Source organism: Cupriavidus gilardii (genome assembly GCF_008801915.1).
Lineage (GTDB): Bacteria > Pseudomonadota > Gammaproteobacteria > Burkholderiales > Burkholderiaceae > Cupriavidus > Cupriavidus gilardii.
Genome location: NZ_VZOV01000002.1, coordinates 224,166 through 281,836 on the forward strand (window position 1 = coordinate 224,166; position 57,671 = coordinate 281,836).

The window sequence follows — 57,671 nt, forward strand, 5'->3', positions numbered from 1 at the left end:
CCACCGCCGGACGAAATGATCCGGAGCTGGGCGTTGTGGGTAAGGATCGTGGTAAGCCATGGCGGGGGTTCCTTTCGAGTGATTTAGCGCCAAAGGCCGCTCAGGCCCCGGCGTGGCGGGCGCATCGGGGCGAACGACCTTGGCGCGAGATATTCCGTTTGGAACGGCAGGGTCTGCGATGGCTGAGGCGCCAACACCAGCAGGCGCGCGATACGATCCGCTGTCGCCGGAGGCGTGCGCAACCAGGACGGTTCGGGATTCCCCCAGCCGGGCAACAACCAGGCGCGCCACGAGCGGCTCACCCGCTCGATCTTCGCCAGCGCCGAGGCGAGCCCGTGCGGATCTCCCGTCAGCTCTACTGCCATCCGGTCGGCATCGAACTCTCGCACACGTGACAGACCCAACTGTGCGAGCAGTGCCAGTTGCGGCGAAGCGGCCAACAACAGTAAGCCAATCCAGTTAATTTCTGCTGCACCGACCAGCAAGGCTGGCATGCTGATCAGGAGCGCGACCTGACCCAACAACGCCAGCAGGTTCGTGAGCCGGCTGATCGAATCGGCCAAGCCCATGACACGAAGATCTTCTTGAGCGATGTGCGCGACTTCATGCGCCAGCACGGCTTGCAGTTCGCGCATACTCAGGCTGCGGAGCAGGCCATCGGTGAGGGCAATGGAGGCAAGGCGCCTGGAGCCGGTGGCAAAGGCATTGACGATGTCGCTGGGCACATAGTACGGAACCGGCGTGTTCGGCAATCCTGCGCGAGCTGCGAGCGCTCGCAGCAACGACCAGATTGCGGGGGCTTCATCAGGGCGCAAGGGACGGGCGCCATACAGACGCAAGGTCATCGCGGAGGCGGCGACAGGTTCGATCAGCAGGGTCAATGCGCATGTTGCCAGTGCCAGCCAAAGGCCAATCTCGCCGAACAGCAGACTGCCAGCGGCAGCTGCGATCCCCACCAGGGTCAAAACCAGCAGCGCGGTTTGAAAGCGATTGAGCCAGCGGTGCCTCGACCTGGCATCGTGTCGGCCGACTAGACCATAGGGGGTCATGCCTCCATTACTCGCTCTTGCGGTCATCGCGTTCACGCATGAGCCAATAGGTCAGACCCAAGGCCAGTACCGTCCCCGCCAGCGCGGCCACTTTGGCAGGATCAACGTCGGGTTCTAGGATGATGAACTTGCGGGCCAGTGCCAGGATCGCGATCAGAATGACGGTCTTGACCTGGATGATGCTTTCCTTGCGCAGAGCCACTTTGACGATCGAATGCTTGAATTCCATGGCGATCAGCAGCGTCATGGTGGCACCGAACACCAGCTGGAAAACCTTATGATCCAGTGGATTCAGCGCATCCATGACGAGCAGTGTGAACACCAGCCGAATCAACTGAATCAGCGAAATCACAATCACAATCGCGATGACGCCCGAAAGCGTGATGGCAACGACCTGCTCGAAGCGCTCGTAAGCCGTCATCAACCGCCACTGGGAGCGCATCTTGTCAAGGGCCGTGTGGCCAGATTCTTTATGCATAAGCGTTGCGCTCTCTCTTTCAATGAAACGTTAATGGAACGGGGAGTCCGAGAAGACGACTCGATTGCACCTGAATCATCGGGGCAATTGCGAAGCCACCCAGCGCATAATGTCCTGCGCGCCCGTGGCGCCCGCCTGACGTGCAACCTCATGTCCCCCTCGGAACAAAATCAGGGTTGGAATGCTGCGAATACCGAACTGGGCGGCCAGGTGAGGCTCGGCCTCGGTATTTACCTTGGCCAACCTCACCTTGGGTTCAAGCAGGGAGGCTGCCTGCTCGAACTGCGGCGCCATCATCTTGCACGGTCCGCACCACGGCGCCCAAAAGTCAACCAGCAGCGGCAGGTCACTGCGCTCCAGATGACGGGCGAAGGTCGCTGTGGTCAGATCAATGGGTTCTCCGGTGAACAGCGGGTGCTGGCACCGCCCGCAATTGGGCTTCTCTGCCAACTTGTTGGCTGGCACGCGATTGATGGATTGGCAGTGTGGGCAGACGATATGAATGCTGTCACTCATGAGGTGGCTCCTTGGGACACAGAGGAAGTAATGGCTCCGGCAGTTGGGCCGCTGTGACATGGGGATTCGAGCTGTAGCCCTTGCGTCAGTTGCCGGATGCTGTATTCATCCAGCGTTTCCCGTGCGAGCAGTTCGCGCGCGCACCGCTCCAGCACTTCTCGGTTAATTTCGAGAATTCGGTATGCACGATCAAACACACCCATCACGATGTCACGGATGGCTTGGTCGATGCGTGTCTGAGTCGATTCGGCTACCCGGCAGCCACCCTGTACCAGTTCAGGCGCATCAAGAAAACGCGGCCTCTGTGCCTCAAAAGCAACGTACCCCAAGCCCTCATCCATGCCGAAGCGCGTAATCATGTCGCGGGCGATGTCGGTGGCCCGCGCGAGATCGTCTGAAGCCCCTGTGGACAGCTCGCCAAACACGAGCTTCTCAGCCGCGCGCCCTCCCAGGAGCACGGCGATCTTGTGCTCCAGGTCGGCACGTGTCATCAGAAATCGGTCTTCGGTGGGCCGCTGCAGGGTGTAGCCGAGTGCACCGATGCCACGCGGAACGATTGAAATCTTGTGTACCGGATCGGTGCCGGGCAGCGCCAGCGCCACCAGCGCATGCCCCATCTCGTGATAGGCCACGGTTTCCCGCTCCTTGGGATTGAGCACTCGGTTTTTCTTCTCCAGGCCCGCCACGATGCGCTCGATGGCGGCGGTGAAATCCTGCAACTCCACGGCGGACGCTTTGCGCCGGGTCGCGGCCAGCGCGGCCTCGTTGACCAGGTTCGCGAGGTCTGCACCCGAAAAGCCCGTGGTCAGCGCAGCCACCTGTTCGAGATCGATATCCTGAGCCAGCGTCACCTTCTTGACGTGGACTTTCAGGATGTCCAGCCGTCCCTTCTTGTCGGGCCGGTCCACCAGCACCTGACGGTCGAAGCGACCGGCGCGCAGCAGCGCCTGGTCGAGGATTTCGGGGCGGTTGGTGGCGGCGAGGATGATCAGCCCGACCGAGCTGTCGAAGCCGTCCATCTCCGTGAGCAGCTGGTTGAGGGTCTGCTCGCGCTCGTCGTGGCCGCCGATGGGGCCGCCGACACCGCGCGCGCGGCCCAGCGCATCGAGCTCGTCGATGAAGATGATGGCCGGCGCCTGCCCGCGGGCCTGCTCGAACAGGTCGCGCACGCGCGCTGCACCCACGCCGACGAACATCTCGACGAACTCCGAGCCTGAGATGGAAAAGAACGGTACCCCGGCCTCGCCCGCCACGGCCTTGGCCAGCAGGGTCTTGCCCGTGCCGGGCGGGCCAACCAGCAACACACCTTTCGGGATGCGCGCCCCGAGCCGTCCATACTCCTGCGGATTCTTGAGGAAATCGACGATCTCAACCAACTCCGCCTTGGCTTCATCGACGCCAGCGACATCGGCAAAGGTCACGCCAGTGTTCTTCTCCATGAATACCTTGGCACGGCTCTTGCCGATGCTCAGGAAGCCGCCCATGCCCTGCTTCTCGGCGAAGCGGCGGAACAGGAAGAACCAGACGCCGAAGAAGGCCACCGCCGGCAGAATCCAGGAGAGCACATCACGTAGCCAGGTGCTTTCCACCACCCGCGCATAGGGCACGTCGTACTTGGACAGCCGCTCGGCCAGGTCGGGTTCGACACGGGTGGCCACGATGGTGGTCTTGCCCCGGCTGTCCGGCGATTTCAGGCGCCCGGTGACCGTGCGGTCCGACACCAGCACTTCGGCGACGCGCCCCTCGGCCAGCGCCTTCTCGAATTCGCTGTAGGGCACGGGCTCGACGGTCTTGGCCGCCTGCCAGTAGTTCTGCAGCGTCAGCAGCAACAGGCCGGCGACGATCCAGTAGCCAATGTTCCATTGATCTTTCTTTTCCATGGGCAATGTTCCTCGCAAGTCGTGTCGCTAGAGAATGGGGGTGAACAGACGGGCCACCCCGTCGCGCAAGCGGATGGCCAGCGGGCGGGCGCGCAACGCCTTCGCCGATATCTCGCCCGACGCATCACGAGCGGCATCAAAAAGGGATTCCAGCCGCGTAGACAGCGCGGTGTCGTACACCTCCACATTGAACTCGAAGTTGAGGCGCAGGCTGCGCGCATCCCAATTGGCCGAACCCAGGCAGCACCACTGGCCGTCTATCAGCATCAGCTTGCTGTGGTCGAACGGGCCAGGCCGTTCGAAGATGCGTACACCGTGCTCCAGCACCTGCCAGTAGTGGGCGCGCGCGGCCCATTGCACCGTGAGATGGTCGCCGTTTGCGGGCGTCAGCACCTCGACGCGCACGCCGCGCAACGCGGCCGTGCTCAGCGCCGCGATCATCGGCTGATCGGGCACGAAGTAAGGTGTCCAGATGCGCACCGAATGCTTCGCCGCGCTCAAAGCGCCCATGAAGGTCCAGCGCATCCTGTCCAGGGCCTCATCGGGACCGGCCTCGATGCCGCGCGCCCAAGAGGTTCCTTGCTCATCAGCCGTTGCGGGCGGTTCGCCCCAGAAACCCTTGCTGAGCCGCTCGCCCGTGGTATCGCACCAATCATCGGTGAAGCACCGCATCAGATGCGCAACCACCGGCCCGCGCAGACGAAAGTGCAAATCGTGACAGGCCTGCTCCGGCGCATCGGGCCGCCAATACGGGCTGAAGATGTTCATGCCGCCGGTGAAACCCGTCTCGCCATCGATCACCAGCAGCTTGCGGTGATTGCGCAGATGCGCGGCATGCAGGCGCGCGGGAATCAACGTCGGGTTGAACGTCGCCGCCGGAACGCCGGCGCGTTGCAAGGCGCGGTAGGCGCTGCGGGGCCTCCAGCGGGCATAGACGTCGTCGATCAGCACCCGCACTTGCACGCCGCGCTCATGAGCCCGGCGCAGCGCATCGACGAACTGCGCCCCGATGCCTTGGCTGTCGAAGATGTACGAAGCCAGCGCGACGCTGTGCCGCGCCGACTCGATGGCAGCGAGCATGGCCGGGTAGGCCTGCTCGCCATCGACGAGCGGCTCGATGCGGTTGCCGCTGGTCAGCGACTGGCCGGTGGCACGTCCCACCAGGTGCGCCAGGCCGGCAAACGGCGCCGATACGGCCTGGGGCATCGTAGGCGCGAGGTCCTGCCGAACAGCAGGATCTGCCCCCGGAAACAGCCGCCGCGCCCGCCGCTGGTAACGGTTGATGCCGAACAGCCCATACAGCAGCGAACCGCCCAGCGGCAACAGCGCGATCAGCAGCACCCACAGCGTGGCCGATCGAGGGTCACGCTTGTAGATGACCGCGTGCCCCGCTGTGGGGATAGCGACCGCCAGCGACACGAGGGTGGCTGCCCATGTCAGCCCGTTGGGGTCGGACACGACAGCCTCCCCATGACTCAAGATTCGCCGCCCGCTGACTTCTTCTTGCGCGCAGGCTTGCTCGCGTCGCTCGGCGGCGTCTCGGCCACGTTCGCGGCATCGGGCTTCTCAGGCTCGGCCGGCTTCGCGGGTGGCTCCTGGCGCTCGAAGACCACCCGTTCGGCCTTGTCGTCCCAGCGGGCGCTGGCGTGATCGGCCTTGCCGATACCGCCACCCAGCATCTCGCGCGCCAGAGCAGTTTCCAGCTCGCTGCGGATCAGCCGCTTGAGCTCACGCGCGCCGAACTCGGGCTTGTAGCCTTCCTCCGCGAAGTGATCGATCAAGGTCTGATCGAAGGTCAGCGTCACGCCCTGGCTGGCGGCGTTGCGGGCCACACGATCGAGCTGCAGGCCGACGATATGGCGGATCTCCTCCTTGCCCAGCGCATGGAAGACGATGATCTCGTCGATGCGGTTGAGGAACTCGGGGCGGAAGTGTCCGCGCAGCACGTCCATCACCTCGGACTTGGTCTTCTCGTATTCCTCGCCGGCGGCGCCACGGGCCTTCAGCCGACGCTGGATGATGTCCGAGCCCAAGTTCGAGGTGGCGATGATGATGGTATTGGTGAAATCCACCACCCGGCCCTTGCCGTCGGTGAGCCGCCCGTCGTCGAACACCTGCAGCAGGATGTTGTAGACGTCGGGGTGAGCCTTCTCGATCTCGTCCAGCAGCAACACGCTGTAGGGTTTGCGCCGCACCTTCTCGGTGAGCTGGCCACCCTCGTCGTAGCCGACGTAACCCGGAGGCGCCCCCACCAGGCGTGCCACGGTATGGCGTTCCCCGTACTCGGACATGTCGATGCGCAGCAGCGCACCTTCATCGCCATAGATGGACTCGGCCAGCGCCTTGGCGAGCTCGGTCTTGCCCACGCCGGTCGGCCCGAGGAACAGAAAAGTCGCCACCGGCTTGCTGCCTTCGCGCAGGCCCGCGCGCGACAACCGCACGGCATCGGCCACCGCGCGCACTGCTTCGTCCTGGCCCACCAGGCGCTCGTGCAGCCGCTGCTCCAGATGCAGCAGCTTCTCGCGTTCTTCCACCGTCAGCTCGTTGACCGGAATGCCGGTCAGGCGCGAGACGATCTGCGCGACATGCTCGGCCTTGACTTCGGCGCTGCCCGAGGCGCGCTCGCGTTCCCATTCCTCGACGAGCTTCTTGAGTTCAGTCTCCTTGGCCTCGATGCGCTTGCCCAGCTCGGCGGCCTTGTCGTACTGCTTGCGCGAGGCCACATAGTCCTGCTCACGCCGCAGCTGGTGCAGTTCGGACTCCAGCTCTTGCACCGCCACCGGGCGGGCCGTGGCCGACAGCTTCACGCGTGCGGCCGCCTGGTCGAGCAGGTCGATGGCCTTGTCAGGCAAAAAGCGCGCGGTGATGTAGCGGTCCGACAACTCGGCGGCGGCGATGATCGCATCCTCGGTGATGCTGACCTTGTGGTGCGCCTCGAAGGTGTCGCGCAGGCCGCGCAGGATCATCATGGTCTGCGCTATCGTCGGCTCGGGCACCATCACCGGCTGGAAGCGACGCTCCAGCGCGGCGTCCTTCTCGATGTACTTCTGATACTCGTTGAGCGTGGTAGCGCCGATCAGGTTCAGTTCGCCGCGCGCCATCATCGGCTTGAACACGTTGGCCACGTCCAGCCCGCCTTCGCCGCCACCCTGGCCTGCACCGACGATGGTGTGCACCTCGTCGATGAAGAGAATCAGCTCGCCCTGGTGCTCGGACACTTCCTTGAGCACCTTCTGCACGCGCTCCTCGAACTCGCCGCGGTACTTGGCGCCTGCCACCATGGCGTTGATGTTGAGTTCGACCAGACGCTTGTCGCGCAGCGTCTCGGACACTTCGCCGGCGACCATGCGCTGCGCCAGCCCTTCGACGATGGCGGTCTTGCCGACGCCGGGCTCGCCGATCAGCACCGGGTTGTTCTTCTTGCGCCGGGCCAGCACTTCGATGGTCGTCTCGATCTCCTGCGCGCGGCCGATGACCGGATCGAGCTTGCCCTCGCGCGCCATCTTGGTGAGGTCGCGCGAATACTTGTCGAGCTCGGGTGTGTTGGTCGGCGTCTCGGCGCGGCCATCCTCGGCCCCTTTGCCGACCACCTTGCTTACCTGCTGGCGCAGCGCTTGCGGCGTGAGGCCGTAACGGCGCAGCAGGTTGGCCGCCAAACCTTCGCCTTCCTCGGCGAGCCCGATCAGGAAATGCTCCGGCCCGACATAAGAGTGGCCGAGTTCGTTGGAGGCCACGAAAGCACGGCTGAGCGCGTCCTTGACCCGGGGCGACACGCCGATCTCGCCCTCGAACGGCTTATCGCCGCGCTTGGCTTCGGATTCGATCTGGCGCTTAAGGTCATCGACCTTGATCTTGAACTGCCCCAGGATGGTCTTGACCACGTCGCTGTCGGATAGCGCCAGCAGCAGGTGTTCGGTATCGACTTCGGCGCGCCCGAACTCTGCAGCGTGTCGGGCGGCCTCCTGCAATAGGGCCTCGGACTGTTCGCTGATACGGCTGGCGAGCCCACTGCCGCGACGGCGCGCGGTGCCCGTACCGGCCGGGGCGGGTTCGCCGAACGAGGCATCGACGACCTCGTCGGTATCGGCCGCCATGGACGGTGCGTCGTCACCGATGCGGAAGAAGTCGCTGCCAAGGAAGTCTTCGAACAGCCCGCTGCGCGAGCCGAACAAGGCTTCCAGCGGTGAGACGGTGCGCTTTTGCTGGCGCACCAGTTGGCGATAGTGATCGTCACACAACAGCATGGTGCTGTGGCGACCATTGAGATTGGCTTCCACCCGCACCGTGGCGGGCTGGCCGCAGACTTGGCATTGTTTTCTGGCCATGCTGATGCTCCTGTAAAGATTGATCTGACGAGGCACCGCCGATCACGGTGCCTCATCTCTTTGTGGTTTTTGAGAAAAACGCGCTGCCCCGCGTCAGCCGTTGATCGGGATCGAGCGCCCCTGCTGGGGCGTACTGGCCTCGCGCTTTTCCATCGTGATCGTGAGCACGCCGTTCTTGAAAGCGGCCTTGATCGTGTCCTGGTTGGCATCGGCCGGCAGGTTCAGAGCGCGCTGAAAGCTGCCGTAGGAGCGCTCCACCCGATGGAAACCGCCGTCTTTCGTTTCCTGCTCCTGACGCTTTTCACCGCGCACCAGCAGCACGTCGTTATCGAGCGTGATCTGAATGTCCTTTTCCTCGACGCCGGGAACCTCCAAAGAAATCTTGTACTGCTTGTCGGTCTCCTGGATGTCCAGCGCCGGTTTCAGCAGGCCCGGCCACTCCGACGGCCAGCGTGGCATGGCCAGCGTCGGGAAACCGAAGCCTCGAAACGCGTCGTCGAACAGGCGATCGATCTCGCGATGCAATTGCAGGATGGGACTGACGGGCCCACCCGCCACCGGCAGGTCATTGCGCTGCACCGGCAGCGAGACAGTGCTCTGTTGTTCTTCCTGCTCCTTTTTGAACCAGTTCCAGGGAGCCAATTTCTTGAAATCAATGTCCATGTCATACCTCCAGAAATCAATTGAAGACTCACTCAATCCGTTTGCCTGCGGCTATGGATAGCGCGCCCAGGCAACACGGGATGTTTCGCTGACTTCGGCTGCTCATCTGTGCGTATCACCTCCTTCTTTCTGCCTGCTTGGATCTGATCATTGATCCATTGATCGATTTCACTTTGACGAAACCGCCACGTCCCGCCGAGCTTGAAGGCCGGAATTTCCCCGTGCGCGGCGAGCCGGTAAAGCGTCCGCTTGCCGACCTTTAAGTAGGTAGCCAACTCGTCGAGTGTGAAGATCGCCTGCTGGCGCGCTGTCATACCACCCCCACAAGTTCCGTCGTCACGCGGCCTCGCTCGAGGAAATTCTTGCAAGACTTTGCAAGATATTGCGCCTAACATGCCGAAAGTCAAGAGTCTACATCCAGCGACCTGCTGGCCGATTGATGTGACTCAAATCTTCAAGGACGGTATGCCAGGGCGGGCCGGTCCGGCGCAGGGGACGGTGGGTTGATCGGGACCTTGCGGGCGCCGCCCACGGCCGCAGATCAAACACCGATCCTCACGTTGTAACCGAGCGCCCGCAGCCCCTTGCTCGTCCGCATGTTCCTTGGTGGATACTCGTCTGGGCGCGCCCAGCCGACAATTTCCCCGAGGCTGCTCAGACCAATGTGTGGAATTGCCCAGTCGTCGCTGCGGATCGCGTTCCAGAGCCGGGCTGAAACACTTCCGTTGCCCCAGACGACGTAGTTCAACAGCTCAAGCACCGTCCGCCCTTCGCGAGATCGCTGCCGCCAGAGCCACTCGCCGAACTTTTCCACCTTGTCGTCGCCGGCCTGCGGTCGGTCGGGCAAGCCTAAGTGCTCGTTTTCCTGCTTGATGGCGTGGTCTCGGATCGCGTGCACCCGGGAAACGGCATCCACGAACTCCTGCTCGGTCAATTTGAGAATGCGATCGCGTGCCAGCAGCTCACGCAGCCGGGGCGACCACTCGTAAATGGTGCGTTCTTCAAACGAGTGGTCGAAGTCGGCGTCATGCCACCACTCCAGCGCGTCGCGCAGCGCCAGCTCAGGGTTCTTCGAGTTCCTGTCGAAGAACTCCTCGTAAGGATGACGGTTTCCATCCTTGACCTGCTTGTAGTAATAGGCGTGCAGGAACTGATCCGCTTGAACGCCGGGGGCCACCGACGCATCAATCCAGCCCGGTTTGGCGCCGGGCGCCGAAACCCTGGATGCGATCGATCGCATCACCTGCAGCGTGTCGTTCCAATCCTGCTCGAACTTCTGGAAGCGCTTCTCAGACGATCGCTTCGTGTCGACAAACACCAGACCGTGGTTCTTCGGCAGCAAGCGGTCCTTGTCGAACTGCTGCTCAAGTCCGTATTCGCGCTTCGACAACTCAGACCGCCGGTCCGCCAAGCGCAGCTGCTCCTGGTAGATCTCCTTGGTCAGAGGCCGGGCACGGTCATCCACTTCCTCAAAGAAGCGCTGCAGCTCACGCTCCATACCCGTTTCGACGAGTTCGTCGTGGGGCAGAAAGGTGCCCGCTTCGATGTTCGATATCCAGGCCCGGTCAGACAGGTTGGCAGACCCGATGTAGGCACCGGCATCCACCCACCAGATGATCTTGGCGTGCAGGATGTCGGGCACGAGCTTGCAGTCGTAGTTCGGGCTGGCCTTGTCGAGAAACCACTTCAACACGGCGGGATCGACAGCCACCGTGTGGTCGTAGCGGCCAAAGAACTCCAGGGGCTTCAGGTGCTGCGCGCAGGCCTCGAACAACTTCATGTTGTCGCGGCTGGCGTAAGCGACGGCCGCGCGAACGCGCGTGCAGGATTCAATCACCTCGCCCAGCAGGTTTTGTAGCAGTTGTTTGTTGAGCGGGCCGGCGATGAAGCGCATTGCAGCAGATCCTTTTGTTATTGCATCGTCATCGGGCATGACCGCTCGGTTTGCGGGAGAGCCGCTCAACGGATGCGCCATCTGCATCGCCTATCTGGCGTTGCTCGATCGTGCGCCAACCCGGGACATGTGCACTCATCAGCGCCTTGAACATCCTCCCGTGGTTCGCGTAACGCAGATGAAGCAGTTCATGAACGATGACGTAATCCTGGAAAGGCTCATCCTGGTCGAGCAAGTCAGTGGCCAAGGTGACGGTTCCCGCCGATGAACAGGAACCCCACTTCCTGCGCATCTCCTGCACCCGAACCACGCGGGGATTCACCTTCAACTTGACCGCCCAGGCCAGTGCGCGGCGTCGCAAGTCCTGCGCCGGGTACAGGGACGATTTCATTCGCCACCCTCCGTGAGCAGCAAACGCACAACGAGATCGACGACCCGTGCCCGCTCGTCCTGCGCCAGCGCGAGGAGGGGCTTGTAGAGCGACGCACGGAGCCGTCGCTGCTCGTCGGCGTTGACCGAGGCATTCGGGAAACGCCCGAGCAACTCTTCGGCATCCTTGGCCAGTGTCATGGGGTCGATGCCCGCTGCCTTGACGGCCGCATCCTCACGCAGTACCCAGGCGACTGCAAAGGCACGAGCAGACAGGCCGCTGTCGCGCGCCGCCTTCATGGCCGCTTCCTTCTCGGCAGCCAACGCCGCCAGTTGGTCCATCGCCGCCAGACCGGTCGTCTTGCGCTCTTCCAGATCCTTCAGGATGCGCTCGGCACGATCTTTCAGCGGTTGCAGCACCGGTGCTGCGGCAGGGTCCTCGTCAATCTCGTGCTGCAGACCGCGCACAAGGTTGAACACTTTGCCCTCATCGGTCCCATCCTCACTGCGCAATGACTTCAGGGTCGCCACATCAAAGGTCACGGTCTTGGTCAATCGTCCAAGACCATGTTGCTCGGCGCTTTCCTCGATCAGACGCCGCGTCTTGTAGGCCAGGTCAGCCACGAACCCGACTTTTTCGGCGTAAGCATTGCGCACGGCCGCATATAGCTGACTGAGCTGCTTGTAGGTCGCGATGTGGTCACGCAGCGCCGGGTCGGGCGAGAGGATCTCCCACAGCGCCTCGACCTCCTTGTAGCTCTCGAAGAAGGTCTTACGCGCCTCGGGCGTCAGGAAGCGTCCGAACACCAGGCGCTCCAGCCGCTCGTCGGGGGTGCCGCCGGCGTCTGACTCCAGGTAGTCCTTCTTGGCCTGCTCGATGCGTTGCAGGAAGTCCTGCAGCAGCACGTCGAGGTCCTCAATCACGCCGCTGACGTCGCTGGAATCGAACTGCAGCGCCTTTTTTAGCTCGCGCAGCACACCGACAAAGTCGACCACCAAGCCGACGCGCTTCTGCACACCGTTCGCGTCTACATAAGGCCGGTTCACCCGTGCAATCGACTGCAGCAGGACATGGTCGCGCATCGGCTTGTCGAGGTACAAGCAGTAAAGCGGCGGCGCGTCGTAGCCCGTGAGTAGCTTGTCAGTGACGATCAGGATCTTCGGGTTCTCGGTGGGCTTCTTGAACAGCAAGCGCACCTGCTCTTCGGCGTCGTCTGAGAGCTGCAACTCGGCCACCAGCGGCCGATCCACCACATCGGCGGAGTTCTCGGTGTAGACCGGCGCGCTCCACTCGGGTGGCAGATGCTTGTCCAGCGCCTTCTTGTACTTGGCACAGGCCTCGCGGTTCACCGCCACCACGAAGGCCTTGTAGCCCAAGGGCAGCACGTTCTCCTTGAAGTGCTCGGCGATGAAGGCCGAAACCTTCTCGATCCGGTCGTCGGCCGTGAGGAAGGTGCGCAGGCCGACCGCGCGGTCGAGCACCTTGTTCAGTTCCTCGACATCGGTCACGCCCTCGCTCTCGGCCAGCGCGAAGAACTCCTTGTCCAGCCGTTCGGCCGGCACCGTCATCTCGCTCGGCGCCATCACGTGCTTGATGGGCAGCGTGGTCTCGTCGGCGATGCTCTCGGCGATGGAGTACTTGTCCAGGTAGCCCAGCTCATCCTGCGTGCCGAAGATCTTGAAGGTGCCTTCGCCCTGCGAAGTGCGCGCGATGGGCGTACCGGTGAAACCGATGATCGTGGCCTTTGGCACGGCGGCCATCAGGTAGGTGCCGAGATCCTTGGCCACCGACCGGTGCGCCTCGTCGATGAACACGTAAACGTTGTCGCGCAGGCAGCTGTCTTTGCGGATAGCCTCGAACTTGTGGATCATCGAGATGATCAGGCCACGGAAGTCGGCATCCAGCAGGGACTGCAGTTTGGCCTTGTTGTTGGCCCTCTCGACCGCGATGTCCTGCTGCTGCATCTCGCCCAGCAGGCGCTCCACCCAGCCTTTCAACTGGCCTTCCAGTTCGGTGCGGTCCACCACCAGGATCACGGTCGCATTGGCGTAACGCGCCTTGTCCTCAAGGATCTGACGCGCCGCCGTCAGCAGCGTGAAGGTCTTGCCCGATCCCTGGGTGTGCCACACCAAGCCGCGTGTCTTGGCCGGGTCGGCGCAGCGGTCCAGGATGGCGTCGATGGCGCGCCGCTGGTGCTGGCGCAGCACAGACTTGCGTGTCTCGCCATCCTGCACGTAGAACAAGATCCAGTGCTGCAGCGTGCGCAGGAAGTCGGTCGGCTCGAAGAAGGCTTGCACCGCAAAGCGGTAGGTTTCCTCCGGCGCCTGTTTCCAGCGCGCCATGTCGCGCCGGTTGGCGTTCCAGGTCACGCCGTACCAGTAATCGAGCAGGTGCGTCACGTTGAACAGCTGGGTCGTCGCCAGCAGCTCCGGCGTTTCCAGCTCGTAGCGGCGCAATTGCTTGATCGCGCGTTCGATGGCGTCGCCGTCCTTCGGGTTCTTGTGCTCGACGATGACCACCGGCACGCCGTTGACGACGAACATCACGTCGGCCCGGTTGCCCTTGCGCGCGGGCGGCTTGATCTTCCACTCCCAGGTCACATGGAAGACGTTATCCACCACGTGCTCGAAGTCGATCACCGTCACTGGTCGATGGCGCTTCTCGGTCTCGTCGTACCACTGGCGTTCGCCGCGCAGCCAGGCCAGCAGCTCGCGGTTACCCTCGATGGTGGCCGGCAGCGCGTCCAGGGTTTCCACCACCGAGCGCACTGCGTCAGCGGACATCCAGGGGTTGAACGCGGCAAGCTTGGCTTCCAGCACGTCGCGGAAGAAGGTGCCCGCCTCGCCGCCGCGCTTAGTGCGTGCGTCCTCCGGCGTAATCGACGTCCAGCCGATCTCCACCGCGTGCTTGACCATCGGGAACTGCACTGTGCCCGCTTCGCTGATCTTGAGCGTACTCATGCCGTGGCCTCCTCGTGTTGCGTCGAGGCCGGGGACAGCGCCGACAGATCCAGATCCGATACGGCTATCTCGCCAGTCATCAGTTTGCGCAGCAGAGATTCGAAGAGTTCCTCCAAGACTTCACGCTTCGCCCGGTGCAGGTCAATCTTGCGGTCGATAGCGTCGAGGATGGTGACGATTTCGTCTTGCTCGTCCTTCGACTGTGGATACACCACAGGCAAGTCACGGACGATTTCGAGATTGAGGTTCTGCTGCTGTCCACCGTGGGCGAGAGAGCGAATGGCCTCATAGCGCCAAGTGAGGAAGTGGTACAGATAGCGCGGCAACACGGCATCGTCTTTCGGCGTGATGGCTGCGCAGGCTTGATTGCAGGTCGCCTCAATACCCAGGATCGCGACCTTACCTCGAGTGATGCCTTGTCCGTACATCGCCATCAGCAACGTGCCAGCGGGTAGCATCTTGGCGGCCGAGCTTTCAAGGCCAAGTGGTGTGATGTGTTCTTCGGTTTCGGTGATGACGCAGTAGTCCACTTCCGTGGTCTTGGCCCAGGGAATCGTGCCGCCCGACCAGAACGCAGGATTGCCACGCGACGGCGTGCCGCCGGAAACGACTGCGTGATGCGCGCCAATCGGGGCAAGCTCCCAACTCTCCGGCACCAGCCCGATCTCGGTTTCCTTCTGCGCCTCGCCGCGCAGGCCACGCGTGAACAGTTCACGCATGGCGGCACGTTTGAGTTCCTGCAGATTACCGAGCAGCGTCGTCTGCTGCTGCAGCGCCAATTCCGCCTTGTGAAGAACGCCAGCCACAGACTGCTGTTCGTTCGCGTTCACTGGATAGGACAATTCCTTTTCCTTGAGGACAGTGAAGTGCCGGTTATAGCCACGTGCGGGCAGGTCAATGGCACGGCAGGCATAGAAGAAGAACAACGGATCGATGCTCGCCTTGGGCCGCAGCAGTTGCGTGCCGTCTGCGCCACGAGCGAAGGGGCGGTCCACGAACTTAAAAGCGCGCGTGTGATCGCCAAAAACGATCAACGGGAGCGGTGAATCGATCACGGCACTTTCGTCATCCGTCCAGCCGGCAATCTGCTCCTGCCCTTGATCGATTACCGGAAAGCGACCGGCCGGCTTGTAGTCGCGCGTCTGGATCTTTGTTCTACCCGCAGTCGACACCGGAACCAGGCAATCCGCTACGGAAGCGGTATCCCACAGCTGGCTCATCACATGTTCTCCGTTTTCGCCAGCGGGCGAAGCAGTCTCAGGAGATCGGCAGTAAGGGCCGTTTCCTGCGCGTTGAGTCCTTCAAGGGCTTGAATCAGTTGCGGCACCGATCCTACTTCCGCGCCGTCGTTCTGCCCAACCCAACGGCTCGGACTCAGGTTGTAATCGGCTTCCTCTGCCTGTTGCCGTGTGATAACAGCGAGCTCGCCCTCGACCGGCTCCCCCTTGACGTAAATTGCGGCGAGTGGCCGCAGGTCTTCCTCGGGCAGGTAGTTCTTGGGCCGGCCCTTCTTGAAGCGGCGACTGGCGTTGAGCAGGACGATCTTGCCCTTGCGCGCGGCGGGCTTGCGCCTGGAGAGCACGACGATGACGCCGGCGGCGGTGGTGTTGTAGAAGAGGTTCTCCGGCAGCAGGATCACGCCGTCGATCAAATCCTGCTCGACGAACCATTTGCGGATGGTGCGTTCCTTGTCCTCGTTCTTGGAGCCGGAACCGCGCGTGACGGCACCGGTGTCCAGCACCACCGCGGCGCGCCCGTGGTCGTTCATGCAGGCCAGCGTATGCTGCAGCCAGGCCCAGTCTCCCTTGCCGCTGGTGATGCCACCCGCTGTGCGGAAGCGGTCGAACGGATCGTTGGCGAACAGGTCCGCCGCGAACGGCTGATTCCACATGGGGTTGGCCACCACGATGTCGTGCCCGCGAATCTTGCCGCTGGCCTCGCGAAACTTGGGGTTGATCATGGTGTCGCCGCGCGCCAGCTCCACCTCCATGTCGTGGATGATGGCGTTCATCTGCGCCACGGCGTAACTCTCGGCCTGTAGCTCCTGGCCCGAAAGCTTGAGCGGCACGCGGCTGGTGGGGTCGAGTTCGCGGGCGACGAGCTGGAGCTTGATCAGCAGCCCCGCCGAGCCGCAGGCGTAGTCGTGGCAGGTCTCACCGGGCTTGGGCCGCAGGATGTGCGCCATCAAGAAGCCGACCTCAGTCGGCGTGAAGAACTCGCCCGCACTCTGGCCGGAGCCTTCGGCGAACTTGCGCAGCAGGTATTCGTAGGCGCGGCCAAGGAAGTCGGGCTGCACGTCGGCGAGGCCGAGGCGATAGCGCGGGTCAGAGAAGGTTTCGACCACGCCGCGCAGCTTGGCCGGGTTGATGTCCCGCTCGCCGTTGCGCTCGGCGGCGAAATCCACCACGTCGATCACGCCGGAGAGCGTCGGGTTCTGCTTGACCACGGCGCGCACTGCTTTGGTCAGGTGCTCGCCGATGTCCCGGGGCGCGGTCGGACGACCACGGTCATCGAGCGGCCAGTCGAACGATTCACGCCCGCTGATCACCGCCCAACGGGCCTCCGGTGGAAGGTAGAAACGCAGCAGCGAGTGGTCCGACTCGGCAATCTCCAGGGCGGTGGCTCGGTCGCCATACTCCTCGGCCAGCCGCTCGATCTCGTCGTCAAAAACGTCGGACAACCGCTTAAGGAAGAGCAGCGGCAGCAGGTAATCCTTGAACTTGGCCGCATCCTTTTCGCCCCGGATCGAGCAGGCGGCGTCCCAGAGCATCTGCTCCATCGGCTTGGTGGTGGGCGCAACCGCCACCCGCCCAGTGCGACGCCGGGTCACCTGAGCAGCTGCTTCAGCAGGCCGGGGGCTTTCAGCACCCTCGACCCCGGCCTCTCGCGCCAGCGCGAGGATGGTCTCCTGCGCGGCACGCTGGGGCTTATTACCGCCGCCTTCCCATCGGTTGACCGTGGCAAAGGAGACACCCAGGCGCTCGGCGAGCTGCTCCTGAGTCAGGTTGAGGGCCGCACGGGTGGCGCGGAGTATCGCTGGAAAATCGTTTTGTTTTGTCATGTCTGCTATGTTTGTTATATTCTGCTTACTTGTCAAGCAGAATTTGGCGATGGGGTGCACCACCGCCTCCGGAATAGGAGATCAGGCATGAGCGGGAACCGATGGGACACGGCTGGCGTGCCTCACAAGGGGTGGACGTGCGTTGACGTCGTCGACTTGCGAGCCGATGGCGGTCCGGCAGACGAAACCGATTACGCCACCTGCCAGATGTGCGGCAACGAGAAGATCCGCTACGTCCACATCATGGAGCATCCGGATCTGGACGAGCACTTCGACGTCGGGTGTGTCTGCGCCGGGAAGATGAGCGACGACTACGAGGGACCGAGGCGCCGCGAGGCAAGGCTGCGTAACCGGGCGGCGCGCCGGACCCGCTGGCTGCAGCGCAAGTGGCGGGTCTCCGCCAAGGGGAACAGCTTCCTCAACCTCGAAGGCTACAACCTGGTGGTCTATCCGACGAAGACGAAGCGCTGGGGCTTCAAGATCGGGGACCGATTCGGTCCGAGGACATACCCGACAGCCAACGAAGCCAAGCTGGCGCTGTTCGATGACTTCTGGGCGGCGACCCAGGATGATGACCGACTGTGGTCATCTGACTGATCTGCGGACGCGGGTTCAATTCCGCAAACGGGAATCGAACTGGCGTCCTGCACGATGCACTTGTCTGGTGACCCCGGCCGGGCAGAACTGGTAGGATTGTTGGCAGTTGGGGCTGGATTCCGCACCTTTCCGCAGGAGTTCGCAGCGGTTCTAAGGCGCTGAGTTACACAGGTTTGGCGCAGGGTTCCATCCCACCCAGACCCCGCAGGAGTTCGAATCTTTCCGCATGAACCCGCAGGAACCCTCACCAGCCCGCACGGCCTGATGCTAGGGCGTTGATTTTCAACAAATCGCTCGATCGATCCGCGCTTGCGGACTGCGGACTTCCAATGGGCCAGAAATCTGGCTCGTCCAGACGGCTCTCGGGACCGACACGTTGCAAACAGTCGGTACTTCTCGATAACTACCCGACGAATCGGAACATCTCAGCTCGCCCTAATGTTGCCCCTGCTTGCTGACGCAGCTTGGAAGTTCTGGCTGCAATATCGCCCCCCCAATCGCTGTGGAAGGTAGCTCCCTGGGCAAGTGCAATTGGAGGGGGACGCTGCGTAGGGCCGTGTGACCCCATCCTGCAGCATGACCTGATTGGGTCAAGGTCGAGTTGTCATGCAGGCAGTTTGGCTGCAAGCAGTTCGACCTTCTCGATATTGGGCGGAGAACTGAGCAAGGTCGCTGCGTTGGCGATCAAGGCCGCGGCGATCTGGCCGTTCAGATGTGCCTGGCGACCTGCCTCATCGGCAAAGGCATCGAACACACCAAACGTCGAAGGGCCAAACTTCAATGCGAACCAGGCAGTGGTGCCGGACTCGGCGTTGGCGAGCGGCAGTGCGCTGGCCAGGAAGTCGGCAAGCGCAGCCTCCTGGCCGGGTTTAGCTTCGAGGCGAACAAACAGGGCGAGCTTGGTCATGCTGTATTCCTTTGGGTAAATGGAAAAGTGGGTGAAGGGATCGAAGAGACTGCAGTCTAAGTCTTCATGACAGACATCTCTATAGGCAATAATGACAACATTGATATCATTATTGCCATGAAACTCCACCTCCTTGTTTGTGATGGCGTGTTTGATCTGGGGCTTGCGGCGCTCACTGACACAGTGGGCTTAGCCAATGCGATGGCGGGCTCGCTGCCACAGACTCCCGCGCACATAGAGCTCACGCTGGTGGGCGTGCGGCGTTGCATCCGAACTGCGCAAGGCTTGACGGTCCCCGTGGTCCCTGCGCATGGTGTGCCCGAACCAGACGTCGTGCTCGTGCCCGCGTTTGGAGACAAGATGCCTGACACGCTCTCGGCTCGTCTCACACGCCCCGATGTGCTCGACGCGGTCGCGGCGCTACAGCAGTGGTCCACCGCTGGCGCGCACCTTGGTGCCGCTTGCTCCGGTAGTTTCTTGCTTGCAGAGAGTGGCCTGCTTGATGGGCATCGTGCGACGACGTCATGGTGGCTGGGGCCGATGTTTCGGCAGCGCTATCCGAACGTCAAGCTGGACGAATCACGCATGATCGTGAACTCGACACGCTTCACCACCGCGGGTGCCGCTTTGGCCCACGTCGACCTGGCCTTGCGCATCATCCGGGGGCGCAGTCCAGCGCTGGCGGCCCTGGTGGCACGCTATCTGCTGGTCGAGGCACGCAGTTCGCAAGCCGAGTTCGTGATTCCCGACCACCTTGCACATGCCGACCCGATGGTGGAGCGCTTCGAGTGCTGGGCCAGAAGTCAGCTCGCGAAGGGGTTCTCGCTGGCCGAGGCGGCCAGCGCCGTGGGCACAAGCGAGCGCACCTTGGCGCGGCGGCTGCAAAGCGTTTTGGGCAAGACACCGCTGTCGTATTTCCAGGACCTGCGCGTGGAGCATGCCGTGCATCTCTTGCGCACCGGAAACGCGAGCGTCGACCAAGTCGCCGCACAGGTCGGGTACTCGGATGGGGTGACCCTGCGGGCCCTGTTGCGCCGCAAGCTGGGCCGGGGTGTCAGGGAGTTGCGACGCGGTGGATGACCAGAAGCGTTTGGTGTATGTACGGCTGGAGACCGCCGGGAAACTGACGCAGGCCAAACGGCGCATTTGGACCTGACAAAACTACTGCCCGCCACGGCGCGCAAGCTCCAGTTTGACCCCGGACAAAGTTTTGCTGGCAATGTCGTGGTTGAGCAAATCAATACCTTGATTGAGCAACGCTGTGCACTGACGATTCGGCGGCTCACCGACCCCGCCGCCGACAATGACGCAGCCGCCGAGCCCACCGTTTGAACTACCGTGCGGACACGGGTTCGATTCAGGGTTTGGGAATTGAACCGACATCCCATCGCAGACGAGTTTGATGCCCGTTTCCGGCGACTGAATCGCCCAGATGGCCGGCGGTGCCGCCGACGTTGCAAATCGTCGGTACTTGTCGATATCTACCGACGAATCGGAACATTTCTCAGCTGACACTGACCTGGGCCACCACGGTCTTGGTCGAGGTCGCCAGGCACGACTCCTCGTATGCCTCAATGTCGGCCTGCCGGTAGAGCACGCGCCCGCAGAGCTTCAGAAACTTGGGGCCGATCCCCGCGCTGCGCCAGCGCTCAAGGGTGGCCTCACTGATACTCCAGCGGGCAGCGAGTTGTTTTTGATTGAGGTGAGCGACTTCCATCTTGGTCTCCGTCCGAACGAGTTGGCAGGAGTCCATGAAGGCGCTGTTCCGGCCGCGAGCCAAGGCAATTCCAGGAAGTGCCGCTACTCGGGCAGATCATTCAGCTCGTAGCTGGTGCTACGCCCGCCGGCATCCGATTTGCGCAGCACGCCCCGCGTCAGCAGATCGTTGATGTCGCGCAGTGCCGTGTCCGGCGAGCATTTGGCGATGGCCGCCCACTTGCTGCTGGTGAGCTTGCCCTCGAAACCATCGAGCAGCTTGCTCAGCAATTTCACCTGCCGCTCGTTCAACGGGGTCGTCGCCCAGCGCTGCCAGAACCGCGCTTTCGTCAGGACAGCGTCCAGCGTGTGCTGGGCCTGGTCGACGGCGCGATGAAGCGTGTCGAGGAACCAGGCAAGCCACTCGGTGACATCCATCGACCGCTTCTGCGTCCTCTCCAGGATGTCGTAGTAAGCCTTGCGTTCGCGCTGGATCTGCGCCGACAAACTGTAGAAGCGTTGCGGGCTGCCATCGGCACGCGCCAGCATCAGATCGCCAATGGCCCGGGCGATACGGCCATTGCCATCATCGAATGGATGCAGAGTGACGAACCACAGATGGCCAAGGCCTGCCTTGAGCAGTGGCGGTTCGTTTGATGTGCCATTCAGCCAGTCGAGGAAGCGGCTGGTTTCGGTCTCGAGGCGATCGGCCGGCGGTGCTTCGAAATGCACCCGCTGGCGGCCGATGGGTCCGGACACCACCTGCATCGGGCCGGTGGCATCGTCGCGCCAGCCGCCGACGTTGATCTTGGAGAGCCCAGAATAGCCGGTAGGAAACAGTGCGGCATGCCAGCCGAACAGACGCTCACGCGACACCAGTGCCTGGCAGTTGGCGGTGGCATCAAGCACCATCTCGACCACGCCTTCGACATGCCGATCGACCGGAGCGAGCGCGCCGATGTCAACGCCCAACCTGCGGGCGATGGACGAGCGCACGGATTCAACGTTGAGCTGCTCGCCTTCGATCTCGCTGGTCTTGACTACGTCCTCGGTGAGCGCCGCGAGACTCGCTTGGTCACGCAAGGCCATGCCGACGTCAGCCAGACGCCCCATCAAGAGCCCTTGGGCACGACTGACCTCAGCCATGGGCTCGGCCAGCGCCGCCAGGTCGAAGCGCCAGTTTGGCCAGTCACTGGCCTGCCAGATGTATTTGTATTCGCCGCTATTCATGCGGAGATTATGGGCTGCAATCTCCGCTCGCGCAAGTCAATCGCCGCGCATTGTGCGGTGAATTTGGTCACCATTCGCCGCATGACGGATCGCCTTGCCCCAGGAATGGGTGTAAATGGGTGTGTTATTGGCTGTGGCAACGGACGCGGGTTCAGTTCCCGTTTCGAGAATTGAACTGGCCACGGAAAGCAGACGAGGTTGAGGCCGTATTCCGACTACCAATCAGTCCGAAAAACCTGCTTGATCGTCCACTGCCGAAGGGCGTACCGACTGGCTTTTCGATCGAGTTCGCACTGGTTCGCAGCAACCCGCAGCGCTTCGATTCCGTACTTTCAATAGTCGTTTGATACGGGGTACCATCCCACCACCAGTATTCCACCCGACGACATCCGGCAGATGTCCTCAAACCCGCGACGGCGTCAGCTGCGCGGGTTTTTGTTTGCCCGGCCGCGGCCGATTCGACGCGCGCACCGGAACTCAAGCCGTGTCGGAGACGGCGTTCCCCTCTGCCAGTCAGCGTTTGCGCCGGACCGATGGCATGATCGCGGCAGCGCGTCCCAATTCCTTTTCTGCCGAATCCAACCGATGACCGCCTTCCAACCCGTCCCCCTGCAATACGCCAGCCGTCTGATCAACCATGGCCCGACGGTGCTGATCACCAGCAGCGACGGCGCCCGCCGCAACGTGATGGCCGCCGCCTGGTCGATGCCGGTCGAGTTCACGCCGCCGCGCATTGCGATCGTGATCGACAAACGCACCTTCACGCGCGAGCTGGTCGCGGCCAGCGGCAGCTTTGGCATCTGCATTCCGGGCGCCGCTGCGATCGACATGACGTACGCCGTAGGCAGCGCCACGGGCCGCGACGTCGACAAGTTCGCGCAGTTCGGCATCGCGGCCATCACCGGCCCTGAGCTCGGTCTGCCGCTGATCGAAGCGGGCTGCAGCGCGTGGATGGAGTGCCGGCTGATTCCGGAGGCGCATACCGAGGATGCCTACGACACCTGCTTCGGCGAGGTCGTGGCCGCGGCCGCGGATCCGCGCGTGTTCGCCAATGGCCGGTGGAAGTTCGATGCGGGCAACGAGGCCCTGCACACGATCCATCATCTGGGCGGCGGCAATTTCGTGCGTTCGTCCTCGACGATCGTCGCCAAGCCGATCGGTTGATCCAAACCCTGCGCCCAACCCAAGCTCGATCGTGATCACCGCGAAGCCGATCGGCTGATCCAAAGATCAGCCCCTGGCCTGAGCCGAACGCGACTTCGATCGTTCAGCGCTTTCTACCCGCCCGCAACGGCTGCAACGGCCGCAACGACACTGCCGCCGCCTGCCGCACCGCGCGCGTGACGGCGTCGAGCGCCGGCGAGCGCAGCCGCCATCGGTGCCAGTACAAGGGCACGTCCAGATGCCGGCGCGGCGCAAATTCGGCGAGCGTCCCGTGCGCCAGCGGCTCGCGCACGAAGGGCTCGGGCATCATGCCCCAGCCGAGCCCGCGCTGGGCAAACGCGACGAAGCCGGCGGTCGAGGGCACGTAGTGAATCGGCGGCATCGGCTGCTCGGCATCGGGCCCGATCAGCAGCGCGATAAAGCGCGCCTGCAGCGCATCCTTGCGATTGAAGGCCAGCATCGGCGTGCGCGACAGGCTGGAGGCGTTGACGCCCTTGGCAAACGCCTGCGCGATCAACTGCGGCGAGGCCACGGCGAGATAACGCATGATGCCGAGCGGTTCGACCGTGCAGCCCTGCACCGGCTCGGCGCTGGCGCTGACCGCCGCCATCACCACGCCTTCGCGCAACAGCGTCGCCGAATGGTCCTGGTCCTCGACGCGCAGATCGAAGACCATCGCCGGCTCGGCCGGCAAGGCGTCGAAGCTGGCGGGAAACCAGCTGTCGAGCGAATCGGCGTTGACGGCCAGCGGCACCCGCAGCGGCACCCCGCCCGTGCCTCGCAGGCCGTTGCCGTCGACATCGCCAAGTTCGGCCAGCGTTTCCGCTTCGAGCAGCGCCAGTTGCTCGGTGTAGCGCGCCAGCGTGCGGCCGGCCGCGGTCGGCTGGCAGGGGCTGCCTCGTTGCAGCAGCACCTGGCCGAGCCGCTCCTCGAGCTGGCGCATCCGTTGGCTGATCGCCGATGGTGTGACATGCAGGCGCCGCGCAGCGGCCTCGAAGCTTCCCTCCTGCAGCACGGCGGCAAAGGCGGCCAATTGGCCGTTGTCGATCTTCATCATTAGCGTTTCTAATCCAGGACAAGGAAGTTTAGTTTTTCTTTTGACCGTGGCAAAGCTAGGCTGACGACCTTCCCACTCGTGCCCGCTCCCCCGATGAAGATCGACATGCCGTTGATGGCCGGCTTCCTCTCCAGCCTGGCGCTGATCATTCCGATCGGCGCGCAGAACGCCTTCGTGCTGCGGCTCGGCATCCGTCGCCAGCACCGTCTGCCGGTAGCGCTGCTGTGCGCGATGTCGGATGCGCTGCTGATCGGCGTCGGCATCGCCGGCCTCGGGGCGCTGCTGCACGCGCATCCTGGCTGGCTGACGCTGACGCGCTATGGCGGCGCGGCCTTCCTGGCGGTCTATGGCCTGATGGCCGCGCGCCGCGCGCTCGATGCCGGCAAGGTCGAGCTGCAGGCCGCGGCGCCGTTGCCGCTGGCGACGGCGCTGGCAACCTGCCTCGCCTTCACCTTCCTGAACCCGCACGTCTATCTCGATACCGTGGTGCTGCTCGGCGCGCTGGCCAGCCAGCATGGCCGCGATGGCCGCTGGATCTTCGGCATCGGCGCCGCGCTGGCCAGCCTGTCGTGGTTTCTCGCGCTCGCCTATGGCGCCGGACTGCTGGCGCCGCTGTTCCGCCGCCCACTGGCATGGCGCTGTCTCGACGGCGCGATCGCGGCGGTGATGATCGGTCTGGCCGTGACGCTGGTACTGGGCTAAGCAGGACGCTCGCGCGGCTTCAATGCGGCCGAATTCTGCATTGCACAAATTTGTGCGATGTAACACGGAACTGAGTTTTGCCGCGGCCGGACGAAGAGTTGTTCCGCCGTACGGCACCGCGATCGCGATGCACTGATGCAGTGCGCTAGCGGATTCCGCACTGACGCCGCGCCTGGTTGCCAGCGCTGGCGCCGTGCACGCGGCCGCGGCGGCCGTCCCGTTCCAACCGTCCGCCAGCAAGGAGCCACCATGGAAGTCGCCAAACGCCTGATGCTCGAGAACCGCGCCTGGGCCACCGAAGTGTTGTCACGCGATCCCGAACGCTTCAAGCGCCTGGCCGTGCGCCAGGCGCCGGACGTGCTGTGGATCGGCTGTTCGGACAGCCGCGTGCCCGCGGAGCTGATCACCAATGCCGAGCCGGGCGATCTGTTCGTGCACCGGAACATCGCCAACCTGGTGTGCGAGGACGACCCCAACCTGATGAGCGTGCTGCAGTACGCGCTGGAAGTGCTGCGCGTCGGCAACGTCATCGTCTGTGGGCATCAGGGCTGCGGCGGCGTACGCGCGTCGCTGGCGCGCGTTCCGGAGCTGCCGCATGTCGATGCGCGGCTGGACGAGATCCGGCAGGTCTATCGCGCGCATTGCGCCGAGCTCGACCGTCTCGATGGCGACGACGCCCGCACCGCGCGCCTGGTCGAACTCAATGCGATCGCGCAGGTACGCAAGCTGGCCGAGATGCCGCTGGTCCGCAATGTGTGGGACAGCGGCCGCGCGCTGCGCCTGCATGCATGGATCTACTCGCTGGAAACAGGTCTGCTCGAGGAGCGGCTGTGCCTGGACGGCACGGAAGCGGCAGCGGACCTGGAACCGCTGGCCGCCTGACCCCATCGACCTGGACCACTGGAAGCCTCCACCCAATGAACTCGGCGCCCCCTACCTCAACCGTTTCCATCCCCTCCTCGCGCGACGCCTATCTGCGCCACCTCGGCCGCGATATCCCGGCCGGCGTGGTGGTGTTCCTCGTTGCGCTGCCGCTGTGCCTCGGCATCGCGCTGGCCTCCGGCGCACCGTTGCTGTCCGGCCTGCTGGCCGGCGTGATCGGCGGCGTGGTGGTCGCCATGCTGAGCGGCTCGCAGCTGAGCGTCAGCGGTCCCGCGGCCGGCCTCGTCGTGATCGTCGTCGGCGCGATCGCGACGCTCGGCAGCTTTTCGGCCTTCCTGGTCGCCGTGATGCTGGCCGGCGTGCTGCAGATCGTCTTCGCATGGCTGCGCGCCGGCGATATCGCGGCGCTGGTGCCGTCCGCGGTGATCAAGGGCATGCTGGCCGCGATCGGCCTGCTGCTGATCATCAAGCAATTGCCGGTCGCGCTGGGCCTGCCTCCGTCCGCGCCGCTGGACAGCCGGCTGGTCGACGAGGCCGGCCTGGCCGAGGCCGCACAGCAGGCGCTCGGCATGGTGTCCGGCAGCAATCTGACGGTGGCCGCGGTGGCACTGGCAATCCTGGTGCTCTGGGATACCGATTTCATCCGGCAACGCCGGGCGCTGCGCGCGCTGCCCGCGCCGCTGCTGGCGGTGCTGTGGGGCGTGCTGTACCAGCGCTTCGCGATGCATGCGAGCCCCGATGCCGCGCTGGCGCCCGATCATCTGGTGCAGCTGCCGGCCATCGACGGCCCGGCTTCGCTGCTGGCCGAACTGGCGCGCCCGGACTTCTCGGCGCTGGGCAATCCGGATCTCTATGTGGTCGCACTGACGCTGGCGATCGTCGCGAGCCTGGAAACGCTGTTGAGTCTGGAGGCGGTCGACAAGCTCGATCCGATGCGCCGCGTGGCGCCGCCCAACCGCGAGCTGTACGCGCAGGGCGTCGGCAATATCGTGGCGGGCCTGCTTGGCGCGCTGCCGCTGACCGCGGTGATCGTGCGCAGCTCGGCCAATATCAGCGCGGGCGGACGCACCAAGGTGTCGGCGGTCGTGCATGGCGTGCTGCTGCTGGCGAGCGTGCTGTTCCTATCGGATCTGCTGCGCTGGATTCCGCTGGCGGCGCTGTCGGCCATCCTGCTGCACGTGGGCTACAAGCTGGCCAAGCCCGCGCTGTTCGTCGAGGCCTGGCGCAAGGGCCCCGCGCAGGCGCTGCCGTTCGTCGTCACGATCGCGGCGATCCTGGCCACCGACCTGCTGTTCGGCATCGCCATCGGCATGGCGGTGGGGATTGCCTTCACGCTGCGCCATCACGCGCAAAGCGCGATCTCGCTGACGCGCTACGAGGACTGCTATCTGCTACGGCTGCACAAGGACGTGTCGTTCTTCCACAAGGCGCAGCTGCGGCGCCATCTGGCGAAGGTCGAAGCGGGCGGCAAGCTGATCATCGATGCCACCCGTTGCGAGCGCATCGACCACGATATCGAGGAAACGCTGACCGACTTCCAGCGCGCCGCGCGGGTGGCGGGCATCGATGTCACGCTGCGCACGCCGGGGCCGGCGTCGCGCGTGCCGAGGGCATTGGCCGCCGCCGGGTCGTAGCGGCCGCCCGCGTTGCGACGCGGGCGGCGAGCGGGCGGGCGGCCGGTCAGTCAACCACCGGCAAATCAACCGGCGATCAACCCGCCCATCCAGCGGGCATCAATCGGCCTTGACCGGCTCGATCGCCATCTCCTTGAGCTTGAGCTCGACCGCCTTGCCCTTGCGCGCGCGCTTGCCGACATAGGGCAGCAGATTGGCGCCGGCCAGCTTCTGCGACGACGCCTTGCCGCCGCGGCCCAGCCCGGACACCATCAGTCCGGGCGCGCCCACCGCGGCGACCTGCTGCAGCGTTTCCTTCGGCTCGAGCTCCATCAGGATCACGCCGCGTCCGCCGCCGGACAGCACCTTGATCTCGTCGAGCGCGATCAGCAGCAGGCGGCCGTTGCCCGACAGGCAGGCGACGTGCGTGGCCTCATCGCCGATCGGCGCGGGCGCCAGCGGCGCGTCGCCGTCGTCCAGCGTCAGGAACGACTTGCCGCCCTTCTGCCGGCTGATCATGTCGCCGACCTTGCTCTGGAAGCCGTTGCCGCCGCGCGTGGCGATCAGCATGCGCTGCTCCGCCGTACCGGCGAAGGTATGCGCGATCTGCGTGCCCGCCTGCAGCTCGACCAGCGTGGTCAGCGGCACGCCGTCGCCGCGCCCGCCGGGCAGGCCGGCGACCGGCACCGAATAGACGCGGCCATTGGTGCCAAAAGCCAGCAGCACGTCGATCGTGCGGCATTCGAAGGTGCGGTACAGCGCGTCGCCAGCCTTGAAGGCGAACTGCTGTGGATCGTGCCCATGGCCCTGGCGCGTGCGCACCCAGCCCTTCTGCGACACCACCACGGTCACCGGTTCGTCGATCACGCGCACCTCGGCGGCGGCGCGGCGCTCTTCCTGGATCAGCGTGCGGCGCGGGTCCTTGTCGGCCGGGCTGTACTGCCTGGCGTCGGCCTCGATCTCCTTGACGATGCGACGGCGCATCATGGTCTCGGACTTGAGCAGCACGTCGAGGTCGGCCTGTTCTTCGCGCAGGTCCTTCAGCTCCTGCTCGATGCGGATCGACTCCAGCCGGGCCAACTGGCGCAGCCGGATTTCGAGGATGTCCTCGGCCTGGCGCTCGGACAGGCCGAACGCCTGCATCAGCGCGGGCTTGGGCTCGTCGCCTTCGCGGATGATGCGGATCACCTCGTCGATGTTGAGCAGCACCAGCATCCGGCCTTCGAGGATATGGATGCGGTCCTCGACCTTGGCCAGCCGATGGCGGCTGCGGCGAGTCACCGTCTCGAAGCGGAAGGCGATCCATTCGCGCAGGATCTCGGCGAGCCCCTTCTGCCGCGGACGGCCGTCGGTGCCGATCATCACTAGGTTGATCGGCGCGCCGGTCTCGAGGCTGGTATGCGCGAGCAGCGTCTGCGCGAATTCCTGCTGATCGATGTTCTTGCTCTTCGGCTCGAACACCAGCCGCACCGGCGCATCCTTGCCGGACTCGTCGCGCACCGCGTCGAGCACGCCGAGCATGGTCTGCTTCAGCTGCAGCTGCTCGGGCGTCAGCGACTTCTTGCCGGCGCGCACCTTCGGATTGGTCAGTTCCTCGATTTCCTCGAGCACCTTCTGCGCCGAGGTGCCGGGCGGCAGCTCGTTGACCACCAGCTGCCACTGGCCGCGCGCCATGTCCTCGATGACCCAGCGCGCGCGCACCTTCAGGCTGCCGCGGCCGCTCTCGTAGATCTGCGCGATGTCGGCCGGCGACGAGATGATCTGGCCGCCGCCGGGATAGTCCGGGCCCGGCATCAGCGCCAGCAGCTCTGCCAGCGTGATGTTCGGATTGCGGATCATCGCGACCGTGGCCGCGGCGACCTCGCGCAGATTGTGCGGCGGGATTTCGGTGGCCATGCCGACCGCGATGCCCGACGCGCCGTTGAGCAGCACGAACGGCAGCCGCGCCGGCAGCAGCCTGGGCTCTTCCATCGAGCCGTCGTAGTTCGGCGCGAAGTCGACCGTGCCCTGGTCGATCTCGTCGAGCAGCAGCCGCGCGATCGGCGTCAGCCGCGCCTCGGTGTAGCGCATCGCCGCCGCGCCATCGCCGTCGCGCGAGCCGAAGTTGCCCTGGCCGTCGATCAGCGGATAGCGCAGCGAGAAGTCCTGCGCCAGCCGCACCAGCGCGTCGTAGGCCGACTGGTCGCCGTGCGGGTGGAATTTGCCCAGCACGTCGCCGACCACGCGCGCCGACTTGACCGGCTTGGCGTCGGCGCGCAGGCCCATCTCGTGCATCGCGAACAGGATGCGGCGCTGCACCGGCTTCTGGCCGTCGGCCACCTCCGGCAGCGCGCGGCCCTTGACCACGCTGATCGCGTAGTCCAGATAGGCGCGTTCGGCGTAATGGGCGAGCGTCAGCGAATCGGCCGGCTCGTCGGGTTGAAACGTAATGTCTTGTTGTTCCATGGATGCTCAATACCTGCCGTCAGCGGCGATCAGATGTCGGCCACGACTTCGTTGCCGCGTTCCTCGAGCCAGTTGCGCCGCTGCGCGGCCTCGCCCTTGCCCATCAGCATGTTCATCACGCCGACCGTCTTCGGCAGGTCGTACTCGCCGAGCGCCACCGGCAGCAGCCGGCGCGTATCGGGGTTCATCGTGGTCTCCCACAGCTGCTCGGCGCTCATCTCGCCCAGGCCCTTGAAGCGCGAGATCTGCCACGCGCCTTCCTTGACGCCGTCCTTGATCAGCTTGTCCTGGATCGCCTCGAGCTCGCCGTCATCGAGCGCGTACAGCTTCTGCGCGGGCTTCTTGCCGCGCGCCGGCGCGTCGACGCGATACAGCGGCGGACGCGCGACATAGACGTTGCCCTGCTCGATCAGCTTGGGGAAATGGCGGAAGAACAGCGTCAGCAGCAGCACCTGGATGTGCGCGCCGTCGACGTCGGCGTCCGACAGGATGCAGATCTTGCCGTAGCGCAGGTTCGACAGGTCCGGCTCGTCGTCCGGGCCGTGCGGGTCCACGCCGATCGCCACCGCGATGTCGTGCACCTCGTTGTTGGCGAACAGGCGGTCGCGCTCCGTCTCCCAGGTGTTCAGCACCTTGCCGCGCAGCGGCAGGATCGCCTGGAACTCCTTGTCGCGGCCCATCTTGGCCGAGCCGCCCGCCGAGTCGCCCTCGACCAGGAACAGCTCGTTGCGCGACACGTCGGTCGATTCGCAGTCGGTCAGCTTGCCGGGCAGCACGGCCACGCCGGAGCCCTTCTTCTTCTCGACCTTCTGCGCGGCGCGCGTGCGCGCCTGGGCCTGGCGAATCACCAGCTCGGCGAGCTTCTTGCCATAGTCGACATGGTGGTTCAGCCACAGCTCCAGCGCCGGGCGGCTGAAGGTCGAGACCAGCCGCACCGCGTCGCGGCTGTTCAGCCGTTCCTTGATCTGGCCCTGGAACTGCGGGTCCAGCACCTTGGCCGACAGCACGAACGAGGCGCGCGCGAACACGTCCTCGGACATCAGCTTGACGCCCTTGGGCAGCAACGCGTGCATCTCGATAAAGCTCTTGACCGCCTGGAACAGTCCCTCGCGCAGGCCGGACTCGTGCGTGCCGCCGGCCGGCGTCGGAATCAGGTTCACATAGGACTCGCGCACCGGCGCGCCTTCCTCGGTCCAGGCCACCACCCACGACGCGCCCTCGCCCTCCGCGAAGCCTTCCTCGCCGGCATTGGCGTCCGGATCGGCGAAATGCTCGCCCTCGAACATCGGGATCACCAGCTCGGCGCCGCTGCCTTGCGCCAGCGCCTCGATCAGATAGCCCTTCAGGCCCTGGTCGTACTGCCAGGTCTGCACGGTCGGCTCCTGGCCGCCGCTCTTCTCGACGACCAGCGTGACCTTGACCCCGGGCAGCAGTACCGCCTTGCTGCGCAGCAGGCGCTGCAGCTCGGCCAGCGGAATCGTCGCCGAATCGAAGTACCTGGCGTCGGGCCAGACCTGCACGCGGGTGCCGTTCTTCTTCTCGCCGCGCTCGATCTTGCGCGTGGTCAGCGGCGTGGTCACGTCCCCGCCGGAGAAGGTCAGCGTCGAAAAATTGCCGTCGCGCCAGACCGAGACATCCAGCCGCGTAGACAGCGCGTTGGTCACCGACACGCCGACGCCGTGCAGGCCGCCGGAGAACGCATAGGCGCCGCCCTTGCCCTTGTCGAACTTGCCGCCCGCGTGCAGCCGCGTGAAGACGATCTCGACGACCGGCACCTTTTCCTCGGGATGGATGCCGACCGGAATGCCGCGGCCGTCGTCCTCGACGCTGACGCTGCCATCGCGATGCAGCGTGACGACGATCTCGCTGCCGAAGCCGCCCAGCGCCTCGTCGGAGGCGTTGTCGATGACCTCCTGCACGATGTGCAGCGGGTTATCGGTGCGGGTGTACATGCCGGGTCGTTGCTTGACCGGCTCCAGTCCTTTCAGGACGCGGATGGAGGATTCGCTGTACTGACTGGGTTTGCTCGCCATGGAGTCGTTACGAAAGTGGGAATCGCGGCCGCCGGACATCCGCATCGGGAGGGCCGGCCAGGCCGGGCAGCCTGCATTGTAATGGAACGCCGGGGCCGCCAATCCCGCAATTGCCGCGAGATTGGCACCGGTCCAGGCCCCGTTCAGCGTGCCGTCCAGCGGCGGCGGACGGTCCGGCTGCTGCCCGTGCCGGTCCTTGCCGGTGCGTCCCGCGGGCCACCCGGCCCGCATAAAACCCTGGCCGCCCGGGTGAATTCGGCGGCGGCCGACGCGCCTTTTCGATGCGGAGTACACTCGCCAGCACGATTGCCCGGCAGGGCAAGACGACGGCAACGAACAAGACAACAACGACAACGGCAACACCCTCCGAACCGAGCCACACATGCCAAGAAAAGAACTCTCCCTGACCACCGTGCTGATCTGCGGCGGCCTGCTCGTCACGCTGTCGATGGGCATCCGCCACGGCTTCGGCCTGTTCAACCTGCCGATCACCCAGGCGCACGGCTGGAGCCGCGAAACCTTCGCCTTCGCGCTGGCGCTGCAGAACCTGATGTGGGGCGCGGCGCAGCCCTTCGCCGGCGCGCTGGCCGACAAGTTCGGCGCGCTCAAGGTGATGCTGGTCGGCGTGGCGCTGTACGTGGCGGGGCTGGTGGTGATGGCGATGGCCAGCAGCGGCACCGCGTTCGCTTCGGGCGCCGGCATCATGATCGGCATCGCGCAGGCGGGCACGACCTACAGCGTGGTCTATGGCGTGATCGGCCGCGTCGCCAGTCCCGAGAAACGGGTCTGGGCCATGGGCATCGCCGCCGCGGCCGGCTCCTTCGGCCAGTTCCTGATGATCCCGGTCGAACAGAGCCTGATTTCGGGCGTGGGCTGGCAGAACGCGCTGTTCGTGCTGGCGGTGATGGCCTGCATGATGCTGCCGCTGGCGATCGCCTTGCGCGAACCGGACCAGGGCGCCGTGGCGCACGGCCATCGCCAGACCATCGGCCAGGCGGTCAAGGAGGCGTTCGGCAACCGCAACTTCCAGCTGCTGACGCTGGGCTACTTCGTCTGCGGCTTCCAGGTCGTCTTCATCGGCGTGCACCTGGCGCCGTACCTGAAGGACCGCGGCTTCACCGATCCCAAGGTCGCCACCGTGGCGCTGGCGCTGATCGGGCTGTTCAATGTGTTCGGAACCTATACTGCCGGCGCGCTGGGCCAGCGCATGCCCAAGCGCTACCTGCTGTCGTTCATCTACCTGAGCCGCTCGATCGTGATCGCCGCCTATCTGCTGCTGCCGCTGTCGGCGTTCAGCACCTGGGTGTTCGCCGCGGTCATGGGCGCGCTGTGGCTGTCGACCGTGCCGCTGACCAACGGCATCATCGCGCAGGTGTTCGGCGTGCAGTATCTGTCGATGCTGTCGGGCGTGGTGTTCTTCTCGCACCAGATCGGCAGCTTCCTCGGCGCGTGGCTGGGCGGCTATCTGTACGACCGCACCGGCGCCTACGACATCGTCTGGGGCATCGCGATCGCGCTCGGCGTGGTGGCGGCGCTGGTCAATCTGCCGATCCGCGAGCAGGCGCTGGTGCGCCCGCAGGCGGCGGCCGCCTGACCATGACGACGCGCGTGCTGCGGATCATGGGCGCCGCCACGCTGGCGGCGGCGCTGGTGCTCGGCTTTATCGGTTATCTGCAGCCGGCGTTCATGGTCGATCTGACCAATATGGTGCTGGCGTGGTGCGGGTGAGAAATTTGGGCGCCCAATGCCGTCTCCCCCGCCCCTCTCCCGCTCGCGGGAGAGGGGAGAAAACCGGGGGGCTCGATGAGCCGACGCGGCCTCTCCCGCCTTGGGAGAGGGAGAAACCGGCGGCATTCGATGAACCAGCACTCCCCCGATGAACCGACACTCCCCTCTCCCGCTTGCGGGAGAGGGGCCGGGGGAGAGGGCAGCCTGCCGAAAGCGCCCGCGCCCTAGCCTTCGCCGCGGCGCTTGGCCTCCAGCAGTTCCCAGCGCTCCAGCGCTTCCAGCAGCTCCATCTCGATCTCGTCGAAACGCGCCGCCAACTGCGCGGCGCGCGGCGGATCGCTGGCATACAGCGAGCCGTCCTCGAGCTGCCCGCCGATGGTCTTCTGCTCGGCCTCCAGCGCGGCGATGCGCTCCGGCAGCGCGTCGAGTTCGCGCTGTTCCTTGTACGACAGCTTGACGGTCCGATTGGCGCCGCGGGCATCTCGCCCGGCGGCCTTGGCCGCCTCCTCCGCGGCGGCGGGCTTGCCGGCCTCGGTGCCCTTGCGCTCCGTTCCCTTCTGGCCCTGCGCGGCCGCGCTGCGCTCCGACTGCTGGACCCAGTCCGAATAGCCGCCGACATATTCGCGCCAGCGGCCCTCGCCTTCCCAGGCGATCGTCGAGGTCACCACGTTGTCGAGGAAGGCGCGGTCGTGCGACACCAGGAACACGGTGCCGCCGTAGTCCTGCAGCAGTTCCTCCAGCAGTTCCAGCGTCTCGATATCGAGGTCGTTGGTCGGCTCGTCGAGCACCAGCACATTGGCCGGCCTTGCAAACAGGCGCGCCAGCAGCAGCCGGTTGCGCTCGCCACCCGACAGCGACTTGACCGGCGAACGCGCGCGCTCGGGCGCGAACAGGAAATCGCCCAGATAGCTCATCACGTGCTTGCGCTGGCCGTTGACCTCGACCCAGTCGCTGCCGGGGCTGATGGTGTCGGCCAGCGACGTCTCCAGATCCAGCTGCGTACGCATCTGGTCGAAGTACGCCACCTGCAGGTTGCTGCCGTTTTTGACCACGCCGGCGTCGGGCGCCAGTTCGCCGAGGATCAGCCGCAGCAGCGTGGTCTTGCCCGCGCCGTTCGGCCCGATCAGGCCGACCTTGTCGCCACGCATGATGGTCGCGGTGAAGTCGCGAACCACGGTGCGCTCGCCGAAGGACTTGGTCACGTCGATCAGTTCGGCGACGATCTTGCCCGAGCGCTCGGCCTGCGAGACCTCGAGCTTCACATTGCCCTGCACCTCGCGCCGCGCCGCCCGTTCGGCACGCATCGTCACCAGCCGCTGGATGCGGGCGACGCTGCGCGTACGGCGGGCCTCGACGCCCTTGCGGATCCACACCTCCTCCTGCGCCAGCAGCTTGTCGAACTTGGCCTGCTCGACCTGCTCGGCCGCCAGCATCTCGGCCTTGCGCGTCTGGTAGGCGGCGAAATTACCCGGGAAGGACACCAGCTTGCCGCGGTCGAGCTCGACGATCCGCGTGGCGACGCGATCGAGGAACGCACGATCGTGGGTAATCAGCAGCACGCTGCCGCGAAAGCCCAGCAGCAGGTCCTCGAGCCAGCGGATCGCTTCGACATCGAGGTGGTTGGTGGGCTCGTCCAGCAGCAGGATGTCGGGCTCGGCCACCAGCGCCTGCGCGAGCGCCACGCGCTTGCGCGTGCCGCCCGACAGCGCGTCGACGCGCGCCAACGGATCGAGGCCCAGCCGCGCCAGCGTCGTCTCGACACGCGTGCGCAGCTGCCAGGCATCGGCTGCGTCGAGCTCCGACTGCAGCCGATGCAGTTCGGCCAACGTGGCCTCGTCGTGGTGCTCGGCCAGCCGGTTGGCGGCATGTTCGTAGGCGACCAGCAGATCGTGGGCGGCGCCCATCCCTTGCGCGACGGCATCGAACACCGTCAGCTGCGCCGCGAACTCGGGTTCCTGCGGCACATAGGCGGTGGTGATGCCCTGCTGACGCGCGATCAGCCCGTCATCCGGCGCGGCCTGTCCGGCCACGATCTTCAGCAGCGAGGACTTGCCCGAGCCGTTGCGGCCGATCAGGCCGACCCGTTCGCCGGCCTCCAGCGAAAAGTCGGCGTGGTCGAGCAGCGCCACGTGGCCAAAGGCCAGCTGGGCATCGGAAATGGAGAACAGGGCCATGACAGCGAAGGAAGGAGGCGCGAAATGAAGTGTCGCGAAATGAAGGAGCGCGAGCGCCGAGGCGGGTACGAGGGGCGCGGCATCGGCGTTGCTTGAGTGCGGCGAGCGCGCCGCGGCGCGCGTACGCCCGGATCGGCGGCAAGCCGGCATTGTAGAGCATGGTGGGCGCGGTGGCGGAACGGGCTGGCCGGCCGCCAGCGACCGCGGGCGAGCTGCGGGCGCGCTGCTGGCGAACAGCTAGCGCGGCGCCGCCGGCACGCGCAGCAGCGCCTGGGCCCCGCCCTGCGGCCGGTTGCCCAGCGTCAGCTCGCCCCGGTGCAGCAGCGCCACCTCGCGCGCGAAACACAGGCCCAGCCCGGTGCCCTTGTCGCGGCCGCCGGGCCGGGGCAGCGAATAGAAACGCTCGAACACCCGCGGCAGCGCGTAGTCGGGGATGCCCGGGCCGCTGTCGGCGACCGTCACGGCAAACGCCTCCCCGTGGCGGTCTTCCTCTCGGCGCAAGCCCAGCGCGACGGTGCTTCCGGCCGGGGCGAAGTCGACCGCGTTGTCGATCAGGTTGACCAGCGCCTGCCGCAGCAGGAACGGATCGCCCAGCACTTCGGCAGGCGCGGCATCGGTCTCGACACACGGCGACAGCATCACGCCGCGCTGGCGCGCCCGCGGCTCCAGCTCGGTCGCCAGCTGCGTCAACAGCGGCGCCAGCGCGACCGGGCGCGGCGCCTCCAGCCGCTGGCGCTGCTCGACCTCGGCCAGCGCCAGCAGCTTGGCGACCATTTCGGCCAGCCGCCGCGCCTGGCTGTCGATATTGCCGACGAAGCGGGCGCGGTCCGCTGCGGGCATGTCCTCGCGCAGCAATTCCGCCGCGCCGCGGATCGCCGCCAGCGGGCTCTTCATCTCGTGCGTCAGCGTGTGGATATAGTGCTCGACGTACTGCTTGTCCTCGAGCCGCAGGCGCATGGTCTCCATCGCCCGGCCCAGCTCGGCCAGCTCGCCGGCGCCCGACAGCGGCATCGCGGCGCGTTCGCCGGCCGCCACCGCGCGTGCATAGCGGCGCAGCCGGCGCAGTCCGTTCGCCAGCCACAGCGTGCAGGCCAGACCGATCGCCGCCGCCACGCCCATCAGCAGCAGCCCGTGCAGCAGGATCCGATGCTGGCTGCGTGCGATCACCGGCGCCATCACCGCATTGGGCTTGGCCACGGTCAGCACGCCAAGCAGGCGCTCGCCGTCGCGTATCGGCGCGGCGACATACATCACGGTGCTGCCCTCGTCGTTCGGGTCGCTGCGCGTGCTGCGCGCGCCGTACCTGCCGCGCAGAGTCAGGTAGACGTCGTTCCAGCGCGAATAGTCCTGGCCGACCGCGGCGCCCGCCGTATCGAAGCGCACGATGCCGGCCGTGTCGGTGACATAGACGCGGTAGCCGATTTCGCGCTTGCGCAGGCCCCACAGTTCGGCGTCCAGCGGCGCGTCGCGCAGCGCGGTCAGCTGACGCGCGAAGGCGCCGTTGGCAATGCGGCCCTCGCGCATGTCATCGGCCGCCAGCGCGGCCAGCGCATGCGCGGTATCGATCAGCGTGTCCTCCATCGCCTGGCGCACGCCCGGCTTGACCTCCTGCACGAACACGCGCAGCGTGAGCCAGGCCGCCAACCCGACGATCAGGAAGAAACCCAGGAAGATGCGCAGGCCGATCCGCATGCGTGATGGCTCGCTCAGACCGCCAGCGAATAACCCATGCCGCGATGGGTCCGGATCGGGTCCTCGTCGGCGGCCGCGCGCAGCTTGGCGCGCAGCGTCTTGATATGGGTGTCCACCGTGCGGTCGCTGGTGTCGAGCGCGTCGTCCCAGACGAGGTCCATCAGCTGCGCGCGCGAGTAGATGCGGCCCGGGTGGTCGGCCAGCAGCGCGAGCAGCCGGTATTCGTAGCGGGTCAGGTCCAGCCACTGGCCGCGGTAGGCCAGCCGGGCGCCGTCGCGATCGTGCACGAACGGCGGCGCGGTCTCGTGCGCGGGTGTCGACGGCACGCCGTCGGCCCTGCCGCGCACGCGGCGCAGGATCACGCGCACGCGCGCCGCCAGTTCACGCGGCGAGAACGGCTTGACCACATAGTCGTCTGCACCGATCTCCAGTCCGACCACACGGTCGATCTCCTCGTGGCGCGCGGTCAGGAAAATCACCGGCACATCGGAAAAGGTGCGCAGCGTGCGGCAGACCTCGAAGCCGTTCAGGTCCGGCAGGCCCACGTCGAGGATCACCAGGTCGACCGGCTGCGCGCGCAGCCGCGCGATCGCCTCGCCGCCGAGAGCGCAGTGCTCGACCTGCATGCCCTCGGTGCGCAGTGCATAGAGGATCGTATCGGCAATGGCGGACTCGTCGTCGACGACGAGGATCGACGGGGCATGCGTGGCGTTGGCTTGCATTGAGGACGTGCGGGCGGCGGCAAATGTAGCGCGGGAAACGGGTCCGTCATTCTAGTCGAGCGCGCCCAGCACGGCCCCGCCCTGCCGCTGCCGCCGTCGATGGAAATAGAGCCGCTGCGCGGCCCAGCGCAGCGGCGGAGAGTACAACATCCACTCGAACAGCCGGTCGGACTGGCAGCGGTCGAACAGCCAGCGCAGCACGCGCTTGGCGCGAAAGCGCGGGGTGGCAAGCGGCACGGTGCGCTCGGGCGCCGGTCCACCGTCGCGCAGATGCGCGCCGATTGCCGCGCCGATCGTCTCGCCGTGCTCCCACGCCGAATGGATGCCGCCCGCGGTGACGGGCGACACCACGCCGGCCGCATCGCCCGCCAGCAGCACGCCATCGCGGCCCAGCGGCAGCACCGGTCCGCCGCAGGGAATCAGGCCGGCACGTGTCGATGCCGGCACCGCGTCGTCGGGCACGTCGAGCAGATGCCGCACCCGCGCGAGGAAGCCTTCGATGTCGGGCGTACGCGGACCGCGGCGCCGCCGCCGCAGCGCCAGGCCCATCTGCACGCCGGTGGGCGTCTGCGCGGCCCAGCCGAGATAGCCGGGTGCAAAGCGCTTGCCGACGAAGCAATGCAAGGCCCCGGGCTCGGCCAGGGTCAGGCCGTCGAATTCGTACTCGATGCCGTAGAGGAAGTCACGCGGTCCGGGCAGGCCCAGCCAGGCCGCCACGCGCGACCTGGCGCCGTCGGCGCCGACCAGGTAGCGGGTGCGGCCGATGCCCGGAATGCGCCAGCGGTCGCCGTCGCGCATCGCCTGCACGAAGGGCGTGCCCAGGTGCACCGTCACGCCATGCCGCACCAGCTCGCCGACCAGCCAGCGCATCAGCGCCGGCGTATCGGTGGTCAGGAAGTAGTAGCCGGGCGCGTCCAGCCGCAGGCTGCGCAGCGCCGGCGAATAGAGGCGGACCTGCTCGACGCGGCGGAAGCAGTGCGCCGGCGCGCGGCCCAGCCAGGTGCGCTCGGCCGCTTCCTTGACGACGATGCCGGTGGTATGGAGCTTCGCGCCGGGGTCGCTCTTGCGCTCGAGCACCGCCACGCGCAGGCCGGCACGGGCAGCCGCCAGCGCGCAGGCCGCGCCGGCAAAGCTGGCACCAACGACAATCACGTCATAGTCGGCAGTGCTGGCGGGGAACGGCGAGACGGTGGAGGCGCTACCGGAACGGCTGGCGGAAGCGGGGTTCGGAACGGACACTGCGGGACGGAATGGCATCATGCCGGGCTCCTGTTGCGTCGGTGACAGGCAGCGCAGTGTCGCGGGCGAATGTGAAGGCGACGTGGGGTTGATGTGTAGCGGGCTGCCACGGAACGCAGCGCCGGTGCCGAGCGGCGGCCCATCAAAAAGAACAGCCCGCGACATAGGCGGGCTGAAGAGTCTCTCCTCGGTGCCCTGCTCCCAAGGCACGGCCTCACTGTATCGGGACGGCGGCAGGCGCTCCAGTCGGACAAATCCGTAAGGGAAAACGCCTGTAGGCCGGCGGCGGCCCCCCGGTCCCCGCGACGGCATGCCAGCGCCGCGTCGACGAGGCCGCGCGGTCATGCGAAGATGTCGCCCTCAACGCACTGCGGGCCCGATCGCCAGCGCATCTTCGCATGCCGGCTGCGTGGCCAATCGCCGCAAGTTGCCGATCGCGCGACGCGGCTGTCCACCGCCATATGCGACCGGCCGCACCGACCGAACCGAATCGCCATGCCCTCCGCCACGCTCAAAGTCACCGATCTCTCCATTTCGGCCTTCGTCGCCGGTCTGGTCGCCATGCTGACCGGCTATACCAGTTCGCTGGTGCTGATGATCCAGGCCGGTCAGGCCGCGCATCTGAGCGACGCGCAGATCGCCTCGTGGATCTGGGCGCTGTCGATCGGCATGGGCGTGACCACCATCGGCCTGTCGCTGCTCACGCGCGTGCCGATCGTGATCGCGTGGTCCACGCCGGGCGCGGCACTGCTGATCGCCAGCCTGCCCGGCGTGCCGTACGCCGAGGCGATCGGCGCCTTCCTGCTGGCGGCGCTGCTGATGACGGCCGCCGGCCTGACCGGCTGGTTCGACCGGCTGATGCGCGCGCTGCCGGCCAGCATCGCGGCGGCGCTGCTGGCCGGCATCCTGTTCCGCATCAGCATCGACGTGTTCGTGCAGGCGCAGCACCAGACGCTGCTGTTGTTGCCGATGTTCGCGGTCTATCTGCTGGGCAAGCGCTGGTGGCCGCGCTATGCGGTGCCCGGCGTGCTGGCGATCGGCGTCGCGCTGGCGGGCATGCTCGGACAACTGCATTTCGAACACTTCCATTTCGCGGTGGCGGCGCCGGTATGGACCACGCCGGCGTTCTCGCTGCAGGCCTTCGTCAGCATCGCGATCCCGCTGTTCATCGTCGCGCTGGCATCGCAGAACATCCCGGGCCTGGCCGTGCTGCGGGCCGATGGCTATCACGTCAAGGCGTCGCCGCTGATCACCGTGACGGGCCTGGCCTCCGCGGTGCTGGCTCCGTTCGGTTCGCACGGCATCAATCTCGCCGCGATCACGGCGGCCATCTGCACCGGCAACGAGGCACATCCGGACCCGGCGCGGCGCTACACCGCGGCGGTCGTCTGCGGCATCGGCTACCTGATCGCCGGCACGCTGGCCGCCAGCATCGCGGCGCTGTTCGCCGCCTTCCCGCAGGCGCTGGTGATCGCCGTGGCCGCCTTCGCGCTGCTCGGCTCGATCGCCAGCGGCCTGACCACGGCGATGCAGAATCCCGGCGAGCGCGAGGCCGCGCTGCTGACCTTCATGATCACGGCCTCCGGCATGACGCTGGCCGGCATCGGCTCGGCGTTCTGGGGCGTGGTGGGCGGGATCGTCGCGCTGTGGGTGCTGCGGCCGCGGGAAGGCCGTTGAAGGTCAACGCAGACTTGGGGCTTCGCGGCGCGCCGGAGCATTGAGACAACGGCGCATCCGCTCCAACTACGGCCTGTTCCCGACAGCTTACGTCAACTCGGCACAAGCGCAGCCGATTTCGGCGATTTAGCGTAGTAGCAAAAATCTTAATAGATGAACGCAGGCAATACGGCGAAACACGCTACATCGCCTACGGCCCGATCGGTACCCGCCTGCACTGTCTGATCTTTACCATACGAGGCGACACGCTGCGGGCCATCAGTCTACGCAAAGCCAATTTCCGAGAGGTGCGAGACTATGAACAGGAAATCTAAGCTGACCATGCCGGCCGCCGACGAGAACGCCGCCATCGCGCGCGGCATTGCGGGCGATCCGGATGCGGTCGAACTGACGACCGAGCAGATCAAGCGTATGCGTCCGGCACGTGAAGCATTGGCCGAAGTGCTTGGCGAGAGAAACGTTGAGGCGCTGATCAAGCGACGGGGCCGCCCTGCCCTGCCGGCGGCCGAACGCAAAGTCAGTCAAACCCTGCGACTCGATCCTGACGTGCTGCAGGCATTCAAGGCAACCGGCGACGGGTGGCAAACGCGCATCAATGATGCGCTGCGCGCCTATGCCAAGTCTTATCGGATGCTGCCGCGCGGCTGCTGAGCGTCGCATGACATCACGAGACGGCTATCTGCAGTCGGTACTGGGCTGGGCGAGCGCCACGGACGCGGTCCTGGCGGTGATCCAGACGGGTTCGCTGGCACGACGCGACGATTCCGCGGACGAGTATTCCGATCTCGATATCGAAATCATCTCGTCTGATCCCGATACGCTGGCGCGTGACGACGGCTGGCTTCGCCAGATTGGCTCGCTGATCACGGTGTTGCGCCTCGAGGCCGACGACGATCAGCGATGGCCGACGCGGCTGGCGATCTACCGGGGCGGCGTCAAGATCGACTTTACGGTCGCCGGTATCGAACGGCTGCAACGGATGACGGGCCCCGAGGGCCTGGACGGCTTGTATGCCCGCGGCTATCGCGTCCTGCTCGACAAGGCCAGCGTGACCGGCTCGCTGCCGCCTGCGCCGTATCGCTTCCCGGTGGAAAGCCTGCCGTCACAGCAGGAATTCCAGGCCAGTGTCGAAGAGTTCTGGTTCGAGGCTTTTCATGTCCCGCGCTATCTGGTGCGCGGCGAACTGTGGCTGGTCAAGCAGCGCGATTGGACGATGAAGACGCTGCTGCTGCGCATGGCGCAATGGCACGCGCTGGCGCTGCACGGCGGCAAGGTCGATGTCTGGCACAACGGCTTGCGCATGGAACAGTGGACCGATCGCGATACATGGCATGCGATGCAGCAGGTATTCGGACGTTTCGACACCGCGGATGCACGACGCGCGTTCGACGCCACGGTCCAGCTCTATGGGCGCCTGGGACGAGAGGTGGCCGCGCGTACGGGACTGGCATATCCGCAGGCCTGCGAGGATCAGATCCAGCAGTGGAATCGGGCCGTGCTGGCGCGCCTTCGCGGCTGACCGGGGAACCCACGGCCACCCTCGGCATCGAGGGGATCGCGGCCGTCGTGCAGGCCCGTCTGGGCCACTGCCAGCAGGCGGCACGCTTGATCGAGCCGGCTCGTCATGCTGCCCGGCGACCTCCCACTAGCGCCTGGCCACGTCGCCCGCGAACGACTGGATCTTGCGCGTCGGGCCCGACACGATCAGCAGGTCGCCCGGCAATACGCGCGTGCTCGGCGTTGCATGCTGGAAGTCCTCGTTCGCGCGTTTGACGCCAACCACCGTGACGCCCGACTTCTCCCGCACGCCGGATTGCGCCAGCGTCTGGTTATGGGTCGACGCCGGCGCATGGACCTTGGCGATCGCGAAGCCGTCGTCGAACTCGATGAAATCGATCATCCGTCCGGTGATCAGATGCGCGACGCGCTCGCCCATATCGGCTTCCGGATAGACCACGTGATGCGCGCCGATGCGCTGGGCGATCTGCCCGTGCTCGGCCGACATCGCCTTGACCCAGATGTCCTTGATGTCGAGTTCGGTCAGCGCCATGATCGTCATCAGGCTGGCCGCAAGGTCCGAGCCGATGCCGACGATGGCATGGGCGAAGTCGGCCACGCCGAGCTGGCGCATCACGTTGACGTTGGTGGAATCGGCCTGCACCGCATGCGTCAGATAGTTCCCCCAGACCTGTACTGGCTCCGCTTCCTTGTCCAGGCCCATCACGTCGTGGCCCAGGCGCATCAGAGACTGCGCGACCGAGCTGCCGAAGCGGCCCAGCCCGATCACGACGACGCTGTCGCCCTTCGAGAACGAGAACTGCTCGGTAAACAATCTAGCCAACAATTGGGTGCTCCTCCGGATAGCGGAACGGCATGCGGCGCTCGCCCAATACCAGCGATGCCGCCAGCGTGATGGTGCCCACGCGGCCGGCGTACATCAGCAGGGCCAGCGTCAGCTGCGCCGGCGCGGGAAGGTCGGCGGTGATTCCAGTCGACAGGCCGACGGTGCCGAATGCCGAGATGACCTCGAAGATGACCTGGTCGGTCGGAACGACCGTCGTGCGCAGCAGCACCAGTGTACCGATGGTGACCAGCGCACTGCCGAGCACCAGCACCGTGATGGCCTGGCGCTGCGCCGACGCGCCCAGCCTGCGGCCATATGCCTCGCAATCGCTTTGGCCCCGGATCTCGGCGATTACCAGCAGTACGAGGATCGCCATGGTACCGACCTTGACGCCGCCCGCCGTGCCCGCGCTGCCGCCGCCGATGAACATCAGGAAGTAGTGCAGCGCCAGGGATTCCCGCGTCAGGCCGCCGATATCCACCGCATTGAAACCGGCCGTGCGCGCCGACACCGACGCAAAGGCGGCACCCAGCAGCTTGTCGGCCACGGACATCGGACCCAGCGTCCTTGCATTGGACCATTCGAACAGCAGGATGCCGACGAATCCGGCCAACAGCAGGACGGCCGTACCGGCAAGGGTCAGCTTGGTGTGCAGTGACCAGTGATGAGGATTGCGCGCCTTGCGCCGGACATCGTGCAGCACCGGAAAGCCGATGCCGCCGACCACGATCGCCAGCATCACCGGCATCAGCATCAGCGCATCGGACGCATAGCGCGTGAGGCCGTCGGCGTGGATCGAAAAGCCGGCGTTGTTGAAGGCGGACACGGCATGGAACAGTCCGCTCCACAGTGCCTCGGCCCACGGCAGATCGTAGGCGTAGTGAAGCCGCAAGGTCAGCAGCGCCGTAACGACGGCCTCGGACGCAAGGGTCGCGACCAGTACCAGCCGCGCCACGCTGGTCACGTCGCCGACGCCCAGCGAGCGCGTCTCTACCTGCGTGATCAGCTTCGTGCGCAGCCGCAGCGAACGATTGACCATCAGGCCCAGCAGGGTCGCGGCCGTCATCATGCCGAAGCCGCCGATCTGGAACAGCACCAGGATCACGGTCTGGCCGAAGCCGGACCAGTAGGTACCGGTATCGACCACCGCCAGCCCGGTCACGCAGACCGCGGATACGGCGGTGAACAGCGCCGTCAGCCACGGCGCCGCATGCCCGTCTGCCTGGGACATCGGCAAGCGCAGCAGCAGCGTGCCGGCCGCGATCGCCAGCAGGAAGGCCAGCGCGACGACGCGTGGGGGATGCGCAATGGATTTCATCGGTTGGCTGGCCGCGAACCGACAGCGCTGGCCGCGGGCACGCAGAGGATCGCTTGTTGTTGTCCGTCCATGTTGTCGACTCCGCGACGGTGCTCGACAAAGGCGTCAGCGCACAGCGGCCGCCTTGGGGCAACACGCGGCCGAATTCTACACTGGCCCATTCGCGTCGAGCCTTCGCGATCGATGCCTGCGCGCGCGCCTGGCGCACGGCTACGCAATCCCTGCGCCGGCGCCGTTGCGGCCATTGCGCGCGTGGTTGTAAGCCGCATCGGCGCCGCTGACAAGGCTCGTTAATCACCGTTGCAAAATCGAACAGAATGTCAGACGCCTCGCCGCTACAGTGATTCCTCCCTTGCCTGTAGGCGTTTTGATGGAGGTACACGAATGAAGCAACATCTGGCGAAATCCCTGTTGATGGCTGGCGCGATGATCGCGTCGTACCCGCTGCTCGCGCAGCAGTCCCAGCCGCTGCAGCCGACTCAGCCGATGCCGGCCGCACAGACGATGCAGCCGATGCAGTCCACCCAATCCTCGCCATACGCACAATCCGCGCAATCCGCGCAGTCGATCCAGTCCGCGCCTTCCGCGCAGGCGATGCCTTCGGCCCAGCCGATGCAGGGCATGCCGGCGGCAACGGCGCAAGCTCCAGCCGCCGCGCCGGTCGCCGGCGATCCGTACGCGCCAGCCGCCGCACCTGTTGCGCAAGCGGGCATGCCGAGCACCGACCCTGCCATCGATCCGGCCAGCATGAGCCTGCCGCCGGATGCGCTGGGCACGCGCCTCGGCCAGCGCAGCCCGTTCCTCGACGGCGCCTGATCCTCGATAGCCGTTTCGGTCCTGCCGGATGCCGACGCCCGGCCATCAGTGCTCGCGCGGCGTCCGGCGTCGCGGATTGCGCGCCGCGACCGTGTGGAAAACGGGGCGATGCAAATGGGAATGTGGGGAGTGGTCCCGCCGACAGGAATCGAACCTGTATCTAGCGCTTAGGAGGCGCTCGTTCTATCCATTGAACTACGGCGAGCGGATAGACGGGCATCGCTGCGACGCCCTGGGATGCGGACACCGTTGAACCGGCAATTCCGCGCGCGGCCATAGGCCGAGACAGGGGCGGAGTATAGCAAAGTCACTTGGCGGGGAGCGTCTCGCCGGCACCAGGCCATGTGCGATTTCGCCCGTGGAGCTGCGTCCCGGGTGCGACTTGGCGCGCGGACCCTCGTCTCGGAGCCGATCGTCCGGCATGCGGAGCCGCCTCGCGGGTGCGATCTGGCCGTCGGGCCCGCCTCGTGGCGCCAACTCCCGCACAAATGAAAAGCCCGCCAATGTCCTGGCGGGCTGGCTGCGGACGGGCCGGGCAGTCTGGGTCGACGCTGGCGGCATCGCCACAAGCCACGGTACAGGTCCTCTTCCTCATGGTTCCGCCGATGTCGCGGCCGCCCATCCGGACCACCCGGACAGTCGGAGAAAGAAGGCGCTGGCGTGCATTGCGGAGATACCGATGGCGAACAGCGAGGCACTCGCTGGAGACGGCCATCGGGTGGGAGGTTGTCCGCATCCGTGCCGGCACTTCGTGTCGACACTGCGAGTATAGGGCGGGGGTTCCGGGATTCAAGAGACGTGGACTCGGGAGCCGGCGGAGCCTCGCCAATGTCCGCCCAAAGGCGCTTGCGGGCAATGTTTTCGCAGTGCAGCAAGAATTTGCGGGTTCTGCTAGAATGCGCCCCGTGAGTTCGCAATGCGAGCCGTGCACACGCCGACCAGCCCCGCGGGCCAGAGGCGATGCCGCTTCCGCTCTCAAGCTCTGTCGCTCGGTTCTCCGGTCGTTTCCCAGTAGTGTTCGACCACCCGCCGCTTGCCAGGCCGCCATCTCACTTGACGCCGCCTCGTCTCCGATCCTGTTGAACAGCCTCGTTGCTGTTTGCCTGCCAGGGACCCGGCTTCCGGTCTTGTACCGGTCGCCCCCTGCCTGCCGCCGTACTGCCAGCTGAGTCTGTCGTCACGGCCTTCCGATTGGCGCCGAAGCCTTTTTAAGACTTTGCACTGCGCCCACCCTCTTGCCGACGGCAGGGGTGCCATGCATCAAGACCCTTACGACATGACCCAGCACGAATTCCGTGCGGAGCAGCCTTTTGCCTCCGCCAACGATATCTCCAATACCAACGCGCCGAGCCCGCTGGACCGCCTGCAGGCGATCCTCGAGCCGCAGGACGCGCCCGAAGCCGCCGCCTCGGCGGCCGACGGTTTTGCCGCGCTAGGCCTCGATGCCGCGATCCTGCGCGCGCTGGCCGAAGCCAACTACACCACGCCGACGCCGGTACAGGCGCAGGCGATCCCGGCCTTCCTGGCCGGCCGCGACCTGCTGGTGTCGAGCCAGACCGGCTCGGGCAAGACCGCTGCCTTCATGCTGCCGGCGATCCAGCGCATTTCGGAGCGCCCCGCGCCGAACCGCCCGCGCGCCGACGAGCCCGTCAAGCGCATGAAGGGCAAGCGTCCTCGCCCGGCCCCGGCCCAGCCGTCGCTGCTGGTGCTGACGCCGACCCGCGAACTGGCGCTGCAGGTGACCGATGCCGCCGCCAAGTATGGCCGCCATCTGCGCCGCATCATCTGCGCGAGCATCCTGGGCGGCATGCCCTACCCGAAGCAGCTGGCGATGCTGTCGAAGATGCCGGACATCCTGGTGGCGACGCCGGGCCGCCTGCTCGACCATATCGACGCCGGCCGCATCGACCTGTCGCAACTCGACATGCTGGTGTTCGACGAAGCCGACCGCATGCTCGACATGGGTTTCTCCGACGACATCGACGCGATCGTCGCGGCGACGCCGGCCACCCGCCAGACGCTGATGTTCTCGGCGACCGTCGATGGCCGCATCGCGCAACTGGCCGCGCGCCAGCTGCGTGACCCGCAGCGCATCGAAATCGCGGCGGCGCGTGCCGATCAGAGCAACATCGAGCAGCGCCTGCATTTCACCGACGACATGTCGCACAAGGAGCGCCTGCTCGACCATCTGCTGCGCGACGCGTCGCTGAAGCAGGCGATCGTGTTCACCGCGACCAAGCGCGATGCCGATTCGCTGGCCGAGCGCCTGTCGGACACCGGTTTTGCCGCCGGCGCATTGCACGGCGACATGACGCAGGGCGCGCGCAATCGCACGCTGACGGCACTGCGCCGCGGCAACCTGCGCGTGCTGGTCGCCACCGACGTGGCCGCGCGCGGCATCGACGTGCCCGATATCACCCACGTGGTGAACTTCGACCTGCCCAAGCAGGCCGAGGACTATGTGCACCGTATCGGCCGTACCGGCCGCGCGGGCCGCTCGGGCGTGGCGATCAACCTGGTCAACCACAACGATGCCTTCCAGTGGAAGCGGATCGAGCGCTTCACCAACAACCGCGTCACCGCGTCGGTGATCGAAGGCCTGGAGCCGCGCCGCACGCCCAAGCCGCGCACCGGCTTCGGCGGCAAGCCCGGCGGTGGCCGTCCGGGCAATGGTGGCGGCTATCGCGGCGGCGAGCGCAAGTTCGCCGGTGGCGAGTCGCGCGGTTATGGCAACGGCGGCGGCAACGGTGGCGGCTATCGCGGTGATCGCGAGCAGGCACCGCGCAGCTTCGGCGGCGGCGAATCGCGTGGCTACGGCGCCGGCGGCAACGGCAATCGCCCGTTCGGCGAGCGCAGCTTCGGCGATCGTCAATATGGCGACCGTCCGTTCGGCGACCGCAAGCCGGCCGAGCGCAGCTTCGGCGACCGCGATGGCAATCGTGGGGGCTATCGTGGCGACAATCGTGGCGACAGCCGCGACGGTGCCCGCAGCTTCGGCGACGGCAACCGCGGCGGCTACGGCAATCGCCATGGCGGCAACGGTGGCGGCTACGGCGGCCAGCGCCAAGGCCAGGGCCGCTCGCGCTTCTCGCGTTAAGCCGGTTCGGGGCCGGGCCCCGAACCAATGAAAAGGACGTCTTCGGACGTCTTTTTTTTTTGAGCCAGCGCCAAACAAAAACCCGCGCCAGCGTCCTCACGCTGCGCGGGTCGTATTGCGACGGGCCAATGTATTGCCCGCCCGTTGCGCGCTATTGCCCGGTCACGACGCGGGCGATGGTGCCGTTGCGGGTCGAGACCAGCAGGAACTCATTGCCGATACCGACCCACTGGTGCCCCTTCGGCGGGCGTTCCAGCTGGAACGAGCGCCAGTCGTCGATCACGTACTGACGGTCCCGATAGGCGGTCGGCAGACGATCGCCCTTCTTCCATTGCCCTGGCGCATAGGCATACGGCGAAGCCGATGCGCCGGGACCGCCGGGCGTAGCCGACGGCGTGGCGCGCTCGCCGGGTTGAGCGACGCGTCCCGAGGGGCCGCCCATCTGCGCGCCGCCCCTTTGCGAGCCGCCCATCTGCGAGCCACGCGTATCCGAACCGCCCGTCTGCGGCCCCCCCATCTGCGAGCCACCCCGCTGCGACTCCGGCGGGGCCCCCGCTCCTGCGCCGTACCCGCCGGCGCCGGCCGAGCCGCCGCCAGAGCTGGATTGCGCCAGGCCGACCGATGAACCGAACACGCCCGCGGCCACCAGCAAACCCATCAACATGTGGTTCCTCTTCATCGAGATCTCCTTGTTGGTTGGGACAGCGATGGCAAGTTACACCCTGCGGGCGCGAGGCGGCAACGCAGCTTTGTATCTGGATATTTCGGTGGTGCGGCCTAAGAGACTCGCGGCAACGGGCGCTTGCCGCAGCCGCGTGACAGCGCTTACAGGAAGCGGTCCAGCAGCTTGCGGCTGGCCTTGTCCAGCGCCTGCTGACTGCGGATCAGGTAGTGGATGCCATGGCTGTCGGAGATCAGCAGCGTGGTGCCCGCCAGCCGGCGGATATCCTCCTCGCCGCGCAGCACCAGCCGGGTCGGACCGCGATCGGTCTCGACCTGCCACGTACTCGGCGTGGCGAAGGTCGACACGCTGACGATGCGGCGGATCTCGGGCATGAATTCGCGCCCGCCCAGCTCTTCCTCGACGATCGCGCGCGCGCTCGCCGGCAGGTGCTCCAGGCGCTCGATCCACGCAAGCTCGTGGCCCTCGGCGCTGACCAGCGCGATGCCATCGTCCGGCGCCGTGATCGGGAACGCGCGCACGGCGACCACGCCCTCATGCACCATGCCCTCGGCGGTCGTCAATACCAGACGGCCGAAGGGATTGCGCGACAGCTGGAACGGGAATGCGACCGCAGTCGTCGATTCGCTTGCTTGCATGATCGGACTTCCTTATTGCACGACGGCGGCACTGGCCGTGACATGGGGCGCGACGGTATTGACCTCGACCGGATCGTCCGGATCGGTATCGACGTTGCGGGCCTGCGCCTGGTACAGCCTGTAGTAGGCGCCCTCGCGCGCCATCAGCTCGTCGTGCGGGCCCACCTCGACAATGCGTCCGCGGTCCATCACCACCAGCCGGTCCGCCTTGCGCAACGTCGACAGCCGGTGCGCGATCGCGATCGTGGTACGGCCCTGCACCAGGTTGTCGAGCGCCTTCTGGATTTCCTTCTCGGTCGCGGTATCGACCGACGAGGTCGCCTCGTCCAGGATCAGGATGCGCGGATCGATCAGCAGCGCCCGCGCGATCGAGATGCGCTGGCGCTCCCCGCCCGACAGCGCCTGGCCGCGTTCGCCGACCAGGGAGTCGTAGCCGTGCGGCAGCCGCAGGATGAACTCGTGCGCATGGGCCGCCCGCGCGGCGGCGATGATCTCGGCGCGGGTCGCATTGGGCCGCCCATAGGCGATGTTCTCGGCGATGGTGCCGAAGAACAGGAACGGCTCCTGCAGCACCAGGCCGATATGGCGGCGGTAGTCGGCCACCGCCAGCGAACGGATATCGACGCCGTCGACGCGGATCGCCCCTTCCGACACGTCGTAGAAGCGGCAGATCAGGTTGACCAGCGTGCTCTTGCCCGAGCCGCTGTGGCCGACCAGGCCGATCATCTCGCCCGGACGGATCTGCAGATCGAGCCCGCGGATCACCGCGCGGCTGCCGTAACGGAAACCGATATCGCGCAGCTCGATGGCGCCGCTGACCTGCGCCAGCTGCGTGGGCCGCGCCGGTTCCGGCACGCTCGACACGTGGTCGAGGATGTCGAAGATCCGCTTGGCGCCCGCCGCGGCCTTCTGCGTGACCGAGACGATCCGGCTCATCGAATCGAGCCGCGTGTAGAAGCGGCTGATATAGGTCAGGAACGCGACCAGCACGCCAACCGTGATCGCATCGCGCGAGACCTGCCAGATGCCGAAGATCCAGACCACCAGCAGGCCCACTTCGGTCAGCAGCGTCACGGTCGGCGTAAACAGCGACCACACGGCGTTGACGCGGTCGTTGATCGCCAGGTTGTGCCGGTTGGCCTCGCGAAAGCGCTCGACCTCGCGGCGTTCCTGCGCGAAGGCCTTGACCACGCGGATGCCTGGAATGGTATCGGCCAGCACGTTGGTGATCTCGGACCAGTTGCGGTCGATCTTCTCGAAGCCATGGCGCAGCCGGTCGCGGACCTGGTGGATCATCCAGGCAATGAACGGCAGCGGCACCAGCGTGACCAGCGCGAGCCAGGGGTTGATCGAGATCAGGATGACCGCCGTCATCATGATCATCAGCACGTCGGTGAAGAAGTCGAGCAGATGCAGCGACAGGAAGACGCAGATACGGTCGCTCTCGTTGCCGATGCGCGCCATCAGGTCACCGGTGCGCTTGCCGCCGAAATACTCGAGCGACAGCTTCAGCAGGTGCTCGTAGGTGGTGGTGCGCAGGTCCGCGCCGATCCGCTCGGACACGCGCGCCAGCAGATAGGTGCGTGCCCACCCCAGGCTCCACGCGATCAGCGCCGCGCCCAGCAGGCCGCCCAGATAGAGCCGCACCAGACCGTAGTCGATCGGCACGCCGTTCTGGTAGGGGATCAGCACCTTGTCCATCAGCGGCATGGTCAGGTACGGCGGCACCAGCGTCGCGCCGGTGGACAGCAGCGTCAGCACGAAGCCCGCCAGCAGTTGCATCCGGTACGGCCTGGCGAAGCGCCACAGCCGCAGCAGCGCCCACGTCGACGGCGGCGTTTCGAGTTCGCGGCTGCATTGCGGGCATTCGTCCTCGCCCGGCGGCAGCGGCGCGCGGCAGGTCGGGCAGACGCCCTCGACCTCGATCGGCTCGCGCGCGGCCGCGCCGGCGGCGAGACGATCGCGTTGCGCGTTGAACGTATCGAGCAGCCGCAGCGCGGCGGGATTGTTGCCCAGCGTGTAGTGCCAGGCCGCGAGCCGGCCGCTTCGGTCCTGCAGCTCCAGCGTGCCGACGCCAGCGTGGTCGCCATGGTGCATCGTCAGTTCGGCGCCGATCGGCCATTGCCGCCAGCCGTCCTGCCCGCCCTGCCCATTGTCCCGGGCCAGCACGCGGCGGTCGGTGACAACCACCACGCCTTCTGTAAAATGCAGCCGCCGGTCGAGATCGACCTCCAGCCAGGCCAGCACCGTTTCGCCGTGCAGGTCCCGGCGGGAGCCGAGTTCGGCCTCCAGCGAGACGCGCCAGGGGTCAGGCAGCGTGGGGGTCGATGATGCGGAGGTAGCGGCTAGGGTCATGGTCGGCACAGCGGGCGTCGTTTCGTCGGGCTGCGCGAGCATGGCGCAAGCGGTCGGCCGACGGTCGAAACGACATGTCTTGATACAAATAAAAATGGCGGGCGCTGCCGGAATGCCGATATGTCGGAGGATGGATCGGCGCAAGCGCGGCGCAAGTATACATAAGCCACATCGAAGCCACATCGGCGCAGCGGCGTCTGTCGCGGCGCACAAACGCTTTTTCGTCGGGAAGTCAACCAGGTCTACGCTGTAACGTTATTGAAAGGTTAGACTTCCGCCCCACGGGCGCATCGCCCATGCCTCAAGCTAATTCAATGAAGAAAAAGGACATTGAGATATTCGATGTCATGTCGCTGCGCGGCCCCAATATGTGGACATATGGGCCGGTGCTGGAGGCGTGGGTCGATATCGGAGAACTGGAGGAATACCCCTCCAACAAGATTCCCGGCTTCTACGAACGCCTCACGGCCTGGCTGCCTTCGCTGATCGAGCACCGCTGCAGCATCGGCGAGCGCGGCGGCTTCCTGCAGCGGCTGAAGGAAGGCACCTGGCCGGCGCACATCATGGAGCATGTGACGCTGGAGCTGCAAAGCCTGGCCGGCCTGCCCGGCGGCTTCGGCAAGGCGCGCGAGACGCCGGTGGTCGGCGTCTACAAGGTCATCGTCACCGCCTGGGACGAGCGCGTGGCCCGCGCCGCGCTGTTCCTCGCGCGCGATCTGGTGATGGCCGCGATCGAGGACCGCCCCTTCGATGTCGATGGCGCCGTCGACGAACTGCGCCGGCTGATCGATCGCCACTGGCTCGGCCCGAGCACCGCCTGCATCGTCTATGCCGCCGACGACCGCCGTATCCCGGCGCTGCGCCTGTCCGACAGCAATCTGGTCCAGCTGGGCCACGGCGCGCGCCAGCGCCGCATCTGGACCGCCGAGACCGACCGCACCTCCGCGATCGCGGAAAGCATTTCGCGCGACAAGGACCTGACCAAGTCGCTGCTTCAGTCGTGCGGCGTGCCGGTGCCCGAGGGCCGGCTGGTGGACAGCCCCGAGGATGCCTGGGAGGCCGCCGAGGAGATCGGCGTGCCGGTGGTGGTCAAGCCCTATGACGGCAATCACGGCCGCGGCGTGTTCACCAATCTGATCAGCCGCGAAGAAGTGCAGACGGCCTATGCGGTCGCCATCGACGAAGGCAGCGGCGTGATCGTCGAGCGCTTCGTGCCCGGCAACGAGCACCGCCTGCTGGTGGTCGGCGGCCGGCTGGTCGCCGCGGCAATGGGCGAGTCGGCCAGCGTGGTGGGCGACGGCAAGTCGACCATCGACGAGCTGATCGAGCTGCAGATCAACTGCGACCCGCGCCGCGGCAATACCGAGGATCATCCGCTGAACCGCGTGCGGCTGGATTCGGCCGCCCGCCTCGAACTGAAGCGTCAGGGCTTTACCGGCGAGTCGGTGCCGCCCGAGGGCCGCCATGTGCTGATCCAGCGCAACGGCAACGTGGCGTTCGACGTCACCGATCGCGTCCATCCGAGCGTCGCCGCGCATGCCGCGCTGGCGGCGCGCGTGGTGGGCCTCGATATCGCCGGCATCGACCTGGTCGCCGAGGACATCTCGCGCCCGCTGGAAGAGCAAGGCGGCGCGATCGTCGAGGTCAACGCCGGCCCTGGCCTGCTGATGCACCTCAAACCCGCTGCAGGCACGCCGCGTCCGGTCGGCCGTGCGATCGTCGATCACCTGTTCCCGCCCGCCGCGGACGGCGATGCCCCGGCCGACGACGGCCGCATTCCGGTGGTCGGCATCACCGGCACCAATGGCAAGACGGTGGTGGCCAAGCTGGTCGCGCGGCTGCTGCAGCTGTCGGGCCGCCATACTGGCCTGGCCTGCAGCGATGGCCTCTATCTGGACCGCCGGCTGGTGGAAGGCGGCGATCGCGCCAACTGGGAAGCCGCGACCCGCGTGCTGAAGAACCGCGCCGTCGAGGCCGCCGTGTTCGAGAACGACAGCGGCACGATGCTGTCCGAGGGCCTGGCCTACGACCGCTGCCTGGTCGGCGTGGTCACCAATATCGATACCCCGGACCACCTCGGCCACTACTACATCGAAGACGCCGACAAGATGTACAGCGTGTTGCGCACGCAGGTCGACGTCGTGCTCAAGCACGGCGCCGCGGTGCTCAACGCGCGCGATCCGCTGGTGGTCGAGATGGCCGAGCTGTGCGACGGCGACGTGATCTTCTTCGGCGGCAGCGCCGAGCTGCCGGCGATCGCGCAGCACCGTGCTGCCGGCAAGCGCTCGGTGTACGTGCGCGACGGCCGCATCGTACTGGCCACCGGCAACAGCGAATTGCCGCTAGCCGATGTCGCGGCGATTCCGCTGACCTATGCCGGCCGCGTCGGCTTCCAGATCGAGAACGTGCTGGCGGCGGTGGCCGCGGCCTGGGCGCTGGGCATCTCGCACGAGCTGATCCGCGCCGGCGTGATGACCTTCGATGTCGGCCAGCTCGACGTGCCGGGCCGCTTTACGCTGTTCGAGCGCAACGGCGCCACCGTGATCGTCGACGACGCGCACAACGCCCCCGCGCTGGAGGCCCTGGCCAAGGCGCTGGAGCGCTTCCCGTCCGAACGCCGGCTCGCCGTGTTCGGCGCCGGCGCCGATCGCCGCGACGCGGACCTGATCGAACAGGGCAAGGCGCTCGGCGCCGCCTTCGATCGCGTGTTCCTGTGCGAAGACCGCAGTGTCGCGCGCAAGCTGCCCGACAGCGAGGCGCGCGCGCTGCTGAAGAAGGGCCTGTACGAGGGCCGCCGCGTCAGCAAGATCATCGACCAGGGCAGCCGGCGCGAGGCCGTCGAGGCCGCGCTGTCGCAGCTGGTCGCGGGCGATCTGCTGGTGCTGCAGGCCGACGAGGCCGATATCGGCACCACGCTGGACCAGGTTCACCACTGGCTGGGCCAGCCGGCCCGGCGCGGTTGACCGGCCGGCATCGATGATCAGGGGCAAGGCGCCGAGGTTCTGACTCGCTGAAGCGCTGAAGGATAGAACGGTCGCCTGCCGCGGGGTCGCGCCCCGACCGGCTGGCGGCCGACCGATAGGAAACTGATTGATGGAAGTCTCACGCATCCGCGCGCTGCGCGGTCCGAACCTGTGGTGCCGCCACACCGCCATCGAAGCGATCGTCGCGTGCCCCGACGAAGCGGGCACGATCGAGGACCTGCCCGGTTTCGAGGAGCGCCTGCGCGCGCGCTTCCCCGACATCGGCCCGCTGCGGCCCGACGATGCGCACGGCGATGCGTCGCTGGCCCATGCGCTCGAATGCGCGACGCTGCGGCTGCAGGCGGCCGCCGGTTGCCCGGTGACCTTCAGCCGTACCTCGCCCACCGTCGAGCCCGGTACCTACCAGGTCGTGGTCCAGTACAGCGAGGAAGAGGTCGGACGCCTTGCGCTCGACCTGGCCCAGCAGCTGTGCATCGCCGCGCGCGACGACACGCCGTTCGACCTAGACCATGCGCTGTCCCGCCTGCGCGAACTGGACGAGGATGTACGGCTCGGGCCGAGCACCGGCTCGATCGTCCATGCGGCGGTCGCGCGAGGCATTCCCTATCGCCGCCTGACGCAGGGCAGCATGGTGCAATTCGGCTGGGGCAGCCGCCAGCGGCGCATCCAGGCCGCGGAAACCGATATGACCAGTGCGGTTGCCGAATCGATCGCCCAGGACAAGGAGCTGACCAAGAGCCTGCTGCATGCGGCCGGCGTGCCGGTGCCGCTGGGCCGCTCGGTCAGCAGCGCCGAAGAGGCATGGGAAGTGGCGCAGGAAATCGACGCGCCGGTGGTGGTCAAGCCGCGCGACGGCAACCAGGGCAAGGGCGTGGCGGTGCGCATCCGCACGCGCGAGGAAGTGATGGCGGCCTATGAGGTCGCGGCCGAGATCAGCAGCGACGTGATCGTCGAACGCTATATCCCCGGGCACGACTTCCGCCTGCTGGTGGTCGGCAACCAGCTGGTCGCCGCGGCCCGGCGCGATCCGCCGCAAGTGATCGGCGATGGCGTGCATACCGTGCGCCAGCTGGTCGACGAGGTCAATCGCGACCCGCGCCGCGGCGAAGGCCATGCGACCTCGCTGACCAAGATCCGCTTCGACGATATCGCGCTGGCCACGCTCGCCAAGCAGGGCCTGACCGCGGAATCGGTGCCGCCCAAGGGCACGCGCGTGATCCTGCGCAACAACGCGAATCTGTCGACCGGCGGCACCGCCACCGACGTCACCGACGACGTGCATCCCGAGATGGCGGCGCGCGCGGTGGCCGCGGCGCAGATGGTCGGCCTCGATATCTGCGGCGTCGACGCGGTCTGCGAAACCGTGCTGAAGCCGTTCGAGGAACAGGCCGGCGGCATCGTCGAGGTCAATGCCGCGCCGGGCCTGCGCATGCATCTGCAGCCCTCGTACGGCAAGGGCCGCGCGGTCGGCGAGGCGATCATCTCGACGATGTTCGCCGACGGCGACGACGGCCGCATTCCGGTCGTCGCGGTGTCGGGCACCAACGGCAAGACCACCACGGTCCGGCTGATCACCCACCTGCTGGCCGGCAGCGGCCTGCGCATGGGCATGACCGGCACCGACGGCGTCTATATCAACGGCCAGCGTATCGACACCGGCGACTGCAGCGGCCCGCGCAGCGCGCGCAATGTGCTGATGCACCCCGACGTCGACGCGGCCGTGTTCGAGACCGCGCGCGGCGGTCTGCTGCGCGAAGGGCTGGCGTTCGACCGCTGCGACGTCGCGGTGGTGACCAACGTCGGCGAAGGCGACCACCTCGGCCTGTCCTATATCAGCACGGTCGAAGATCTGGCGGTGCTCAAGAGCGTGATCGTGCAGAACGTCTCGCCGCAAGGCATGGCCGTGCTGAACGCGGCCGATCCGATGGTTGCGCGCATGGCGGACGCCTGCCCGGGCGCGGTGACGTTCTTCGCCCGCGATGCCGAGCACCCGGTGCTGGCCACGCATCGCGCGCAGGGCAAGCGCGTGGTGTTCACCGACGGCGGCGACCTGGTCGCGGCAGAGGGCGATACCCAGGTACGGATCGCGCTGAAGGACATTCCGCTGACGCGCGGCGGCAGCATCGGCTTCCAGGTCGAGAACGCGATGTCGGCGACCGCGGCGGCATGGGCGCTGGGCATCGACTGGTCGGTGATCCGCCGCGGCCTGGCGACCTTCGTCAGCGACGCGGCCAGCGCGCCGGGACGCTTCAATCTGTTCGACTATCGCGGTGCGACGCTGATCGCCGACTACGGCCACAATCCGGACGCCATCCAGGCGCTGTGCAATGCGATAGAGACGATGCCCTCGCGGCGCCGCATGGTGGTGATCAGCGGCGCCGGCGACCGCCGCGACGAGGACATCCGCCGCCAGACGCAGATCCTGGGCGGCGTGTTCGACGACGTGGTGCTGTACCAGGACCAGTGCCAGCGCGGACGCGAAGATGGCGAGGTGCTGGCGCTGCTGCGCGAGGGCCTGCAGGGTGCCACGCGGGCCAGCGCGGTCGACGAGATCCGCGGCGAGTTCCTCGCCATCGATACCGCGCTGGGCCGCCTGCAGCCGGGCGACCTGTGCCTGATCCTGGTCGATCAGGTCGAGGAAGCGCTGGACCACATCGCCAGGCGGATCGCGGAAGGTTGAGGCG

At 66.3% G+C, this 57,671-nt stretch carries 46 protein-coding genes and 1 tRNA gene (1 of these 47 only partly in view); 17 read left to right on the plus strand and 30 right to left on the minus strand.

The window, feature by feature from the left end:
* From F7Q96_RS03885 to F7Q96_RS03950, 14 genes are all read right to left on the minus strand, one after another.
* Nucleotides 1-60, minus strand: the 5' portion of a protein-coding gene (locus F7Q96_RS03885; protein WP_053821291.1) for a S1C family serine protease. 1,095 nt of this gene lie to the left of the window's left edge; the window shows 60 of its 1,155 coding nt (coding positions 1-60); it begins with the start codon at nt 58-60; its stop codon lies beyond the left edge, outside the window.
* A gap of 23 nt (nt 61-83) precedes the next feature.
* Nucleotides 84-1,049: a zinc metalloprotease HtpX gene (locus F7Q96_RS03890; RefSeq protein ID WP_151022151.1), complete on the minus strand. Its 966-nt coding sequence runs from the start codon at nt 1,047-1,049 to the stop codon at nt 84-86.
* A gap of 7 nt (nt 1,050-1,056) precedes the next feature.
* Nucleotides 1,057-1,527: a phosphate-starvation-inducible PsiE family protein gene (locus F7Q96_RS03895; RefSeq protein WP_053821289.1), complete on the minus strand. Its 471-nt coding sequence runs from the start codon at nt 1,525-1,527 to the stop codon at nt 1,057-1,059.
* A gap of 75 nt (nt 1,528-1,602) precedes the next feature.
* Nucleotides 1,603-2,043 carry a thioredoxin TrxC gene (gene trxC / locus F7Q96_RS03900; RefSeq protein WP_028914928.1) on the minus strand — a complete coding sequence of 147 codons (441 nt, stop codon included), beginning with the start codon at nt 2,041-2,043 and terminating at the stop codon, nt 1,603-1,605.
* Nucleotides 2,040-3,923 carry an ATP-dependent zinc metalloprotease FtsH gene (ftsH, locus tag F7Q96_RS03905; protein ID WP_053821288.1) on the minus strand — a complete coding sequence of 628 codons (1,884 nt, stop codon included), beginning with the start codon at nt 3,921-3,923 and terminating at the stop codon, nt 2,040-2,042. Before ftsH ends, trxC begins: the two co-directional genes overlap by 4 nt.
* 27 nt (nt 3,924-3,950) lie before the next feature.
* A complete protein-coding gene (gene cls, locus F7Q96_RS03910) occupies nt 3,951-5,381 on the minus strand; it encodes a cardiolipin synthase (protein WP_034050559.1) in 1,431 nt (476 codons plus the stop codon).
* Between the two features lie 17 nt (nt 5,382-5,398).
* Nucleotides 5,399-8,248 (minus strand): heat shock survival AAA family ATPase ClpK, encoded by a 2,850-nt coding sequence (gene clpK, locus F7Q96_RS03915; RefSeq protein WP_053821287.1) that lies wholly within the window; start codon nt 8,246-8,248, stop codon nt 5,399-5,401.
* 93 nt (nt 8,249-8,341) lie between these two features.
* Nucleotides 8,342-8,911, minus strand: coding sequence for an Hsp20/alpha crystallin family protein (locus F7Q96_RS03920; protein ID WP_053821286.1), 570 nt, complete (start codon nt 8,909-8,911; stop codon nt 8,342-8,344).
* A gap of 32 nt (nt 8,912-8,943) precedes the next feature.
* Nucleotides 8,944-9,225, minus strand: a complete 282-nt coding sequence (locus F7Q96_RS03925) for a helix-turn-helix transcriptional regulator (protein ID WP_011479394.1) — start codon at nt 9,223-9,225, stop codon at nt 8,944-8,946.
* Between the two features lie 227 nt (nt 9,226-9,452).
* Complete coding sequence (locus tag F7Q96_RS27560) at nt 9,453-10,805, minus strand: phospholipase D family protein (RefSeq protein WP_150084177.1); 1,353 nt, start codon at nt 10,803-10,805, stop codon at nt 9,453-9,455.
* 28 nt (nt 10,806-10,833) lie between these two features.
* Nucleotides 10,834-11,196, minus strand: coding sequence for a M48 metallopeptidase family protein (locus tag F7Q96_RS03935; protein ID WP_011479396.1), 363 nt, complete (start codon nt 11,194-11,196; stop codon nt 10,834-10,836).
* The gene (locus F7Q96_RS03940; RefSeq protein WP_151022152.1) at nt 11,193-14,135 is read right to left on the minus strand and encodes a type I restriction endonuclease subunit R; all 2,943 of its coding nucleotides are present in this window, start codon (nt 14,133-14,135) and stop codon (nt 11,193-11,195) included. Before F7Q96_RS03940 ends, F7Q96_RS03935 begins: the two co-directional genes overlap by 4 nt.
* Nucleotides 14,132-15,355 carry a restriction endonuclease subunit S gene (locus F7Q96_RS03945; protein WP_151022154.1) on the minus strand — a complete coding sequence of 408 codons (1,224 nt, stop codon included), beginning with the start codon at nt 15,353-15,355 and terminating at the stop codon, nt 14,132-14,134. The genes F7Q96_RS03940 and F7Q96_RS03945 overlap by 4 nt, the downstream gene beginning before the upstream one ends.
* Nucleotides 15,355-17,196, minus strand: coding sequence for an N-6 DNA methylase (locus F7Q96_RS03950; RefSeq protein WP_151022156.1), 1,842 nt, complete (start codon nt 17,194-17,196; stop codon nt 15,355-15,357). The genes F7Q96_RS03945 and F7Q96_RS03950 overlap by 1 nt, the downstream gene beginning before the upstream one ends.
* Before the next feature lie 87 nt (nt 17,197-17,283).
* On the opposite strand from F7Q96_RS03950, the gene F7Q96_RS03955 reads away from it, so the two are divergent.
* The gene (locus tag F7Q96_RS03955; RefSeq protein ID WP_011479400.1) at nt 17,284-17,793 is read left to right on the plus strand and encodes a hypothetical protein; all 510 of its coding nucleotides are present in this window, start codon (nt 17,284-17,286) and stop codon (nt 17,791-17,793) included.
* A 604-nt stretch (nt 17,794-18,397) separates the two neighbouring features.
* On the opposite strand, the gene F7Q96_RS03960 is transcribed toward F7Q96_RS03955, so the two are convergent.
* Nucleotides 18,398-18,700, minus strand: a complete 303-nt coding sequence (locus tag F7Q96_RS03960) for a putative quinol monooxygenase (RefSeq protein ID WP_003291558.1) — start codon at nt 18,698-18,700, stop codon at nt 18,398-18,400.
* Nucleotides 18,701-18,766: 66 nt separating this feature from the next.
* Between F7Q96_RS03960 and F7Q96_RS03965 the strand changes: the two genes are divergently transcribed.
* Together F7Q96_RS03965 and F7Q96_RS03970 are read left to right on the plus strand one after the other, a co-directional pair.
* Nucleotides 18,767-19,780, plus strand: a complete 1,014-nt coding sequence (locus F7Q96_RS03965) for a GlxA family transcriptional regulator (RefSeq protein ID WP_150084180.1) — start codon at nt 18,767-18,769, stop codon at nt 19,778-19,780.
* Between the two features lie 66 nt (nt 19,781-19,846).
* Entirely contained in the window at nt 19,847-20,032 is a 186-nt protein-coding gene (locus F7Q96_RS03970) for a hypothetical protein (RefSeq protein WP_037031229.1), read from the plus strand.
* 172 nt (nt 20,033-20,204) lie between these two features.
* On the opposite strand, the gene F7Q96_RS03975 is transcribed toward F7Q96_RS03970, so the two are convergent.
* Nucleotides 20,205-20,417 (minus strand): helix-turn-helix transcriptional regulator, encoded by a 213-nt coding sequence (locus F7Q96_RS03975; RefSeq protein WP_041357364.1) that lies wholly within the window; start codon nt 20,415-20,417, stop codon nt 20,205-20,207.
* An 83-nt stretch (nt 20,418-20,500) separates the two neighbouring features.
* Nucleotides 20,501-21,625, minus strand: a complete 1,125-nt coding sequence (locus F7Q96_RS03980; protein WP_150084181.1) for a Fic family protein — start codon at nt 21,623-21,625, stop codon at nt 20,501-20,503.
* A gap of 585 nt (nt 21,626-22,210) precedes the next feature.
* Here F7Q96_RS03980 and F7Q96_RS03985 point away from each other — a divergent pair.
* A complete protein-coding gene (locus F7Q96_RS03985) occupies nt 22,211-22,789 on the plus strand; it encodes a flavin reductase family protein (protein ID WP_053821283.1) in 579 nt (192 codons plus the stop codon).
* Between the two features lie 103 nt (nt 22,790-22,892).
* Here the strand turns inward: F7Q96_RS03985 and F7Q96_RS03990 are convergent, their stop codons facing one another.
* Nucleotides 22,893-23,846 (minus strand): LysR family transcriptional regulator ArgP, encoded by a 954-nt coding sequence (locus F7Q96_RS03990; RefSeq protein WP_315904135.1) that lies wholly within the window; start codon nt 23,844-23,846, stop codon nt 22,893-22,895.
* 93 nt (nt 23,847-23,939) lie between these two features.
* Here F7Q96_RS03990 and F7Q96_RS03995 point away from each other — a divergent pair, with 93 nt between their 5' ends.
* From F7Q96_RS03995 to F7Q96_RS04005, 3 genes are all read left to right on the plus strand, one after another.
* The gene (locus F7Q96_RS03995; RefSeq protein ID WP_082371408.1) at nt 23,940-24,548 is read left to right on the plus strand and encodes a LysE/ArgO family amino acid transporter; all 609 of its coding nucleotides are present in this window, start codon (nt 23,940-23,942) and stop codon (nt 24,546-24,548) included.
* Nucleotides 24,549-24,797: 249 nt separating this feature from the next.
* Nucleotides 24,798-25,430, plus strand: a complete 633-nt coding sequence (locus tag F7Q96_RS04000; RefSeq protein ID WP_053821282.1) for a carbonic anhydrase — start codon at nt 24,798-24,800, stop codon at nt 25,428-25,430.
* A 35-nt stretch (nt 25,431-25,465) separates the two neighbouring features.
* A complete protein-coding gene (locus tag F7Q96_RS04005) occupies nt 25,466-27,064 on the plus strand; it encodes a SulP family inorganic anion transporter (RefSeq protein ID WP_151022158.1) in 1,599 nt (532 codons plus the stop codon).
* Nucleotides 27,065-27,163: 99 nt separating this feature from the next.
* Here F7Q96_RS04005 and parC read toward each other — a convergent pair whose 3' ends face one another.
* Both parC and F7Q96_RS04015 read right to left on the minus strand, forming a co-directional pair.
* On the minus strand, nt 27,164-29,488 hold the full coding sequence (gene parC / locus F7Q96_RS04010; protein ID WP_053821281.1) for a DNA topoisomerase IV subunit A: 2,325 nt from the start codon (nt 29,486-29,488) through the stop codon (nt 27,164-27,166).
* A gap of 29 nt (nt 29,489-29,517) precedes the next feature.
* The gene (locus tag F7Q96_RS04015; RefSeq protein WP_053823016.1) at nt 29,518-31,521 is read right to left on the minus strand and encodes a DNA topoisomerase IV subunit B; all 2,004 of its coding nucleotides are present in this window, start codon (nt 31,519-31,521) and stop codon (nt 29,518-29,520) included.
* A 382-nt stretch (nt 31,522-31,903) separates the two neighbouring features.
* Here F7Q96_RS04015 and F7Q96_RS04020 point away from each other — a divergent pair, with 382 nt between their 5' ends.
* Together F7Q96_RS04020 and F7Q96_RS27360 are read left to right on the plus strand one after the other, a co-directional pair.
* Entirely contained in the window at nt 31,904-33,115 is a 1,212-nt protein-coding gene (locus F7Q96_RS04020; protein ID WP_053821280.1) for an MFS transporter, read from the plus strand.
* Nucleotides 33,116-33,117: 2 nt separating this feature from the next.
* Complete coding sequence (locus F7Q96_RS27360; protein WP_255567016.1) at nt 33,118-33,249, plus strand: hypothetical protein; 132 nt, start codon at nt 33,118-33,120, stop codon at nt 33,247-33,249.
* Nucleotides 33,250-33,473: 224 nt separating this feature from the next.
* Here F7Q96_RS27360 and F7Q96_RS04025 read toward each other — a convergent pair whose 3' ends face one another.
* The 4 genes from F7Q96_RS04025 to F7Q96_RS04040 all read right to left on the minus strand — a co-directional run bounded on the left by F7Q96_RS04025 (nt 33,474) and on the right by F7Q96_RS04040 (nt 39,097).
* Nucleotides 33,474-35,423, minus strand: a complete 1,950-nt coding sequence (locus F7Q96_RS04025; RefSeq protein WP_053821279.1) for an ATP-binding cassette domain-containing protein — start codon at nt 35,421-35,423, stop codon at nt 33,474-33,476.
* A 237-nt stretch (nt 35,424-35,660) separates the two neighbouring features.
* On the minus strand, nt 35,661-37,115 hold the full coding sequence (creC, locus tag F7Q96_RS04030) for a two-component system sensor histidine kinase CreC (protein WP_053821278.1): 1,455 nt from the start codon (nt 37,113-37,115) through the stop codon (nt 35,661-35,663).
* A 14-nt stretch (nt 37,116-37,129) separates the two neighbouring features.
* Nucleotides 37,130-37,837, minus strand: a complete 708-nt coding sequence (creB, locus tag F7Q96_RS04035; protein ID WP_053821277.1) for a two-component system response regulator CreB — start codon at nt 37,835-37,837, stop codon at nt 37,130-37,132.
* Nucleotides 37,838-37,888: 51 nt separating this feature from the next.
* Nucleotides 37,889-39,097, minus strand: a complete 1,209-nt coding sequence (locus tag F7Q96_RS04040; protein WP_249041646.1) for an NAD(P)/FAD-dependent oxidoreductase — start codon at nt 39,095-39,097, stop codon at nt 37,889-37,891.
* 474 nt (nt 39,098-39,571) lie between these two features.
* Between F7Q96_RS04040 and F7Q96_RS04045 the strand changes: the two genes are divergently transcribed.
* The 4 genes from F7Q96_RS04045 (at nt 39,572) to F7Q96_RS04060 (ending at nt 42,272) form a co-directional block, all read left to right on the plus strand.
* Nucleotides 39,572-40,753, plus strand: coding sequence for a benzoate/H(+) symporter BenE family transporter (locus tag F7Q96_RS04045; protein WP_053821276.1), 1,182 nt, complete (start codon nt 39,572-39,574; stop codon nt 40,751-40,753).
* 149 nt (nt 40,754-40,902) lie between these two features.
* Nucleotides 40,903-41,067 carry a BrnT family toxin gene (locus tag F7Q96_RS04050; RefSeq protein WP_198751938.1) on the plus strand — a complete coding sequence of 55 codons (165 nt, stop codon included), beginning with the start codon at nt 40,903-40,905 and terminating at the stop codon, nt 41,065-41,067.
* On the plus strand, nt 41,051-41,404 hold the full coding sequence (locus F7Q96_RS04055; RefSeq protein WP_249041647.1) for a BrnA antitoxin family protein: 354 nt from the start codon (nt 41,051-41,053) through the stop codon (nt 41,402-41,404). Before F7Q96_RS04050 ends, F7Q96_RS04055 begins: the two co-directional genes overlap by 17 nt.
* Nucleotides 41,405-41,411: 7 nt before the next feature.
* Nucleotides 41,412-42,272: an aminoglycoside 6-adenylyltransferase gene (locus tag F7Q96_RS04060; protein WP_053821275.1), complete on the plus strand. Its 861-nt coding sequence runs from the start codon at nt 41,412-41,414 to the stop codon at nt 42,270-42,272.
* A gap of 126 nt (nt 42,273-42,398) precedes the next feature.
* Here the strand turns inward: F7Q96_RS04060 and F7Q96_RS04065 are convergent, their stop codons facing one another.
* Nucleotides 42,399-43,094 (minus strand): potassium channel family protein, encoded by a 696-nt coding sequence (locus F7Q96_RS04065; protein ID WP_053821274.1) that lies wholly within the window; start codon nt 43,092-43,094, stop codon nt 42,399-42,401.
* Complete coding sequence (locus tag F7Q96_RS04070) at nt 43,087-44,415, minus strand: TrkH family potassium uptake protein (protein ID WP_053821273.1); 1,329 nt, start codon at nt 44,413-44,415, stop codon at nt 43,087-43,089. The genes F7Q96_RS04065 and F7Q96_RS04070 overlap by 8 nt, the downstream gene beginning before the upstream one ends.
* A gap of 384 nt (nt 44,416-44,799) precedes the next feature.
* Between F7Q96_RS04070 and F7Q96_RS04075 the strand changes: the two genes are divergently transcribed.
* Nucleotides 44,800-45,231 (plus strand): hypothetical protein, encoded by a 432-nt coding sequence (locus F7Q96_RS04075; RefSeq protein WP_053821272.1) that lies wholly within the window; start codon nt 44,800-44,802, stop codon nt 45,229-45,231.
* A gap of 130 nt (nt 45,232-45,361) precedes the next feature.
* Here F7Q96_RS04075 and F7Q96_RS04080 read toward each other — a convergent pair.
* Nucleotides 45,362-45,436, minus strand: a tRNA-Arg gene (locus F7Q96_RS04080).
* 1,071 nt (nt 45,437-46,507) lie between these two features.
* Between F7Q96_RS04080 and F7Q96_RS04085 the strand changes: the two genes are divergently transcribed.
* A complete protein-coding gene (locus F7Q96_RS04085) occupies nt 46,508-48,328 on the plus strand; it encodes a DEAD/DEAH box helicase (RefSeq protein ID WP_053823015.1) in 1,821 nt (606 codons plus the stop codon).
* A 151-nt stretch (nt 48,329-48,479) separates the two neighbouring features.
* Here the strand turns inward: F7Q96_RS04085 and F7Q96_RS04090 are convergent, their stop codons facing one another.
* The 3 genes from F7Q96_RS04090 to F7Q96_RS04100 all read right to left on the minus strand — a co-directional run bounded on the left by F7Q96_RS04090 (nt 48,480) and on the right by F7Q96_RS04100 (nt 52,003).
* Nucleotides 48,480-49,007: an RcnB family protein gene (locus tag F7Q96_RS04090; RefSeq protein ID WP_244959422.1), complete on the minus strand. Its 528-nt coding sequence runs from the start codon at nt 49,005-49,007 to the stop codon at nt 48,480-48,482.
* Between the two features lie 146 nt (nt 49,008-49,153).
* Nucleotides 49,154-49,648, minus strand: a complete 495-nt coding sequence (locus F7Q96_RS04095) for a cyanophycin metabolism-associated DUF1854 family protein (RefSeq protein ID WP_053821270.1) — start codon at nt 49,646-49,648, stop codon at nt 49,154-49,156.
* A 12-nt stretch (nt 49,649-49,660) separates the two neighbouring features.
* Nucleotides 49,661-52,003, minus strand: coding sequence for a cyanophycin metabolism-associated ABC transporter (locus F7Q96_RS04100; protein ID WP_053823014.1), 2,343 nt, complete (start codon nt 52,001-52,003; stop codon nt 49,661-49,663).
* A 314-nt stretch (nt 52,004-52,317) separates the two neighbouring features.
* Here F7Q96_RS04100 and cphA (F7Q96_RS04105) point away from each other — a divergent pair, with 314 nt between their 5' ends.
* Together cphA (F7Q96_RS04105) and cphA (F7Q96_RS04110) are read left to right on the plus strand one after the other, a co-directional pair.
* On the plus strand, nt 52,318-54,966 hold the full coding sequence (gene cphA, locus F7Q96_RS04105; RefSeq protein WP_053821269.1) for a cyanophycin synthetase: 2,649 nt from the start codon (nt 52,318-52,320) through the stop codon (nt 54,964-54,966).
* Between the two features lie 130 nt (nt 54,967-55,096).
* A complete protein-coding gene (gene cphA, locus F7Q96_RS04110; RefSeq protein ID WP_053821268.1) occupies nt 55,097-57,667 on the plus strand; it encodes a cyanophycin synthetase in 2,571 nt (856 codons plus the stop codon).
* The last annotated feature ends 4 nt before the right edge of the window (nt 57,668-57,671 follow it).

Coding starts and splice junctions, on each gene's coding strand:
- F7Q96_RS03950 (WP_151022156.1), bottom strand. CDS start 17,196: ATGACAAAACAAAACGATTTTCCAGCGATACTCCGCGCCACCCGTGCG.
- creC (WP_053821278.1), bottom strand. CDS start 37,115: ATGCGGATCGGCCTGCGCATCTTCCTGGGTTTCTTCCTGATCGTCGGG.
- F7Q96_RS04090 (WP_244959422.1), bottom strand. CDS start 49,007: ATGAAGAGGAACCACATGTTGATGGGTTTGCTGGTGGCCGCGGGCGTG.
- F7Q96_RS03895 (WP_053821289.1), bottom strand. CDS start 1,527: ATGCATAAAGAATCTGGCCACACGGCCCTTGACAAGATGCGCTCCCAG.
- F7Q96_RS03920 (WP_053821286.1), bottom strand. CDS start 8,911: ATGGACATTGATTTCAAGAAATTGGCTCCCTGGAACTGGTTCAAAAAG.
- F7Q96_RS04020 (WP_053821280.1), top strand. CDS start 31,904: ATGCCAAGAAAAGAACTCTCCCTGACCACCGTGCTGATCTGCGGCGGC.
- F7Q96_RS04045 (WP_053821276.1), top strand. CDS start 39,572: ATGCCCTCCGCCACGCTCAAAGTCACCGATCTCTCCATTTCGGCCTTC.
- F7Q96_RS03980 (WP_150084181.1), bottom strand. CDS start 21,625: ATGAATAGCGGCGAATACAAATACATCTGGCAGGCCAGTGACTGGCCA.
- F7Q96_RS03925 (WP_011479394.1), bottom strand. CDS start 9,225: ATGACAGCGCGCCAGCAGGCGATCTTCACACTCGACGAGTTGGCTACC.
- ftsH (WP_053821288.1), bottom strand. CDS start 3,923: ATGGAAAAGAAAGATCAATGGAACATTGGCTACTGGATCGTCGCCGGC.
- F7Q96_RS03985 (WP_053821283.1), top strand. CDS start 22,211: ATGACCGCCTTCCAACCCGTCCCCCTGCAATACGCCAGCCGTCTGATC.
- F7Q96_RS04005 (WP_151022158.1), top strand. CDS start 25,466: ATGAACTCGGCGCCCCCTACCTCAACCGTTTCCATCCCCTCCTCGCGC.
- cphA (WP_053821268.1), top strand. CDS start 55,097: ATGGAAGTCTCACGCATCCGCGCGCTGCGCGGTCCGAACCTGTGGTGC.
- F7Q96_RS04040 (WP_249041646.1), bottom strand. CDS start 39,097: ATGATGCCATTCCGTCCCGCAGTGTCCGTTCCGAACCCCGCTTCCGCC.
- parC (WP_053821281.1), bottom strand. CDS start 29,488: ATGGAACAACAAGACATTACGTTTCAACCCGACGAGCCGGCCGATTCG.
- F7Q96_RS03995 (WP_082371408.1), top strand. CDS start 23,940: ATGAAGATCGACATGCCGTTGATGGCCGGCTTCCTCTCCAGCCTGGCG.
- F7Q96_RS04060 (WP_053821275.1), top strand. CDS start 41,412: ATGACATCACGAGACGGCTATCTGCAGTCGGTACTGGGCTGGGCGAGC.
- F7Q96_RS04000 (WP_053821282.1), top strand. CDS start 24,798: ATGGAAGTCGCCAAACGCCTGATGCTCGAGAACCGCGCCTGGGCCACC.
- F7Q96_RS03990 (WP_315904135.1), bottom strand. CDS start 23,846: ATGATGAAGATCGACAACGGCCAATTGGCCGCCTTTGCCGCCGTGCTG.
- F7Q96_RS04025 (WP_053821279.1), bottom strand. CDS start 35,423: ATGGCCCTGTTCTCCATTTCCGATGCCCAGCTGGCCTTTGGCCACGTG.
- F7Q96_RS03935 (WP_011479396.1), bottom strand. CDS start 11,196: ATGAAATCGTCCCTGTACCCGGCGCAGGACTTGCGACGCCGCGCACTG.
- F7Q96_RS03890 (WP_151022151.1), bottom strand. CDS start 1,049: ATGACCCCCTATGGTCTAGTCGGCCGACACGATGCCAGGTCGAGGCAC.
- F7Q96_RS04070 (WP_053821273.1), bottom strand. CDS start 44,415: ATGAAATCCATTGCGCATCCCCCACGCGTCGTCGCGCTGGCCTTCCTG.
- F7Q96_RS03975 (WP_041357364.1), bottom strand. CDS start 20,417: ATGGAAGTCGCTCACCTCAATCAAAAACAACTCGCTGCCCGCTGGAGT.
- F7Q96_RS04015 (WP_053823016.1), bottom strand. CDS start 31,521: ATGGCGAGCAAACCCAGTCAGTACAGCGAATCCTCCATCCGCGTCCTG.
- F7Q96_RS04085 (WP_053823015.1), top strand. CDS start 46,508: ATGACCCAGCACGAATTCCGTGCGGAGCAGCCTTTTGCCTCCGCCAAC.
- F7Q96_RS04055 (WP_249041647.1), top strand. CDS start 41,051: ATGAACAGGAAATCTAAGCTGACCATGCCGGCCGCCGACGAGAACGCC.
- F7Q96_RS03965 (WP_150084180.1), top strand. CDS start 18,767: ATGACAGACATCTCTATAGGCAATAATGACAACATTGATATCATTATT.
- clpK (WP_053821287.1), bottom strand. CDS start 8,248: ATGGCCAGAAAACAATGCCAAGTCTGCGGCCAGCCCGCCACGGTGCGG.
- creB (WP_053821277.1), bottom strand. CDS start 37,837: ATGCAAGCCAACGCCACGCATGCCCCGTCGATCCTCGTCGTCGACGAC.
- F7Q96_RS27560 (WP_150084177.1), bottom strand. CDS start 10,805: ATGCGCTTCATCGCCGGCCCGCTCAACAAACAACTGCTACAAAACCTG.
- F7Q96_RS03940 (WP_151022152.1), bottom strand. CDS start 14,135: ATGAGTACGCTCAAGATCAGCGAAGCGGGCACAGTGCAGTTCCCGATG.
- F7Q96_RS03945 (WP_151022154.1), bottom strand. CDS start 15,355: ATGAGCCAGCTGTGGGATACCGCTTCCGTAGCGGATTGCCTGGTTCCG.
- F7Q96_RS04100 (WP_053823014.1), bottom strand. CDS start 52,003: ATGACCCTAGCCGCTACCTCCGCATCATCGACCCCCACGCTGCCTGAC.
- F7Q96_RS04095 (WP_053821270.1), bottom strand. CDS start 49,648: ATGCAAGCAAGCGAATCGACGACTGCGGTCGCATTCCCGTTCCAGCTG.
- F7Q96_RS03960 (WP_003291558.1), bottom strand. CDS start 18,700: ATGACCAAGCTCGCCCTGTTTGTTCGCCTCGAAGCTAAACCCGGCCAG.
- cphA (WP_053821269.1), top strand. CDS start 52,318: ATGAAGAAAAAGGACATTGAGATATTCGATGTCATGTCGCTGCGCGGC.
- F7Q96_RS04075 (WP_053821272.1), top strand. CDS start 44,800: ATGAAGCAACATCTGGCGAAATCCCTGTTGATGGCTGGCGCGATGATC.
- F7Q96_RS03955 (WP_011479400.1), top strand. CDS start 17,284: ATGAGCGGGAACCGATGGGACACGGCTGGCGTGCCTCACAAGGGGTGG.
- trxC (WP_028914928.1), bottom strand. CDS start 2,043: ATGAGTGACAGCATTCATATCGTCTGCCCACACTGCCAATCCATCAAT.
- F7Q96_RS27360 (WP_255567016.1), top strand. CDS start 33,118: ATGACGACGCGCGTGCTGCGGATCATGGGCGCCGCCACGCTGGCGGCG.